The 57,671-nt window shown below is 55.5% G+C and carries 38 protein-coding genes, 2 tRNA genes, 3 rRNA genes and 1 pseudogene (2 of these 44 running past the window's edge); 30 read left to right on the top strand and 14 right to left on the bottom strand.

The features are described from left to right. Positions 1-665 carry the 5' portion of a 3-dehydro-L-gulonate 2-dehydrogenase gene (yiaK, locus tag L3069_RS21710; RefSeq protein WP_038416903.1) on the bottom strand. It extends 334 nt beyond the left edge of the window, so 665 of the gene's 999 nt are visible here — the first part of the coding sequence; it begins with the start codon at positions 663-665; its stop codon lies off the left edge, out of view. Between the two features lie 224 nt (positions 666-889). Here yiaK and yiaJ point away from each other — a divergent pair, with 224 nt between their 5' ends. Both yiaJ and L3069_RS21700 read left to right on the top strand, forming a co-directional pair. After that, on the top strand, positions 890-1,708 hold the full coding sequence (gene yiaJ, locus L3069_RS21705) for an IclR family transcriptional regulator YiaJ (RefSeq protein WP_015572751.1): 819 nt from the start codon (positions 890-892) through the stop codon (positions 1,706-1,708). Positions 1,709-1,711: 3 nt separating this feature from the next. Then, a complete protein-coding gene (locus L3069_RS21700; RefSeq protein ID WP_038416902.1) occupies positions 1,712-2,167 on the top strand; it encodes a 4Fe-4S dicluster domain-containing protein in 456 nt (151 codons plus the stop codon). 7 nt (positions 2,168-2,174) lie between these two features. Here L3069_RS21700 and avtA read toward each other — a convergent pair whose 3' ends face one another. Both avtA and L3069_RS21690 read right to left on the bottom strand, forming a co-directional pair. Then, positions 2,175-3,428 carry a valine--pyruvate transaminase gene (gene avtA, locus L3069_RS21695; protein ID WP_022649751.1) on the bottom strand — a complete coding sequence of 418 codons (1,254 nt, stop codon included), beginning with the start codon at positions 3,426-3,428 and terminating at the stop codon, positions 2,175-2,177. Positions 3,429-3,670: 242 nt separating this feature from the next. Next, on the bottom strand, positions 3,671-5,701 hold the full coding sequence (locus tag L3069_RS21690) for an alpha-amylase (protein ID WP_022649750.1): 2,031 nt from the start codon (positions 5,699-5,701) through the stop codon (positions 3,671-3,673). A 313-nt stretch (positions 5,702-6,014) separates the two neighbouring features. Here L3069_RS21690 and L3069_RS21685 point away from each other — a divergent pair, with 313 nt between their 5' ends. After that, the gene (locus L3069_RS21685; RefSeq protein WP_071881507.1) at positions 6,015-6,839 is read left to right on the top strand and encodes a protein bax; all 825 of its coding nucleotides are present in this window, start codon (positions 6,015-6,017) and stop codon (positions 6,837-6,839) included. 35 nt (positions 6,840-6,874) lie between these two features. Here the strand turns inward: L3069_RS21685 and xylR are convergent, their stop codons facing one another. The 4 genes from xylR to xylF all read right to left on the bottom strand — a co-directional run bounded on the left by xylR (position 6,875) and on the right by xylF (position 11,853). After that, on the bottom strand, positions 6,875-8,053 hold the full coding sequence (gene xylR / locus L3069_RS21680) for a D-xylose utilization transcriptional activator XylR (RefSeq protein WP_038416899.1): 1,179 nt from the start codon (positions 8,051-8,053) through the stop codon (positions 6,875-6,877). A gap of 34 nt (positions 8,054-8,087) precedes the next feature. Continuing rightward, positions 8,088-9,269, bottom strand: coding sequence for a xylose ABC transporter permease XylH (xylH, locus tag L3069_RS21675; protein ID WP_023307163.1), 1,182 nt, complete (start codon positions 9,267-9,269; stop codon positions 8,088-8,090). Then, positions 9,247-10,788 carry a xylose ABC transporter ATP-binding protein gene (locus L3069_RS21670; RefSeq protein WP_015572746.1) on the bottom strand — a complete coding sequence of 514 codons (1,542 nt, stop codon included), beginning with the start codon at positions 10,786-10,788 and terminating at the stop codon, positions 9,247-9,249. The genes xylH and L3069_RS21670 overlap by 23 nt, the downstream gene beginning before the upstream one ends. Positions 10,789-10,860: 72 nt before the next feature. Continuing rightward, the gene (xylF, locus tag L3069_RS21665; RefSeq protein ID WP_022649746.1) at positions 10,861-11,853 is read right to left on the bottom strand and encodes a D-xylose ABC transporter substrate-binding protein; all 993 of its coding nucleotides are present in this window, start codon (positions 11,851-11,853) and stop codon (positions 10,861-10,863) included. 371 nt (positions 11,854-12,224) lie between these two features. Between xylF and xylA the strand changes: the two genes are divergently transcribed. Beyond that, complete coding sequence (gene xylA, locus L3069_RS21660) at positions 12,225-13,547, top strand: xylose isomerase (protein WP_026080557.1); 1,323 nt, start codon at positions 12,225-12,227, stop codon at positions 13,545-13,547. A 59-nt stretch (positions 13,548-13,606) separates the two neighbouring features. Then, complete coding sequence (xylB, locus tag L3069_RS21655; protein WP_022649744.1) at positions 13,607-15,061, top strand: xylulokinase; 1,455 nt, start codon at positions 13,607-13,609, stop codon at positions 15,059-15,061. A gap of 52 nt (positions 15,062-15,113) precedes the next feature. Here the strand turns inward: xylB and L3069_RS21650 are convergent, their stop codons facing one another. Next, the gene (locus L3069_RS21650) at positions 15,114-16,109 is read right to left on the bottom strand and encodes an acyltransferase (RefSeq protein ID WP_038416898.1); all 996 of its coding nucleotides are present in this window, start codon (positions 16,107-16,109) and stop codon (positions 15,114-15,116) included. Between the two features lie 184 nt (positions 16,110-16,293). Here L3069_RS21650 and L3069_RS21645 point away from each other — a divergent pair, with 184 nt between their 5' ends. The 3 genes from L3069_RS21645 (at position 16,294) to glyS (ending at position 19,750) form a co-directional block, all read left to right on the top strand. Beyond that, positions 16,294-16,599: a YsaB family lipoprotein gene (locus tag L3069_RS21645; RefSeq protein WP_022649742.1), complete on the top strand. Its 306-nt coding sequence runs from the start codon at positions 16,294-16,296 to the stop codon at positions 16,597-16,599. Positions 16,600-16,759: 160 nt separating this feature from the next. Then, the gene (gene glyQ / locus L3069_RS21640) at positions 16,760-17,671 is read left to right on the top strand and encodes a glycine--tRNA ligase subunit alpha (protein ID WP_003860141.1); all 912 of its coding nucleotides are present in this window, start codon (positions 16,760-16,762) and stop codon (positions 17,669-17,671) included. Between the two features lie 9 nt (positions 17,672-17,680). Beyond that, entirely contained in the window at positions 17,681-19,750 is a 2,070-nt protein-coding gene (gene glyS, locus L3069_RS21635) for a glycine--tRNA ligase subunit beta (RefSeq protein ID WP_022649741.1), read from the top strand. A gap of 189 nt (positions 19,751-19,939) precedes the next feature. Here the strand turns inward: glyS and fadA are convergent, their stop codons facing one another. Beyond that, positions 19,940-21,103 carry an acetyl-CoA C-acyltransferase FadA gene (gene fadA / locus L3069_RS21630; protein WP_000416981.1) on the bottom strand — a complete coding sequence of 388 codons (1,164 nt, stop codon included), beginning with the start codon at positions 21,101-21,103 and terminating at the stop codon, positions 19,940-19,942. A gap of 9 nt (positions 21,104-21,112) precedes the next feature. Continuing rightward, a complete protein-coding gene (gene fadB / locus L3069_RS21625) occupies positions 21,113-23,302 on the bottom strand; it encodes a fatty acid oxidation complex subunit alpha FadB (protein ID WP_023307160.1) in 2,190 nt (729 codons plus the stop codon). Positions 23,303-23,492: 190 nt separating this feature from the next. Here fadB and pepQ point away from each other — a divergent pair, with 190 nt between their 5' ends. The 11 genes from pepQ (at position 23,493) to birA (ending at position 35,094) form a co-directional block, all read left to right on the top strand. Then, complete coding sequence (pepQ, locus tag L3069_RS21620; RefSeq protein WP_017382602.1) at positions 23,493-24,824, top strand: Xaa-Pro dipeptidase; 1,332 nt, start codon at positions 23,493-23,495, stop codon at positions 24,822-24,824. Next, entirely contained in the window at positions 24,824-25,438 is a 615-nt protein-coding gene (locus L3069_RS21615) for an IMPACT family protein (RefSeq protein ID WP_015572737.1), read from the top strand. Before pepQ ends, L3069_RS21615 begins: the two co-directional genes overlap by 1 nt. 41 nt (positions 25,439-25,479) lie before the next feature. Continuing rightward, positions 25,480-26,931: a Trk system potassium transporter TrkH gene (gene trkH, locus L3069_RS21610; RefSeq protein WP_022649737.1), complete on the top strand. Its 1,452-nt coding sequence runs from the start codon at positions 25,480-25,482 to the stop codon at positions 26,929-26,931. Positions 26,932-26,941: 10 nt separating this feature from the next. Then, the gene (gene hemG / locus L3069_RS21605) at positions 26,942-27,487 is read left to right on the top strand and encodes a menaquinone-dependent protoporphyrinogen IX dehydrogenase (RefSeq protein ID WP_022649736.1); all 546 of its coding nucleotides are present in this window, start codon (positions 26,942-26,944) and stop codon (positions 27,485-27,487) included. 352 nt (positions 27,488-27,839) lie between these two features. Beyond that, positions 27,840-29,381, top strand: a 16S ribosomal RNA gene (locus L3069_RS21600). A gap of 70 nt (positions 29,382-29,451) precedes the next feature. Continuing rightward, a tRNA-Ile gene (locus L3069_RS21595) sits at positions 29,452-29,528 on the top strand. Between the two features lie 105 nt (positions 29,529-29,633). Beyond that, positions 29,634-29,709 (top strand) — tRNA-Ala (locus L3069_RS21590). A 170-nt stretch (positions 29,710-29,879) separates the two neighbouring features. Then, positions 29,880-32,785, top strand: a 23S ribosomal RNA gene (locus tag L3069_RS21585). 71 nt (positions 32,786-32,856) lie between these two features. Beyond that, positions 32,857-32,972, top strand: a 5S ribosomal RNA gene (rrf, locus tag L3069_RS21580). The 16S, 23S and 5S rRNA genes sit together here with 2 tRNA genes alongside, the layout of an rRNA operon. A gap of 134 nt (positions 32,973-33,106) precedes the next feature. After that, positions 33,107-34,135: a UDP-N-acetylmuramate dehydrogenase gene (gene murB / locus L3069_RS21575; RefSeq protein WP_038416897.1), complete on the top strand. Its 1,029-nt coding sequence runs from the start codon at positions 33,107-33,109 to the stop codon at positions 34,133-34,135. Then, positions 34,132-35,094, top strand: coding sequence for a bifunctional biotin--[acetyl-CoA-carboxylase] ligase/biotin operon repressor BirA (gene birA / locus L3069_RS21570; protein ID WP_003861169.1), 963 nt, complete (start codon positions 34,132-34,134; stop codon positions 35,092-35,094). The genes murB and birA overlap by 4 nt, the downstream gene beginning before the upstream one ends. Positions 35,095-35,127: 33 nt before the next feature. Here the strand turns inward: birA and bcsG are convergent, their stop codons facing one another. The 3 genes from bcsG to bcsE are packed head-to-tail and all read right to left on the bottom strand — an operon-like array spanning position 35,128 to position 38,553. Continuing rightward, positions 35,128-36,807, bottom strand: coding sequence for a cellulose biosynthesis protein BcsG (gene bcsG / locus L3069_RS21565; protein WP_023298844.1), 1,680 nt, complete (start codon positions 36,805-36,807; stop codon positions 35,128-35,130). Further along, a complete protein-coding gene (bcsF, locus tag L3069_RS21560) occupies positions 36,800-36,994 on the bottom strand; it encodes a cellulose biosynthesis protein BcsF (protein WP_022649733.1) in 195 nt (64 codons plus the stop codon). The genes bcsG and bcsF overlap by 8 nt, the downstream gene beginning before the upstream one ends. Continuing rightward, positions 36,991-38,553 (bottom strand): cellulose biosynthesis c-di-GMP-binding protein BcsE, encoded by a 1,563-nt coding sequence (gene bcsE / locus L3069_RS21555; RefSeq protein WP_038416896.1) that lies wholly within the window; start codon positions 38,551-38,553, stop codon positions 36,991-36,993. Before bcsE ends, bcsF begins: the two co-directional genes overlap by 4 nt. Positions 38,554-38,727: 174 nt before the next feature. Between bcsE and bcsR the strand changes: the two genes are divergently transcribed. The 9 genes and pseudogenes from bcsR (at position 38,728) to L3069_RS21510 (ending at position 54,588) form a co-directional block, all read left to right on the top strand. Further along, complete coding sequence (gene bcsR / locus L3069_RS21550) at positions 38,728-38,916, top strand: cellulose biosynthesis protein BcsR (RefSeq protein WP_022649731.1); 189 nt, start codon at positions 38,728-38,730, stop codon at positions 38,914-38,916. 11 nt (positions 38,917-38,927) lie between these two features. Then, a complete protein-coding gene (bcsQ, locus tag L3069_RS21545) occupies positions 38,928-39,680 on the top strand; it encodes a cellulose biosynthesis protein BcsQ (RefSeq protein ID WP_023307157.1) in 753 nt (250 codons plus the stop codon). Further along, positions 39,677-42,292: pseudogene (bcsA, locus tag L3069_RS21540) on the top strand (UDP-forming cellulose synthase catalytic subunit). The gene bcsQ and the pseudogene bcsA overlap by 4 nt, the downstream one beginning before the upstream one ends. A gap of 10 nt (positions 42,293-42,302) precedes the next feature. Beyond that, positions 42,303-44,726 carry a cellulose biosynthesis cyclic di-GMP-binding regulatory protein BcsB gene (gene bcsB, locus L3069_RS21535; RefSeq protein WP_071785220.1) on the top strand — a complete coding sequence of 808 codons (2,424 nt, stop codon included), beginning with the start codon at positions 42,303-42,305 and terminating at the stop codon, positions 44,724-44,726. 6 nt (positions 44,727-44,732) lie between these two features. After that, complete coding sequence (bcsZ, locus tag L3069_RS21530) at positions 44,733-45,839, top strand: cellulose synthase complex periplasmic endoglucanase BcsZ (protein WP_038416894.1); 1,107 nt, start codon at positions 44,733-44,735, stop codon at positions 45,837-45,839. Then, a complete protein-coding gene (gene bcsC, locus L3069_RS21525) occupies positions 45,821-49,303 on the top strand; it encodes a cellulose synthase complex outer membrane protein BcsC (protein WP_038418059.1) in 3,483 nt (1,160 codons plus the stop codon). Before bcsZ ends, bcsC begins: the two co-directional genes overlap by 19 nt. 120 nt (positions 49,304-49,423) lie before the next feature. Beyond that, positions 49,424-51,430, top strand: a complete 2,007-nt coding sequence (gene hmsP / locus L3069_RS21520) for a biofilm formation regulator HmsP (protein WP_023307153.1) — start codon at positions 49,424-49,426, stop codon at positions 51,428-51,430. Positions 51,431-51,589: 159 nt separating this feature from the next. Next, on the top strand, positions 51,590-52,876 hold the full coding sequence (gene dctA, locus L3069_RS21515; protein ID WP_022649724.1) for a C4-dicarboxylate transporter DctC: 1,287 nt from the start codon (positions 51,590-51,592) through the stop codon (positions 52,874-52,876). Between the two features lie 221 nt (positions 52,877-53,097). After that, positions 53,098-54,588, top strand: coding sequence for a pitrilysin family protein (locus L3069_RS21510; RefSeq protein ID WP_038416892.1), 1,491 nt, complete (start codon positions 53,098-53,100; stop codon positions 54,586-54,588). A gap of 361 nt (positions 54,589-54,949) precedes the next feature. Here L3069_RS21510 and L3069_RS21505 read toward each other — a convergent pair whose 3' ends face one another. Beyond that, on the bottom strand, positions 54,950-55,879 hold the full coding sequence (locus tag L3069_RS21505) for a sugar kinase (protein ID WP_022649722.1): 930 nt from the start codon (positions 55,877-55,879) through the stop codon (positions 54,950-54,952). A gap of 230 nt (positions 55,880-56,109) precedes the next feature. On the opposite strand from L3069_RS21505, the gene pdeH reads away from it, so the two are divergent. Next, on the top strand, positions 56,110-56,883 hold the full coding sequence (gene pdeH / locus L3069_RS21500) for a cyclic-guanylate-specific phosphodiesterase (protein WP_015571521.1): 774 nt from the start codon (positions 56,110-56,112) through the stop codon (positions 56,881-56,883). A gap of 65 nt (positions 56,884-56,948) precedes the next feature. Then, positions 56,949-57,671, top strand: the 5' end (the start) of a protein-coding gene (locus tag L3069_RS21495) for an AsmA family protein (RefSeq protein WP_023298835.1). 1,320 nt of this gene lie beyond the right edge of the window; 723 of the gene's 2,043 nt are visible here — the first part of the coding sequence; the start codon lies at positions 56,949-56,951; its stop codon lies off the right edge, out of view.

Raw genomic sequence — 57,671 nt, 5'->3', positions numbered from 1 at the left:
CCCATGGGCAGAATGCGACGGTTTTTCTCAATCACGCCCGGCTCTCTGGTCAGATTGCCTTCATCGTCAAAGCCGCCGTCGACCGGTAATTCGCGTCCGGCCAGGCGATTCACCTCCAGCATGCCGTAGGAGAACATCGACATCGACATATCGACCATGGTGATTGGATTCGACGGGATAGCGACGATCAGCGGGTTTGTGCCGATGCAGCATTCTTTTGATCCCCACGCGGGCATCACGGCAATAGAGTTGGTCCAGCAGATGCCGATATAGCCTTTCTCCGCCGCCTGCCAGCCGTAGCTGCCGCCGCGCATCCAGTGGTTAGCGTTACGCAGCGCCACCAGGCCGATCCCGTGATCGGACGCCAGCTCGGTAGCACGGTCCATCATCTTCTTCGCCGTCAGGTTGCCGATGGAACGCTGGGCATCCCACTGTTCGATGGCGCCTAATGTCGTTACGCGTTTCGGCTGGGCGTCAGGGATGATGTCGCCTGCGTCAAGCTGCTGAATAAATCGCGGGAAGCGGTTGACGCCGTGTGAATAAACGCCGGACTCCGTGGTGCGGGCGAACATCTCGGCGCAGGCGTCTGCGGTATCCGCTTTTACACCGCGATCGAGCAGAACCCGATTGAACGCCGCTTTCAACTCTTCGAAGGTCACTTTCATCCCTGTTCTCCTGTTTTTTTAGGGGCAAGTGCGAGTGCTTTTTTATCGCTAAATTTCACTATGCGAAATCTGATTTCAAATATAACGATCAAATTTTGTCAGATCAACGACATTCACGCTTTTCAAAATCGATTAAAATCAAATGGTTGTGTTTTTTCTGTTGAGATCGTGAACTAAACCACACTTTGCGCTACCATCAGGGCGCGATAAACAGGAGCCATTTGATGAGCATAAAAGAGAGCGAAATGACGCAAGAAAAAGAGAGGCCAGCAGGTAGCCAGAGCTTGTTTCGCGGCCTAATGCTGATTGAAATCCTCAGTAACTATCCGAACGGGTGTCCGCTTGCGCATTTATCAGAACTGGCGGGGCTGAATAAAAGCACCGTGCACCGGTTATTGCAGGGGTTGCAGTCGTGCGGGTACGTGACGCCGGCGCCGGCGGCAGGGAGCTATCGTCTGACCACCAAATTTATCGCCGTCGGGCAAAAGGCGCTTTCATCGCTCAATATTATTCACGTGGCGGCGCCGCACCTCGAGGCGCTGAACATTGCCACCGGCGAAACGGTCAACTTCTCCAGCCGTGAAGATGATCACGCGATCCTGATTTATAAGCTTGAGCCGACAACCGGTATGCTGCGCACGCGCGCATATATCGGCCAGCATATGCCGCTCTATTGTTCTGCGATGGGCAAAATCTATATGGCGTTTGGTCATCAGGATTACGTGGCGAGCTACTGGGAAAGCCACCAGGAACAGATCCAACCTTTGACTCGCAACACCATCACCGAACTGAGCGCGATGTATGATGAGCTGGCGGAAATTCGCGATCACAGTATGGCGATGGATAAAGAAGAGAACGAGCTGGGTGTGTCATGTATCGCCGTGCCGGTCTTTGATATTCACGGGCGCGTGCCCTATGCCATCTCCATTTCGCTGTCGACGTCGCGCATGAAGCAGGTGGGCGAGAAAAACTTGTTAAAACCGCTGCGTGACACGGCGGAAGCTATCTCGAAAGAACTGGGGTTTAACGTGCGCGAGGCGTAACTGATGAACCGATTTATTCTGACGGATCCTGAAAAATGTATCGGGTGCCGCACCTGTGAGGCGGCGTGCATGATGTCGCATCAAAGCAGCGCCACGCCAGAAGCGATTACGTCACGTATCCGCGTGGTTAAGGGGGGAACCTTCACCACAGCCGTGGGCTGCCACCAGTGTGAAGATGCGCCCTGCGCGAATGTCTGCCCGACGGGGGCCATTCACCGTGCTGCGGGAGCCTGGCTCGTTGAGCAGGCTCGCTGTATCGGCTGCAAAAGCTGTATGGTGGCGTGCCCGTTCGGGGCAATGCAGGTTCGGGTTGTGGGAGATCGCGTTCAGGCGCTGAAATGTGATTTGTGCATGCATCGCGAGGGCGGTCCCGCCTGCGTCGAAGCCTGTCCCACCCACGCGCTGCGCTGCATAGACCCCGCCAGACTACGCGCGGAACGGCTGCGTAATCTGGCCTGAGGTTTTATTAACCGGCCTCGCGCCAGGCGTTCTCAATCTCTTCGGCGAGAATTTTCACACCCGCTTCGATTTTTTCCGGGTCCGGGACGTAGTTCATGCGCATGCACTGGTGCGTATGCGGCCACGGCTTATCCAGACCCGGGAAGAAGTAATCCCCCGGGACCATCAGCACGCCACGCTTTTTCAGACGCTGATAAAGCAGCTCTGTCGTAATGGGCAGATCCTTAAACCACAGCCACAGGAAAATTGCCCCTTCCGGTTTATGGATCAGGCAGCGTTCCTCCGGTAAGTAGCGGCGAAGGATGGCGATAGTTTCCTGAACGCGCTGAGAGTAAAACGGCTTGATCACCTCATTTGACAGGCGCAGCAGGTCGTTACGCCTGATCATCTCGCACATCATCGCCGGGCCGATGCCGCCAGGGGAAAGGCTGATAATGCCGTTCATGTTGGTAATGGCGGTGATGATTTTCTCGTTAGCAATGATAATGCCGCAGCGGCTGCCCGGCAGGCCCAGCTTGGAGAGGCTCATGCAGAGGATGATGTTCGGGTTCCACAGCGGACGCGCTTCGCTGAAGATGATCCCCGGGAACGGTACGCCATAGGCGTTATCGATCACCAGCGGGATGCCGTGCTGATTCGCCAGCGCATCCAGCTTCATCAGCTCGTCGTCGGTGATCACGTTCCCCGTCGGGTTGGTGGGACGAGATACGCAGATCATGCCCGTCTCTTCACCGATATGCAGATGTTCAAAATCGACGTGATATTTGAACTGGCCCTCTGGCAACAACTCGATATTCGGACGTGCGGAAACAAACAGGTCTTCTTCGAGGCCGGCATCGGCATAGCCGATATACTCCGGTGCCAGCGGGAACAGCACTTTTTTCGTGGTGCCGTCGGCGCGGCGTCCGGCGAACAGATTGAATAAGTAGAAAAACGCGCTCTGACTGCCGTTTGTCAGTGCAATGTTCTGTGGTTCGATATCCCAACCCAGCGCTTCCCGCAGCATTGTCGCCAGAAGCGTCAGTAGTTCTGTTTTACCCTGAGGGCCGTCGTAATTACATAGCGCATCGGTTGCTTTACCGTTTTCCAGCATGTCTGCCAGCAGCGTCTGGAAGTAGGTGTTCATCTCCGGAATTTGAGCCGGGTTTCCGCCGCCAAGCATGATAGCGCCTGGGGTGCGCAGCCCGTCGTTGAGGTCCTCCATCAGGCGGGTAATGCCTGAATGGCGGGTAAATTTGTCGCCGAATTGTGAAAACGTCATAGCAGGTGATCTGTCGGGCTTAATATGAAAGGCAGTAACCATAACGCCAGCACCGTGTTGGTGCAAATCGGCGGATGTGGTCGGATTTGTTGTTTTGTATGGTGGAGAGGGATTATTGCAGTGAATCGTTCTGATGAATGTCCCCCTCACCCCGACCCTCTCCCCTAAGGGGCGAGGGTGAAAGACCGCACCGTGCAATCCCCTTGCCCCTTAGGGGAGAGGATTAGGGTGAGGGGGCTGTTCTACTGATTACCCGCCCACACCACCATCACCTTATCGCCCTTGTGCTCGCGCACAAAGCCGTAGCCTTCTTTCATTGACAGCGTTGTTTGCTTGCCTTCACCCACAGCCGGATGACGGGCGCGGAACTGCCCCAGAAGCTGCCAGTGGGCGACAGTTAACGCCTGTTTACCCGTGACGTCCTGCCAGTTCATATCCGAACGGGTTCCCTGTAGCGGATCGGAGCCCGTCGGACCAAATGGACGCTCTGATTCATCGCCGTAATAGATCTGCACGCTTCCCGGCGCCAGCAGCAGTAACTCAGCGGCGCGCTGACCCCCTTCACGGAACAGACGCGTATCGTGGGAGGAGAGATAGCTCAGCACGTTAAAACTTTGCAGCTTTTCTGCCATTTGCTGCCAGGTCAAATCCATATCTGCCAGACAGTCCACTGCTTTCGCCGCCTGCTCCTGATAGTCAAAGTTGATCATCGCATCGAAGCCGTGGCGGTAATAATCGCTGTGCATCACGCCGTGGCCCCAGGATTCACCGGTCATCCAGAACGGCGCATCGTCGAGTTTTTTGTCCGGGTTGGCTGCCTTCCACGCGGCCAGCGCCTGGCTGGCCTGGTCTTTCAGTTGCTGCCAGGCTTCATGCTCAACGTGTTTGGCGGTATCGACCCGGAAACCGTCGATGCCGTAGTCACGTACCCACTGGCTAAGCCAGTGGGTCAGGTAATCTCGCGGCGTGAAATTCGTCATCACTTTCGCGTTGGTGTCGGGCTTGTGTTGATAAAAGTTCGGCAAACCTGACGGGGTTTTTGATTCCGTTTTCAGATCCGGCAGGAAGGCCAGGGACATGGTCAAGTCGTCAAAGCCCGGGTTGTCGTAATCACCGATATCGGTACGGATCCATTTTTTACCCCACCATTTTTCCCATGCGGCTTTGTCACTGAAGTTGATGTAATCGTTGAAGCTGTGCCAGCTTTGACCCGCGCCTGGCTTCCAGTCAGTCCAGCGTTCGCCGAGCGTTTTTTTCAGCTCATCTCCCTGTAAATAGAGTGCGCCAAACTGATATTGCTGCATATCTGCAAGCGTCGCATAGCCCGCGTGGTTCATGACAACGTCAAACAGGACGCGGATACCGCGCCTGTGCGCGTCGTCGACAAGCTGGCGTAAATCATCTTCGTTGCCCATGTTGGCGTCGAGTTTCGTCCAGTCCTGGGTGTAATAACCGTGATACGCGTAGTGGGGGAAATCCCCTTTGGTGCCGCCGCCAACCCAGCCGTGGATCTGCTCCAGCGGGGAGCTTATCCAGAGCGCATTCACGCCCAGTTGCTGAAGGTAATCCAGTTTGCTGGTAAGCCCTTTCAGATCGCCGCCGTGGAAAGTACCTATCTCCTGCATACCATCTTTATGGCGGCCATAGCTGTTGTCGTTGGTGGGGTCGCCATTCACGAAGCGATCGGTCAGCACGAAATAGACGGTGGCGTTTTGCCAGCTGAACGGCGCGGGTTTGTCCGTTTCGGCGCGCTCAAGCAGCAGCAGGCCATTGCTGTTGGCGGCTGGCTGAAGAGTCACTTTGCCATTTTGAACGGTCGCGGTCTGTTTGCTGTAAAAATCACGCACCACCGTGCCTTCCGGGAACGTGTTAACGACGTCGATCGTGAGCGGTTTGCCGTCCCACTTCGGGCACTGGCGGGTAACGTTTGCGACAGGCTGTGGTGCCGCACTTTGTACCGTCAGCATCAGCGTCGGCGTTCCAGAGCGCGTATCAATACGCATCTGATAAACGCCGTCACGGAATAATCGCCACTGCGGTGGCGTGCCTTCGCACGGTTTGAGCGACAGCATCTCGTTGAGCTTAATGGCCTTTGTCGGCTGCCAGCACGCGTTGTCAAGACTCAACGTCAGTGGACGGGTACCCTTCGCAAGCGTTGCCTGGCTGGTAAAGACGCCGGTACCTTCAGCGTTGAATGCGTCAAAACCCGGCGATGACCAGTCGGCATGCGCGAATGCGGGTAACATCAGAACAACTAATGCAGTGCGTTTCATTCCATTTTCCTGTCGCGGCATTTTTGACCAGTGTGCCATTCGGCTCAGGGGAAAAACTCCTCCTCTGAGGCTTTCTGTCAGGAGGACGCGAAGGGATGAGTGATCCCGCGCAAAATTAGGCAGTTATCTGCGATATCGCGCACATTTTTCCAGTATTGGTGCTTTAATGAGCATGTTCCGGATGACATAGTTTCGGAATTGGACTATTTATAGACGTGCTCTTGAAGACTATTTTTGGTACGATTTGAGATTCCGCTCTCAAATTTTGAAGAAAATAAGGTGTTGGAATGCTTATATCCGACCAGGAGACCTAATGATATCGACTCCCATTCGACGATATGGGGCCGCGATACTCATGTTACTCACCATGGCATTTTCAGGTGAGGTGCTTGCAAAGACGCACACGGATACAACGAGTAAGAAAGCCCACGTAATAAAGACGACAAGCAGTAAGGTTAGCAGTAAACAAGAGTATTCTCGCAATAGTGCAAAGAGTAGTTCACTTCCTGATTTGCGAAAATACCCTTCCGGGACACCAAGGAAAAAAGCGTTTCTCCGGACGGTAATGCCTTACATTAAAAGTCAAAATGCCGCGATTACTGCGGATCGTAACTGGCTGATCGCCAAACAGTACGATAGCCGCTGCTCGCCGTCTGAGCGCACTCGCCTGAAAGACATCGCCAAACGCTATAAAGTGAAGTGGAGCGGGAACACGCGTCGTGTGCCGTGGAACACTCTGTTAGAGCGTGTGGACATTATTCCAGGCAGTATGGTCGCGACAATGGCCGCCGCCGAAAGCGGTTGGGGCACCTCGAAGCTGGCGCGCAACAACAACAATCTGTTTGGCATGAAATGCGCAAAAGGTCGTTGTACTAATGCACCCGGCAAGGTGAAGGGCTATTCACAGTTTGAATCGGTGAAAGATTCCGTGAATGCCTATGTGGTGAATCTGAACACCCACCCGGCCTACTCTTCGTTCCGTAAGTCACGCGCGCAGCTGCGTAAGGCGGATCAGGAAGTGACGGCCACGGCGATGATCCACAAGCTGAAAGGTTATTCCACCCAGGGACAGCGCTACAACAACTACCTGTTCTCAATGTACCAGGATAACCAGCGTCTGATTGCCGCACATATGTAATAAAAAACGCCTTCCACTGGAAGGCGTTCTTTTTTCTAGAGCAGGACTTCACTGTACCGTTCCCGGTACTCCTTCGGCGTGGTGTCATACTCTTTCCTGAACACCGAATAGAAATACTGAAGCGACGGATAGCCGCACATCTGTGAAATCTCGTTGATCGACAGCGAGGTGGAGATCAGCAGACTGCGCGCTTTCTCCAGCTTTTCCGCATGGATCACGGCGTGGATCGTCTCACCAACTTCCTCTTTAAACCGCTTCTCCAGATTCGAACGTGAAATGCCGACCGAATCCAGCACCTGATCGACCTTAATCCCTTTGCAGGCATGATTGCGAATGTAGTGCATCGCCTGAATCACGGCCGGATCGTTTAAGGAACGGTAGTCAGTTGAGCGACGCTCGACCACGCGAACGGGCGGAACCAGCAGACGCTGGAGCGGCAGGGATTCGTTGTCTAACAGTCGGTGCAGCAGCTTCGCGGCCTGATAGCCCATCTGACGGGTACCCTGCGCCACGGATGAGAGCGCCACGCGCGACAGATAGCGCGTAAGCTCTTCGTTATCAATACCAATCACGCACAGCTTTTCAGGCACAGGAATATGCAAATGTTCGCACACCTGTAATACGTGGCGGGCGCGGGCGTCCGTCACGGCGATAATCCCTGTCTGGGGCGGCAGCGTTTGCAGCCAGTCAGCCAGGCGATTCTGTGCGTGCTGCCAGTTTTCTGGCGCGGTTTCCAGCCCCTGATAAACGACGCCGCGATACTTCTCCTGGGCAACCAGCTGGCAGAAGGCATACTCACGCTCCATCGCCCAGCGCTTTCCGCTGGTGGCGGGCAATCCGTAAAACGCAAAACGATGGACGCCTTTCTCCTTTAAATGGAGGAAGGCGGTCTCAACCAGGGCATGGTTATCCGTGGCGATGTAGTGAACGGGGGGGTAATGTTCCGCTGAATGGTAAGAGCCGCCAACGCCCACGATAGGTACGTCGACACCACTCAGCAACTGTTCAATCACGGGGTCGTCAAAGTCAGCGATAACCCCGTCTCCCAGCCAGTCTTTGATGTTCTCCAGACGGGTACGGAAATCTTCTTCGATGAAAATATCCCATTCGGATTGCGACGCCTGCAAATATTCACCAACCCCCTCAACCACCTGACGGTCATAGGCTTTGTTGGCATTGAATAACAACGTAATGCGGTGACGCTTTTCAAACATGGCTCACTTTCCCAAATTAGTCACGATACGGTTCTCAGGCGCGCCGCTTGGTGGCAGAGTCCATCCAGACTGCCAGCAAAAGAATGGCCCCTTTGACGATATACTGCCAAAACGTCGGCACGTCCATCATACTCATCCCGTTATCCAGCGAAGCCATAATAAATGCGCCCATCACCGCCCCCGCCACGCTGCCAATGCCTCCGGCGAGGCTGGTCCCGCCAATCACGCAGGCGGCGATGGCGTCCAGCTCGGCAATATTACCGGCAGACGGGGAACCCGCACCCAGACGTGAGCTGAGGATCAGCCCCGCGATGGCTACCATCAGGCCGTTGATGGCAAAGACGGCGAGTTTGGTGCGCTCGACGTTGATACCAGATAAACGCGCGGCTTCAAGATTGCCGCCGATAGCATAAATACGGCGACCGAATGCGGTACGTGTGGCCATAAACATCCCACCTAACAGCAACAGCGCCAGCAGCAGAACGGGCGTTGGGACACCGCGATAATCGTTTAGCAGCCAGATGGCCCCCAGCACAATCACCGCTGTAAGCGCCTGACGGCCGACAACCGAGGTTGAGGCAGGCGAGGCCAGCCCCAGCGCCTGGCGACGCATGCGTCCTCGCCATTGCCACGCGACAAACGCCATCAGCCCAACCACACCGATCGTAAAACCGACGCCATCAGAGAGGTAGCTTTGGCCAATCTGGGACATCGAGGCGCTGGTCGGGGAGACGGTAGTGCCGTTGGTGATCCCAATCAGAATACCGCGGAAGGCCAGCATCCCTGCTAAGGTGACAATAAACGACGGGACTTTACGGTAGGCCACCCACCAGCCGTTCCACGCACCCAGCAGCAGACCCAGTACCAGCGTGACCACAATCGTCAGCGGCAACGGCCAGCCGAGCCAGACGTCAAAAATTGCCGCCACGCCGCCGAGCAGACCCATCATCGACCCTACCGACAGGTCAATTTCCGCTGAGATAATCACAAAGACCATCCCCACCGCCAGGATCCCGGTGATGGCGGTCTGACGCAGCAGGTTAGAGACGTTACGTGCGCTCAAATAGGAGCCATCGGTCATCCAGGTAAAGAACAACATGATGACGATAATGGCGGCAATCATTACAAAAACTTGCAGATTCAGCGATTTAAGTCCTGCGAACGCACCGGGCGTCGGAACAGCGACTTTGATATCAGACGGGTTGCTTTTCGACATGGCGTTCGCTCCTTAAGGCAGCTTCCATCACCTGCTCTTGCGTCAGGTTCTGGTTGTTCAGGTTGGCTTTGAGTTTCCCTTCATGCATGACCAGCACGCGGTCGCTCAGCCCCAGCACTTCAGGCAATTCGGACGAGATAACAATGACGGCAATCCCTTGCTGCACAAGCTGGTTGATCAGCTTGTAGATTTCATACTTCGCGCCGATATCGATCCCGCGCGTGGGTTCGTCCAGAATTAAAATGCGCGGATTAAGCAACAGGCAGCGCGCCAGAATCGCTTTCTGCTGGTTGCCGCCGCTCAGGCGACCTATCGCCAGTTCCGGCGAGGAGGTTTTCACCTTGAGCCTGGCAAGTGACTGAAGAATACACTGCTGTTCTGCGGCATCATCCAGGCTGCTCAGCGCGCCGGAAAACTGGCTGAGCGCCGCCAGCGTGATATTTTTTCCCACCGCCATGACCGGCACGATGCCGTCTTTTTTGCGGTCTTCGGGCACCATGGCAATGCCTTTGGCAATGGCCTGCTGGCAGTTGTCGATTTTTACCGGCTGACCGTCGATATAAATTTTGCCTTCCCAGCGCCCCGGCCAGACGCCAAACAGACACTGCACGGCCTCGGTTCTTCCGGCACCCACTAAACCCGCAATACCGAGAATTTCGCCGCGGTGCAGCGAGAAGGAGAGGTTATCCACGCGCTTGATGTGGCGGTTAACGGGATGCCACGCCGTCAGGTTTTCCACGCGCAGGAGTTCTTCGCCTATGGTGTGTGGTTCGTTGGGATACAGTGCGGTGAGCTCGCGACCCACCATCATGGTGATGATGTCATCTTCGCTCATGCCTTCTGCTTCACGCGTGCCAATGTGCTGCCCGTCGCGGATGACGCAGATGGTGTCGGAAATAGCTTTCACCTCATTGAGCTTGTGCGAAATATAGATGCAGGCGATACCGTGGTTTTGCAGATCGCGGATGATATTGAGCAGAACGGCGGTTTCCTGTTCGGTGAGCGAGGCGGTTGGCTCGTCGAGGATCAGCAGGCGTACCTGTTTATTTAGCGCCTTGGCGATCTCCACCAGCTGCTGCTGGCCCAAACCTAAGTCGCCCACGCGCGTATCCGGTGAGATAGCGAGACTCACCTGGGCCAGCAGTTTTTCGCAGCGCAGCGTCATGGTGTCGTAATCCAGTACGCCGTGGCGCGAGAGTTCGGCCCCAAGAAAGATATTTTCCAGCACGGTAAGGTGCTTCACCAGCGCCAGCTCCTGGTGAATGATAGCGATGCCTTTACGTTCGGTATCACGAATGTGCGTGGCCTGAAGCACCTCACCGGCAAAGACGATTTCGCCCTCGTAGCTGCCGTGCGGATAGATCCCGCACAGCACCTTCATCAGCGTGGATTTCCCCGAGCCGTTTTCGCCGCACAGCGACATCACTTCGCCGGGGTTCAGCCGCAGGCTTACGTTGTCGACCGCTTTCACCGCCCCGAAGGCTTTGGTGATGCTTTTCATTTCAAGTAAATAAGACATAACTGCTCCGCATAGCCCGACAGATGAACAGGGCAGGTCGATGCGCCCCCGCCGGGCAGGGGCTGCGCTGGATTACAGTTCACTCTTCTTATGGAAACCGTCTTTCACCACCGTGGCGTCAATATTCTCTTTGTTGACTTCGATAGGGGTAAGCAGGCGAGCTGGCACGTCTTTCAGGCCGTTATTTAACGTCGCGTCTGCTTTAGGTTGCTGGCCATTGCCCAGCTCAACGGCAATTTCGGCGGCGGTATTGGCAAGCTCGGTAATGGGCTTATAGACCGTCATAGTCTGGGTACCCGCGATAATGCGTTTTACACCCGCAAGGTCGGCGTCCTGTCCGGAAATAGCGACTTTCCCGGCCAGACCCTGCGCGCTCAGCGCCTGAATGGCACCACCCGCAGTAGCATCGTTAGAGGCCACCACTGCATCGATTTTGTTGTTATTTGCGGTCAACGCGTTTTCCATAATTTTCAGCGCGTTTTCCGGTAACCAGCCGTCAGCCCACTGATCGCCGACGACTTTAATTTTGCCCTCGTCGATATACGGCTTCAGCACTTTCATTTGTCCCTGACGGAACAGTTTGGCGTTGTTATCCACAGGCGAGCCGCCCATCAGGAAATAATTCCCTTGAGGCACTTTTGCGATCAAGCTTTTAGCCTGTAATTCACCCACCTTTTCATTGTCGAACGAAATATAATAATCAATATCCGCATTATTAATCATGCGGTCATAAGCCAGGACTTTTATGCCTTCCTGTTTTGCTTCTTTCACCACGTTGCTTAATACCTGGCCGTTATACGGGATAATGACCAGCACATCGACGCCACGGTTGATCATATTCTCAATTTGCGACATTTGCGTCTCTTCGTTGCCGTTAGCGGACTGAACGAACACCTCCGCGCCGAGAGATTCCGCTTTTTTAACAAAGATATCGCGATCTTTTTGCCAGCGCTCCAGGCGTAAGTCATCAATCGCCATGCCGATTTTGACCTCTTTGGCGTGGCCGGCAAAGCTTGCAAGCAGGAGAGTAGTGCAGAGCGTTAGGGTCAGGTTCTTTATCTTCATAATTATTAGGCCTTTTTGTAGGGGTATGTGTAGCTGAGATAAAAGAAACATTCACTGCTGAGACGCAGCAAATTTTTAACGTGGAAAGGCCTGCTGGCAATTACAGATTTTTATCTTCTCATTACGATATTTGGTTTATTTCTGAATTTATGACCGCGATCGGATTTTAAAAAGCGTAACCTATTAATTACATTTGATTCTGGAATGCGTGCCGAAAAATAGTTTGTCTGCACATTATTTTGCGAGCCAGCGCACAATTGCGCATTCTCTCAATAGCAGTGTGAAATAACGTAATTGAGCAACCTCCAATGTCTATTCACTATTACTCCAGAAGCAAGACCACGCCGCATACCCTCATTATGGAGCTCAATATGCAAGCTTATTTCGACCAACTCGATCGCGTTCGTTTCGAAGGCACGAAAACGACCAATCCTTTAGCATTTCGTCACTACAACCCGGATGAGCTGGTGCTGGGTAAGCGCATGGAAGATCACTTGCGCTTTGCCGCCTGCTACTGGCACACCTTCTGCTGGAACGGTGCCGATATGTTCGGCGTGGGCTCTTTTGACCGTCCATGGCAACAGCCGGGCGAGGCCATTGAGCTGGCGAAGCGTAAAGCCGACGTCGCGTTCGAGTTCTTCCATAAGCTGAACGTACCGTACTACTGTTTCCACGATGTTGACGTGTCGCCGGAAGGGGCGTCGTTGAAAGAGTATCTGAACAATTTTGCGCAGATGGTCGACGTGCTGGCTGAAAAGCAGCAGCAAAGCGGCGTGAAGCTGCTCTGGGGTACGGCTAACTGCTTTACCAACCCTCGCTATGGCGCGGGCGCGGCAACCAACCCGGACCCGGAAGTCTTCAGCTGGGCGGCAACCCAGGTGGTGACTGCGATGAACGCCACGCATCAGCTGGGTGGCGAGAACTACGTTCTCTGGGGCGGTCGTGAAGGCTATGAAACGCTGCTGAATACTGACCTGCGCCAAGAGCGCGAGCAGATTGGCCGCTTTATGCAGATGGTGGTGGACCACAAGCACAAAATCGGCTTCCGCGGTACGCTGCTGATTGAGCCAAAACCACAGGAGCCAACCAAGCATCAGTACGACTACGATGTCGCCACCGTGTATGGCTTCCTGAAGCAGTTTGGTCTGGAAAAAGAGATCAAAGTGAATATTGAGGCTAACCACGCCACGCTGGCGGGCCACTCGTTCCATCACGAAATCGCCTCTGCGATTGCGCTGGGCATCTTCGGATCGGTGGATGCGAACCGCGGCGATCCGCAGCTGGGCTGGGATACCGACCAGTTCCCGAACAGCGTCGAAGAGAATGCGCTGGTGATGTACGAAATCATCAAAGCGGGCGGTTTCACCACCGGCGGCCTGAACTTCGACGCCAAAGTGCGTCGCCAGAGCACCGACAAATACGATCTGTTCTACGGGCATATTGGCGCGATGGACACCATGGCGCTGGCGCTGAAGGTGGCGGCCCGTATGATTGAAGACGGTGAGCTGGATAAGCGCGTGGCGAAGCGCTACAGCGGCTGGAACAGTGAGCTGGGCCAGCAAATTTTGAAAGGTCAGTTATCGCTTGCGGAGATCGCGAAGTACGCTGAACAGCATCAGTTGGCACCGCAGCATCAAAGCGGCCATCAGGAACTGCTGGAAAACCTGGTCAATCACTACCTGTTCGATAAATAACAGCATCCAGGCCCGGTAAGCGCAGCGCCACCGGGCATTTCTGTCAAAGGAGTCACCACATGTATATCGGGATCGATCTTGGCACGTCGGGGGTGAAAGCCATCCTGTTAAGCGAGCAGGGCGATGTGTTAGCCACGCAGACTGAAAAGTTGCAGGTTTCACGCCCGCAGCCACTTTGGTCGGAACAAGATCCGGAGCAGTGGTGGCAGGCGACGGACCGCGCGATGAAAGCCTTAGGTGAGCAGCACAGCCTGCGCGACGTGAAAGCGCTGGGCATTGCCGGGCAAATGCATGGCGCCACGCTGCTGGATAGCCAGCATCGCGTTCTGCGCCCGGCTATTCTCTGGAACGATGGCCGCTGTGCGGAAGAGTGCGCGATCCTTGAGGAGCGTGTGCCTGCGTCCCGCGAGATTACGGGCAATCTGATGATGCCCGGTTTTACCGCGCCAAAACTCCTGTGGGTGCAGCGCCATGAGCCTGAGATTTTTCGCCAGGTGGCGAAAGTTCTGTTGCCGAAAGACTACCTTCGTTTTCGCATGACGGGGGATTTTGCCAGCGACATGTCTGACGCCGCGGGCACGATGTGGCTCGACGTGGCGAAACGGGACTGGAGCGAAGCGATGCTGGATGCCTGCCAGCTGACGCGCGATCATATGCCTGCGCTGTTTGAAGGCAGTGATATCACGGGCGCTTTGCAGCCTTCTGTTGCTGAACGCTGGAATATGCCAGCCGTACCTGTCGTTGCCGGCGGTGGCGATAATGCGGCGGGTGCGGTCGGCGTGGGGATGGTGGAGACAGGACAGGCCATGCTCTCGCTCGGCACTTCCGGCGTCTATTTTGCCGTCAGTGACGGCTATCGTAGTAACCCTGAAAGCGCCGTACACAGCTTCTGCCACGCGTTGCCGGGTAAATGGCATTTGATGTCGGTGATGCTGAGCGCGGCTTCCTGCCTCGACTGGGCGGCAAAGCTGACCGGAATGGCGGACGTCCCGGCGCTTATCGCAGCGGCACAGCAGGCGGATGATACTGCCGGTGCGGTCTGGTTTTTACCGTACCTTTCAGGCGAGCGGACGCCGCATAACAACCCGGAAGCGAAAGGGGTCTTCTTCGGCCTTACCCATCAGCACGGCCCGGCAGAGCTGGCGCGCGCGGTGCTTGAAGGGGTCGGTTATGCGCTGGCGGACGGCATGGATGTCGTGCATGACTGTGGCCTGACGCCATCCAGCATTACGTTAATTGGCGGCGGGGCACGAAGCAGCTACTGGCGGCAAATGCTTTCCGATATCAGCGGGTTGCAGTTGGACTATCGTACTGGGGGAGATGTTGGTCCGGCGCTCGGTGCGGCACGGCTTGCGCAAATTGCGCTGAACCGGGATAAACCACTGCCCCAGCTTTTGCCCCAGCTGCCGCTTGAACAGCAGCATCGTCCTGATGCGAAAAATCATGCTCGCTACGCTGAAAGACGAGACGTTTTCCGCAAAATCTATCAGCAGCTTTTACCGCTAATGTCATAAACAGGAGCCGGGTGGCGCTAACGCTTACCCGGCCTGCCAGCCTTCAACCGGGTTAGCTCACAAACCTGCGTGTATCGATGCGTTGCAGCAGCATTGAGAGCAGCAGGCTGACAACCAGCGTAACGGTAAATATCCAGACAATATCCAGCACCGGCCAGCTTTTAAGCTCAACGCCGCGGGTGCGCAGGGCGTGGATCACCAGCGCGTGAAAACCGTAAATGCCCAGCGAGTGGCGAGAGATAAACCCCAGCACCGGAAGCGGGCGGGCATTCAGGGTGTTTTTAAACAGGGTCAGCAGCGAAACCGCGCAGATAAAGACCATCGGCCCGCAGTAGAGATACCAGGTATCGGCAAAGTTTCCGCGCCATTGCAGCTCGTGCAGCGTCCCTCGAGAGATAATAAACACACCGGCGATAAATGCTGCCGCGCAAAGCCAGTTTATTCCTCTCTTTTGCGTCTCCATCATGCCGATGGCGCGCCCCAGCATGCCGTACAGCACGTAATAAAACGTATCACCGTTGATATAGAGGTTAACGGGCAGCCATTCAAAGCCATCAATTTTCTGAGAGACGGTATTCGGGTTTGCCACGATCCCGATTATTACCATCAAGGCCAGCAGCATTTTACCGCTAACGTTTTTTACCTGAATTAACGGCGAAACCAGATAGATAACCATTATCGCGAAGAAAAACCACAGATGATAGAACACCGGTTTTTGCAACAAATTGAGCAGGGAACGTTCAGCATTAATTGAAGTGAACAGGATGATATAGAGCAGCGAAATGGCGCTGTAAAACAGCAAACAGGAGACAATACGGATGAAATGTCTCGGCTGCGCGCTACGCTCGCCAAAAAAGAGAAAACCGGAAATCATAAAGAACAGCGGGACGCTCACGCGTGAGGCTGAGTTCAGAATATTGGCGACATCCCAGTTAACAGGGCTGATACTGTGCGCGTTCGTGACATGCCAGGTCGTAGTGTGGATCATCACCACCATCAGACAGGCTATTCCCCGCAGGTTATCAATCCAGTTAATTTTTGACTGCATCAGTTCCTCTGTATTCCTGATAAAGAAAGTGTGACTGCGATTGCGTAAAACTTTTCCCTTGGAAAATTCTGAGTTTAGCCAGGCTGTCTTGTCGGGAGCTGGCGAGATTCGCAGAATGTTGAACATTAATCTATAAACGTGTTGCTACTAAAAATAACAGCCACTGACCAGGGCGGTAATAAAAATGATGATGAAGCGTGGGGCGTCACTCTTTCTGCTGCTTTTATTAGCTGGGTGCAGTGCTTCTCAGGAGGCTCCAGTCCAAAAAGCGCAGCAGGGGAAAATGAGCCCGGAGCGTTCCCTGAATATGGAACAGCTGTGCAGGGATCAGGCGGCTCACCGTTATAATTCCGAAGCACAGAAAATTCATATTAACGGCTTCGAGCGCTTTCAGGGCAGCTATGAACTGAAAGGCTATACGGCGCGTAAAGAGGGCTTTGTCTGCTCTTTTGATGCAGACGGCCAGTTTTTACATCTCTCAATGCGCTAAATTGCTCGTATAAGCAGCAACCAGAGCCTTCGCAGGTTCTGGCTGTAGGGCTTATTCCCCAATTTTCCCTAAACAACCCCGTTTCGTACTGTATATCTTGCAGCCAGCGGGTATACTGATCCCTTCCATTTAAAACCACACGTATCCAGCACGAAATACTATGCAAAAGTTTGATACCAAGACCTTCCAGGGCCTGATCCTGACCTTACAGGATTACTGGGCTCGTCAGGGCTGCACCATTGTTCAACCTTTGGACATGGAAGTTGGCGCAGGCACCTCACACCCGATGACCAGCCTGCGCGCGTTAGGGCCAGAGCCGATGGCGACCGCCTATGTTCAGCCATCCCGTCGTCCGACCGATGGCCGTTACGGCGAAAACCCGAACCGTTTGCAGCACTACTATCAGTTCCAGGTGGTGATTAAGCCATCACCTGACAATATTCAGGAACTGTACCTCGGGTCACTGAAAGAGCTGGGTATGGATCCGACCATTCACGACATTCGTTTCGTGGAAGATAACTGGGAAAACCCAACGCTGGGTGCCTGGGGTCTGGGTTGGGAAGTGTGGCTGAACGGCATGGAAGTGACCCAGTTCACCTACTTCCAGCAGGTTGGCGGTCTGGAATGTAAACCGATCACCGGCGAAATCACCTATGGTCTGGAACGTCTGGCCATGTACATTCAGGGCGTAGACAGCGTTTACGACCTGGTCTGGAGTGACGGCCCGCTGGGTAAAACCACCTACGGCGATGTGTTCCATCAGAACGAAGTGGAGCAATCCACCTATAACTTCGAATACGCGGACGTGGACTTCCTGTTCACCTGCTTTGAGCAGTACGAGAAAGAAGCCCAGCAGCTGCTGGCGCTGGAGACTCCGCTGCCTCTGCCTGCCTACGAGCGTATTCTGAAGGCTGCCCACAGCTTCAACCTGCTGGATGCCCGCAAAGCGATCTCCGTGACTGAACGTCAGCGCTACATTCTGCGTATTCGTACCCTGACCAAAGCCGTTGCTGAAGCTTACTACGCGTCCCGTGAAGCCCTTGGCTTCCCGATGTGCAACCGAAACAAATAAGAGGCGGCCATGTCTGAGAAAACTTTCCTGGTGGAAATCGGCACTGAAGAGCTGCCACCAAAAGCCCTGCGCAGCCTGGCTGAATCTTTCGCTGCGAACGTCACTGCTGAGCTGGATAACGCTGGCCTGGCGCACGGTAAAATTGAGTGGTTTGCTGCACCGCGTCGTCTGGCGCTGAAAGTGGCAAATCTGGCGGCGTCTCAGCCGGATCGCGAAGTTGAAAAACGTGGCCCGGCCATTGCCCAGGCGTTCGACGCGGAAGGCAAGCCGAGCAAAGCGGCTGAAGGCTGGGCGCGCGGCTGCGGTATCACCGTCGATCAGGCCGAACGTCTGACCACCGACAAAGGTGAATGGCTGCTGTATCGTGCCCATGTGAAAGGCGAAAGCGCGGAAGCGCTGCTGCCAGATATGATTGCGACCTCGCTGGCTAAGCTGCCGATTCCTAAGCTGATGCGCTGGGGCGCGTCTGACGTACACTTTGTGCGTCCGGTTCACACCGTGACCCTGCTGCTGGGCGATACCGTTATTCCGGCGACCATTCTGGGCGTGGCGTCCGATCGCGTGATCCGCGGCCACCGCTTTATGGGCGAGCCGGAGTTCACCATCGACAATGCTGATCAGTACCCGCAGATCCTGCTGGAGCGCGGTAAGGTCATTGCTGACTACGAACAGCGTAAAGCCAAAATCAAAGCTGACGCCGAAGAAGCGGCGCGCAAAATTGGCGGTAATGCCGATCTGAGCGATAGCCTGCTGGAAGAAGTGACCTCTCTGGTCGAATGGCCGGTTGTGCTGACCGCGAAATTCGAAGAGAAATTCCTGGCCGTTCCGGCTGAAGCGCTGGTGTACACCATGAAGGGTGACCAAAAGTACTTCCCGGTTTACGCCAACGACGGCCAGCTGCTGCCAAACTTCATCTTCGTCGCGAACATCGAATCGAAAGATCCGAGCCAGATTATCTCCGGTAACGAGAAAGTGGTGCGTCCACGTCTGGCGGACGCCGAGTTCTTCTTCAACACCGACCGTAAAAAACGTCTGGAAGATAACCTGCCGCGTCTGCAAACCGTACTCTTCCAGCAGCAGCTGGGTACGCTGCGCGACAAGACTGACCGTATCGCGGAGCTGTCCGGCTGGATTGCCCGTGAAATTGGTGCCGACGTTAACCACGCTACCCGCGCGGGCCTGCTCTCCAAGTGCGACCTGATGACCAACATGGTGTTCGAATTTACCGACACCCAGGGCGTGATGGGCATGCACTACGCGCGTCATGACGGCGAAGCGGAAGACGTGGCTGTGGCCCTGAACGAGCAATATCAGCCGCGCTTTGCCGGTGACGATCTGCCGTCTAACCCGGTTGCCTGCGCCGTGGCGATTGCCGATAAGATGGACACCCTGGCGGGTATCTTCGGTATCGGTCAGCATCCGAAAGGCGACAAAGACCCGTTTGCGCTGCGTCGTGCTGCGCTGGGCGTGCTGCGCATCATCGTAGAGAAGAACCTCAATCTCGATCTGCAAACGCTGACCGAAGAAGCGGTCCGTCTGTACGGCGATAAGCTGACCAACGCGAAGGTTGTGGATGATGTTATCGACTTTATGCTCGGTCGTTTCCGCGCGTGGTATCAGGACGAAGGTTACTCCGTTGATACCATTCAGGCGGTGCTGGCGCGTCGTCCGACCCGTCCGGCAGATTTCGATGCGCGTATGAAAGCGGTATCCCACTTCCGTACGCTGGAAGCGGCGTCTGCGCTGGCCGCGGCCAACAAGCGTGTATCCAACATCCTCGCGAAATCCGACGAGACGCTGAACGAACGCGTAAACGCTGCAACCCTGAAAGAGCCGGAAGAGATTTCTCTGGCGATGCAGGTTGTGGTGCTGCGCGACAAGCTGGAGCCGTATTTCGCGGAAGGTCGCTACCAGGAAGCGCTGGTGGAGCTGGCGGAGCTACGTGACGTCATTGATGCCTTCTTCGAGAAGGTGATGGTGAACGTGGAAGATAAAGAGCTGCGTATTAACCGTCTCTCGATGCTTGAGAAACTGCGTGAGCTGTTCCTGCGCGTGGCGGATATTTCGCTGCTGCAATAATGTAAAAAACCCGCCCCTGACAGGCGGGAAGAACGGCAACTAAACTGTCTCTCTTCGCCAATGGCGCCATAACTGCGTTGGCTGCGCTCGTTCACCCGAATCACTTACTAATGTAAGCTCATCGGGATTCGCTCGCTTGCCGCCTTGTTCTGACGTCATTGGCTTTAAGATACTTTTCCTTATTTACATTTACACTCTCTCAAACACCGTCGCGATCCCCTGACCCAACCCGATACACATCGTCGCCAGTCCGAACTGGGCATCTTTGCGTTCCATCAGGTTGATCAGCGTGGTGCTGATACGCGCCCCGGAGCAGCCCAGCGGGTGACCGAGGGCTATCGCGCCGCCATTGAGGTTAATCTTCTCGTCGATCTGATCCATCAGCCCCAGATCTTTAATGCACGGCAGGATCTGCGCGGCGAACGCTTCGTTCATCTCAAAGAGGTCGATATCACTTGCGCTCAGCCCCGCTTTTTTCAGCGCCAGTTTTGACGCCGGGACCGGACCGTAACCCATGATGGAAGGATCGCAGCCCACGACTGCCATCGAACGCACGCGGGCGCGTGGCGTCAGGCCTAATTCGCGGGCGCGGCTTTCGCTCATCACTAACATGGCGGCGGCACCGTCGGACAGGGCAGACGAGGTGCCCGCCGTTACCGTGCCGGTGACCGGATCAAACGCCGGACGCAGGGTAGAAAGCGCTTCAACAGTGGTTTCAGGACGGATAACTTCGTCGTAGCTGAACTGCTTCAGTACGCCGTCTGCGTCGTGACCGCCGGTTGGGATGATCTCATTCTTAAAGGCACCAGACTGCGTGGCGGCCCAGGCGCGGGCATGTGAGCGCGCGGCAAAGGCATCCTGCATTTCACGGCTGATGCCGTGCAGACGGGAGAGCATCTCGGCGGTCAGGCCCATCATACCGGCGGCTTTCGCCACGTTGCGGCTCATGCCCGGATGGAAATCGACCCCGTGGCTCATCGGCACGTGGCCCATGTGCTCCACGCCGCCCACCAGACAGGCCTGCGCATCGCCGGTCATGATCATCCGTGCCGCGTCGTGCAGCGCCTGCATCGACGAACCGCAAAGACGGTTGACGGTGACCGCCGGAACCGAATGCGGGATCTCCGCCAGCAGAGACGCGTTACGGGCGATGTTGAAACCCTGCTCCAGCGTCTGCTGGACGCAGCCCCAGTAAATATCGTCCAGCGCAGCAGGGTCCAGCGCCGGGTTACGCGCCAGCAGGCTACGCATCAGGTGCGCCGAGAGATCTTCCGCACGCACGTTACGGAATGCACCGCCTTTTGAACGGCCCATCGGGGTGCGAATTGCATCAACAATGACAACCTTTTCCATTGTGACTCCTTAAGCCGTTTTCAGCGTGCCAACCGGACGGGCTGGCTCAACTGCTGGATAGTAGGGTTCGTTATGGCGCGCTTTGTTACGCAGACCTTCCGGCACCTCATAAAGCGGACCGAGGTGCTGATATTGCTGAGCCATATCGAGATAGCGAGCGCTGCCGAGCGTATCCAGCCAACGGAACGCGCCGCCGTGGAACGGAGGGAAGCCGAGGCCGTACACCAGCGCCATATCGGCTTCTGCCGGGCTGGCGATAATGCCTTCTTCGAGGCAACGCACTACTTCGTTGATCATCGGGATCATCATCCGGGCGATGATCTCATCGTCAGTGAAGTCGCGTTTTGGCTGACTGACGTCGGCCAGCAGGCCATCCACCGCCGGATCTTCTTCTTTCTTCGGTTTGCCTTTGCTGTCTTCTTTATAGCGCCAGAAGCCCAGACCGTTTTTCTGCCCAAAGCGGTTGGCGTCGAACAGGGCGTCAATGGCGTCGCGATAATCTTTCTGCATGCGCTGCGGGAAGCCCGCCGCCATCACCGCCTGCGCGTGATGGGCAGTGTCGATGCCGACAACGTCCAGCAGGTACGCCGGGCCCATCGGCCAGCCGAACTGTTTTTCCATCACTTTGTCGATTTTGCGGAAGTCTGCGCCGTCGCGCAGCAGCTGGCTGAAACCGGCGAAGTACGGGAACAGCACGCGGTTAACGAAGAAGCCCGGGCAGTCGTTAACGACGATTGGCGTTTTGCCCATCTTGCTCGCCCACGCCACCACTTTGGCGATGGTTTCGTCGGAGGTTTTTTCCCCACGGATCACTTCGACCAGCGGCATGCGATGCACCGGGTTAAAGAAGTGCATTCCGCAGAAGTTTTCCGGACGCTTCAGCACGCTTGCCAGCTCGCTGATAGGAATAGTGGAGGTGTTGGAGGCCAGTACGGTTTCCGGACGTACCTTGTCTTCGGTTTCGGCCAGCACCGCTTTTTTCACTTTCGGGTTCTCGACGACCGCTTCAACCACCACGTCCACACGGTCGAAACCGCTGTATTCCAGTACTGGCTGGATGGTGGAGATCACGCCTGCAAGCTTCAGACCGTCAATTTTGCCGCGCTCAAGCTGTTTATTCAGCAGCTTGGCCGCTTCGGTCATGCCCAGCGTCAGGGATTTCTCGTTGATGTCTTTCATCACTACCGGCACGCCTTTCCAGGCAGACTGGTAGGCGATGCCGCCACCCATAATGCCCGCGCCGAGTACCGCCGCGTGTTTTGGTGTTTCAACGTTTTTGGTGAGTTGTTTGGCTTTGCCCTTCACAAACTGATCGTTAAGGAAGATACCAACCAGCGCGCGGGCTTCGTTGGTGTGCGCCAGCGGGACAAAGCTCTGGTTTTCCAGCTTCAGGGCTTCATCACGGCCCAGACGGGCTGCCGCTTCAATGGTTTTCACCGCCGTGATCGGCGCCGGGTAGTGTTTACCCGCCGTCTGCATCACCATGCCCTTGGCGATGGTGAAGCTCATGGTGGCTTCAATTTTGCTGAGCTTCAACGGCTCCAGCTTTGGCTGACGTTTGGCTTTCCAGTCGAGATCGCCGTTAATCGCCTGACGCAGAATGGCTACAGCGCCTTCAATCAGTTTTTCAGGCTTAACCACGCCGTCCACCAGACCGATTTTCTGCGCCTGTTCCGCGCCGACATCTTTACCTGCGGCAATGATTTCCAGCGCGCTGTCGGCACCCAACATGCGCGGCATACGCACCGAGCCACCAAAGCCCGGCATAATGCCCAGTTTGGTTTCCGGCAGGCCGATGCGCAGGTCTGGGGTCGCCAGACGGTAATCAGTGGCTAACACGCATTCGCAGCCGCCGCCCAGCGCGTAACCGTTAACGGCAGAAAGGGTCGGGACAGGCAGATCTTCCAGACGATTAAAGACGCTGTTCGCAAAGTGCAGCCACTGGCTCAGCTGTTCTTCGGGCACCAGGAACAGCGACAGGAATTCGGTGATATCCGCGCCAACGATAAAGGCCGCTTTGTTGGAGCGCAGCAGCAGCCCTTTCAAATCTGATTGCTTTTCAAGTACATCCAGCGCCTGGCCAAGACTGGCCACCGTCGCGGTATCAAGCTTGTTCACTGAGCCGGGGGCATCGAACACCAGTTCGGCAATGCCATCTTCCAGCCAGTCTACGTACAGGGTGTCGCCTTTGTAGAGCATGTCGGTCTCCTGAATCCAGCAATTGGATCTGGTCATACCAGATGAAACGGAGTGTGGAATTTATGTTAATAAAATGCAAATTAGTCATTAAGAAATTGCTGCGCTGATCACGGTCGGTGGAAATCACGCAGCCGGAGTGAGGTGTGCTAAGATGCGATGACTTGAGGTCAAAAAAACGAAAGGAAGAATGATGGACTCACTGGCTTCGCTTTATAAAAATCATATCGTTACCCTACAGGAACGTACCCGCGATGTACTGGCCCGCTTCAAGCTGGATGCCCTGCTGATCCACTCCGGCGAGCTGATGAATACTTTTCTTGATGACCACGCTTATCCCTTCAAGGTTAACCCGCAGTTTAAAGCCTGGGTGCCTGTCACGCAGGTTCCAAATTGCTGGCTGCTGGTGGATGGCGTGAACAAGCCGAAACTGTGGTTCTACCTGCCGGTCGATTACTGGCACAACGTGGAGCCGCTGCCGACCTCATTCTGGACCGAAGAAATTGACGTGATTGCGCTGCCAAAAGCAGACGGCATTGGCAGCCAGTTGCCAGCGGCGCGTGGGAACATCGGCTACATTGGTCCGGTTCCTGAGCGGGCGCTGGGTCTGGATATTCCGGCAGATAAACTCAACCCGAAAGGCGTGCTGGATTATCTGCACTACTATCGCGCCTACAAGACCGACTACGAACTTTACTGCATGCGTGAAGCGCAAAAAACGGCGGTGAATGGCCACCGTGCGGCGCACGAAGCGTTCCAGTCCGGTATGAGCGAGTTCGATATCAATCAGGCCTACCTGACGGCGACCGGCCACCGCGATACCGACGTGCCGTACAGCAACATCGTGGCGCTGAATGAACATGCCTCGGTTCTGCACTACACCAAACTGGATCATCAGGTTCCGGCTGAGATGCGCAGCTTCCTGCTGGACGCGGGGGCTGAGTACAATGGCTATGCGGCAGACCTGACCCGTACCTGGGCGGCGAATGCGGATACTGATTTTGCGCAATTGATCAAAGACGTGAACGATGAACAGCTGGCGCTGATTGGCACCATGAAGGCCGGAACCAGCTATGTGGATTATCACATCCAGTTCCATCAGCGCATCGCTAAACTGCTGCGTAAGCATCAGATTGTCAAAGACATGAGCGAAGAGGCGATGGTTGAGAACGATTTGACCGGGCCATTTATGCCGCACGGTATCGGCCACCCGCTGGGTTTACAGGTTCATGACGTCGCGGGCTTTATGCAGGATGATACCGGTACGCACCTGGCGGCACCGTCTAAATATCCTTATCTGCGCTGCACCCGCGTTCTGGCGCCGCGTATGGTATTGACCATCGAGCCGGGTATCTACTTTATTGAATCCCTGCTGGCGCCGTGGCGCGAAGGGCAGTTCAGCAAGCACTTCAACTGGGAGAAAATTGAAGCGCTGAAGCCGTATGGCGGCATTCGTATCGAAGATAACGTGGTTATTCACGAGAACAGCATCGAGAACATGACGCGAGATCTGAAGCTGGCCTGATGGAAAGCTGGCTGATACCGGCCGAGCCGGTCACCTTTGTTGAGGAAATCAAGAAAAGCCGCTTTATCACGCTGTTGGCGCATACTGACGGCGTGGAGGCGGCGAAGGCGTTCGTCGAGTCCGTCCGCGCGCAGCACCCCGATGCCCGCCATCACTGTGTGGCGTGGGTCGCAGGGCCGCCAGACGACTCACAGCAGCTCGGGTTTTCTGACGACGGTGAACCGGCGGGTACGGCCGGAAAACCGATGCTATCCCAGTTGATGGGCAGCGGCGTGGGTGAAATCACCGCCGTCGTGGTCCGCTACTACGGGGGCATTTTGTTAGGCACCGGAGGGCTGGTTAAAGCCTACGGAGGGGGTGTCCAGCAGGCGCTTAATCTGCTGATAACAACCCGCAAAACGCCACTTACGGAATATACTTTGTTATGCGATTACGCCCAGCTATCGGGTATCGAAGCACTGCTTAAACAGTTTAACGGCGTCATCGCACACAGTGATTATCAGGCAATGGTGCAATTACGCGTGGCGCTTCCTCAGGCGGAACTGGCTGCTTTTTCAGCAAAACTCGCTGATTTTAGTCGCGGTTCATTGCAATTACTGCCGATTGAAGAATAATCCCCACCTCACAATTTTGAATACCTAAGGAAGCGGCAGAGATGCATTTTCGTGCCATTACCCGAATCGTTGGATTGCTGGTCATACTTTTCTCCGGGACAATGATCATTCCCGGACTGGTGGCGCTCATCTACCGGGACGGCGCGGGGCGTGCATTTACGCAAACCTTTTTTGTCGCGCTGACGATTGGCTCCCTGCTGTGGTGGCCAAACCGCCGTGAGAAAGGTGAACTGAAATCCCGGGAGGGTTTTCTGATCGTGGTCCTGTTCTGGACGGTACTGGGAAGCGTGGGTGCGCTGCCGTTTATCTTCTCTGAACAACCGAATCTCACCGTCACGGATGCGTTTTTTGAATCGTTCTCCGGATTAACGACCACCGGGGCCACCACGCTTGTGGGGCTGGATTCACTCCCGCATGCAATTCTCTTTTACCGGCAGATGCTCCAGTGGTTCGGCGGTATGGGGATCATCGTGCTGGCGGTGGCTATCCTGCCGATTCTGGGCGTCGGGGGGATGCAGCTTTACCGGGCTGAAATGCCTGGCCCGTTGAAAGATAACAAGATGCGCCCGCGTATTGCGGAGACGGCGAAAACCCTTTGGCTTATTTATGTCCTGCTGACGGTGGCCTGCGCGCTGGCGCTTTGGTTTGCCGGGATGCCTGCGTTTGATGCCATCGGGCACAGCTTTGCCACTATCGCTATCGGCGGGTTCTCCACCCACGATGCCAGCGTTGGGTACTTCGACAGCCCGACGATCAATACCATCATTGCCATCTTTTTGCTGATCTCAGGCTGTAACTACGGTCTACACTTCTCGTTGCTTAGCGGCCGGAGCCTGAAGGTGTACTGGCGCGACCCGGAATTCCGGATGTTTATTGGCGTCCAGTTGACCCTGGTGATCATCTGTACCCTGGTACTATGGTTCCACGATGTCTATAACTCGGCGGTCACGACCCTGAACCAGGCCTTCTTCCAGGTGGTATCGATGGCGACAACCGCCGGTTTCACCACGGACAGTATTGCGCGTTGGCCGCTGTTCCTGCCGGTGCTGCTGTTGTGCTCTGCGTTTATCGGCGGCTGTGCCGGGTCGACGGGCGGCGGCCTGAAGGTGATCCGTATTCTGCTGCTGTTCAAGCAGGGGAACCGTGAACTTAAACGTCTCGTCCACCCGAATGCGGTTTACAGCATCAAGCTGGGCAATCGTGCACTGCCGGAGCGTATCCTCGAAGCGGTGTGGGGATTCTTCTCCGCTTATGCGCTGGTCTTTATTGTCAGTATGCTGGCGATTATCGCCACGGGCGTGGATGATTTCTCTGCCTTCGCCTCTGTGGTGGCAACGTTAAACAACCTGGGGCCGGGGCTGGGTGTCGTGGCGGATAATTTCGCCAGTATGAACCCGGTGGCAAAGTGGATCTTAATCGCCAATATGCTGTTTGGTCGTCTTGAGGTCTTTACGCTGCTGGTGCTGTTTACCCCAACATTCTGGCGTGAGTAAGGAGACATTGGTGAAAACGTTAATTCTTTTCTCAACGCGTGATGGGCAAACGCGTGAGATTGCTTCATATCTGGCTTCTGAACTCAAAGAGCTGGGCATTTATTCTGATGTGGTGAACCTGAATCGCACTGAACAGATTGCCTGGCAGGATTACGACCGTGTGGTCATTGGCGCTTCAATTCGTTACGGTCATTTCCATCCGGCGCTGGATCGCTTTGTGAAAAAGCATACGGCGGAGCTCGCTAAGCTGCCCGGCGCGTTTTACTCGGTCAACCTGGTTGCCCGTAAAGCAGAGAAGCGTACACCGCAGACTAACAGCTATACGCGCAAGTTTTTGCTGAGCTCGCCATGGCAGCCCGATATCTGTTCTGTCTTTGCGGGCGCGCTGCGTTACCCGCGTTACCGCTGGTATGACCGCTTTATGATCCGCCTGATCATGAAGATGACGGGCGGGGAAACGGATACGCGTAAAGAAGTGGTTTATACCGACTGGGATCAAGTGGCCAGTTTTGCCCGTGAAATTGCACGTTTAACGGACGATTCGCGGGTTAAATAAGCGTTGAGTTTGAAAAGTGAGCGAACGAAAAGTTTTTTGTATTTAGTGCTTGTCACTTCAGAAGAACTCCCTATAATGCGCCTCCACTGACACGGAACAACGGCATACACGCCGCCGGGTCAGCAGAGAAAAGCAAAATAAACGCTTGACTCTGAAGCGGGAAAGCGTAATATGCACACCCCGCGCCGCAGCGAAAACGTAGCGGCACTGCTCTTTAACAATTTATCAGACAATCTGTGTGGGCACTCAAAGTGACATGGATTCTTAACGTCCTCGGACGAAAAATGAATACCAAGTCTCTGAGTGAACATACGTAATTCATTACGAAGTTTAATTCACGAGCATCAAACTTAAATTGAAGAGTTTGATCATGGCTCAGATTGAACGCTGGCGGCAGGCCTAACACATGCAAGTCGAACGGTAACAGGAAGCAGCTTGCTGCTTCGCTGACGAGTGGCGGACGGGTGAGTAATGTCTGGGAAACTGCCTGATGGAGGGGGATAACTACTGGAAACGGTAGCTAATACCGCATAACGTCGCAAGACCAAAGAGGGGGACCTTCGGGCCTCTTGCCATCGGATGTGCCCAGATGGGATTAGCTAGTAGGTGGGGTAACGGCTCACCTAGGCGACGATCCCTAGCTGGTCTGAGAGGATGACCAGCCACACTGGAACTGAGACACGGTCCAGACTCCTACGGGAGGCAGCAGTGGGGAATATTGCACAATGGGCGCAAGCCTGATGCAGCCATGCCGCGTGTATGAAGAAGGCCTTCGGGTTGTAAAGTACTTTCAGCGGGGAGGAAGGCGACAGGGTTAATAACCCTGTCGATTGACGTTACCCGCAGAAGAAGCACCGGCTAACTCCGTGCCAGCAGCCGCGGTAATACGGAGGGTGCAAGCGTTAATCGGAATTACTGGGCGTAAAGCGCACGCAGGCGGTCTGTCAAGTCGGATGTGAAATCCCCGGGCTCAACCTGGGAACTGCATTCGAAACTGGCAGGCTAGAGTCTTGTAGAGGGGGGTAGAATTCCAGGTGTAGCGGTGAAATGCGTAGAGATCTGGAGGAATACCGGTGGCGAAGGCGGCCCCCTGGACAAAGACTGACGCTCAGGTGCGAAAGCGTGGGGAGCAAACAGGATTAGATACCCTGGTAGTCCACGCCGTAAACGATGTCGACTTGGAGGTTGTGCCCTTGAGGCGTGGCTTCCGGAGCTAACGCGTTAAGTCGACCGCCTGGGGAGTACGGCCGCAAGGTTAAAACTCAAATGAATTGACGGGGGCCCGCACAAGCGGTGGAGCATGTGGTTTAATTCGATGCAACGCGAAGAACCTTACCTACTCTTGACATCCAGAGAACTTAGCAGAGATGCTTTGGTGCCTTCGGGAACTCTGAGACAGGTGCTGCATGGCTGTCGTCAGCTCGTGTTGTGAAATGTTGGGTTAAGTCCCGCAACGAGCGCAACCCTTATCCTTTGTTGCCAGCGGTCCGGCCGGGAACTCAAAGGAGACTGCCAGTGATAAACTGGAGGAAGGTGGGGATGACGTCAAGTCATCATGGCCCTTACGAGTAGGGCTACACACGTGCTACAATGGCGCATACAAAGAGAAGCGACCTCGCGAGAGCAAGCGGACCTCATAAAGTGCGTCGTAGTCCGGATTGGAGTCTGCAACTCGACTCCATGAAGTCGGAATCGCTAGTAATCGTGGATCAGAATGCCACGGTGAATACGTTCCCGGGCCTTGTACACACCGCCCGTCACACCATGGGAGTGGGTTGCAAAAGAAGTAGGTAGCTTAACCTTCGGGAGGGCGCTTACCACTTTGTGATTCATGACTGGGGTGAAGTCGTAACAAGGTAACCGTAGGGGAACCTGCGGTTGGATCACCTCCTTACCTTAAAGAACCTGCCTTTGCAGTGTCCACACAGATTGTCTGATGAAAAACAGCAGTAAAAAATCTCTGCAGGCTTGTAGCTCAGGTGGTTAGAGCGCACCCCTGATAAGGGTGAGGTCGGTGGTTCAAGTCCACTCAGGCCTACCAAATTTTTGCTGATGCTGCGTTGCGGCGACACTCACATACCTGAGTATGCTTCGTGTCACCACGCCTTGCCTCAACAAAAATTATCGGTAGAGAGATAACTACGATGGGGCTATAGCTCAGCTGGGAGAGCGCCTGCCTTGCACGCAGGAGGTCTGCGGTTCGATCCCGCATAGCTCCACCATCCTTTACTGCGAACACAAGAAAACTTCAGAGTGAACCTGAAAAGGTGCACTGCGAAGTTTTGCTCTTTAAAAATCTGGATCAAGCTGAAAATTGAAACGACACACAGCTCATGTGTGTTCGAGTCTCTCAAATTTTCGCAATCGGAAGTGAAACATCTTCGGGTTGTGAGGTTAAGCGACTAAGCGTACACGGTGGATGCCCTGGCAGTCAGAGGCGATGAAGGACGTGCTAATCTGCGAAAAGCGCCGGCGAGGTGATATGAACCTTTGACCCGGCGATGTCCGAATGGGGAAACCCAGTGCAATCCGTTGCACTATCGTTAACTGAATACATAGGTTAACGAGGCGAACCGGGGGAACTGAAACATCTAAGTACCCCGAGGAAAAGAAATCAACCGAGATTCCCCCAGTAGCGGCGAGCGAACGGGGAGCAGCCCGGAGTCTGAATCAGCTTGTGTGTTAGTGGAACGGTCTGGAAAGTCCGACGGTACAGGGTGATAGTCCCGTACACGAAAGCACACTTGCTGTGAACTCGAAGAGTAGGGCGGGACACGTGGTATCCTGTCTGAATATGGGGGGACCATCCTCCAAGGCTAAATACTCCTGACTGACCGATAGTGAACCAGTACCGTGAGGGAAAGGCGAAAAGAACCCCGGCGAGGGGAGTGAAAAAGAACCTGAAACCGTGTACGTACAAGCAGTGGGAGCCTCTTTATGGGGTGACTGCGTACCTTTTGTATAATGGGTCAGCGACTTATATTCTGTAGCAAGGTTAACCGTATAGGGGAGCCGAAGGGAAACCGAGTCTTAACTGGGCGTTAAGTTGCAGGGTATAGACCCGAAACCCGGTGATCTAGCCATGGGCAGGTTGAAGGTTGGGTAACACTAACTGGAGGACCGAACCGACTAATGTTGAAAAATTAGCGGATGACCTGTGGCTGGGGGTGAAAGGCCAATCAAACCGGGAGATAGCTGGTTCTCCCCGAAAGCTATTTAGGTAGCGCCTCGTGAACTCATCTTCGGGGGTAGAGCACTGTTTCGGCTAGGGGGCCATCCCGGCTTACCAACCCGATGCAAACTACGAATACCGAAGAATGTTATCACGGGAGACACACGGCGGGTGCTAACGTCCGTCGTGAAGAGGGAAACAACCCAGACCGCCAGCTAAGGTCCCAAAGTCATGGTTAAGTGGGAAACGATGTGGGAAGGCACAGACAGCCAGGATGTTGGCTTAGAAGCAGCCATCATTTAAAGAAAGCGTAATAGCTCACTGGTCGAGTCGGCCTGCGCGGAAGATGTAACGGGGCTAAACCATGCACCGAAGCTGCGGCAGCGACGCTTAGGCGTTGTTGGGTAGGGGAGCGTTCTGTAAGCCGTTGAAGGTGTCCTGTGAGGGGTGCTGGAGGTATCAGAAGTGCGAATGCTGACATAAGTAACGATAAAGCGGGTGAAAAGCCCGCTCGCCGGAAGACCAAGGGTTCCTGTCCAACGTTAATCGGGGCAGGGTGAGTCGACCCCTAAGGCGAGGCCGAAAGGCGTAGTCGATGGGAAACAGGTTAATATTCCTGTACTTGGTGTTACTGCGAAGGGGGGACGGAGAAGGCTATGTCAGCCGGGCGACGGTTGTCCCGGTTTAAGCATGTAGGCGGAGGTTCCAGGTAAATCCGGTACCTTATTAACGCTGAGGTGTGATGACGAGGCACTACGGTGCTGAAGTGATAAATGCCCTGCTTCCAGGAAAAGCCTCTAAGCATCAGGTAACACGAAATCGTACCCCAAACCGACACAGGTGGTCAGGTAGAGAATACCAAGGCGCTTGAGAGAACTCGGGTGAAGGAACTAGGCAAAATGGTGCCGTAACTTCGGGAGAAGGCACGCTGATATGTAGGTGAAGCCCCTGCGGGCGGAGCTGAAATCAGTCGAAGATACCAGCTGGCTGCAACTGTTTATTAAAAACACAGCACTGTGCAAACACGAAAGTGGACGTATACGGTGTGACGCCTGCCCGGTGCCGGAAGGTTAATTGATGGGGTTAGCGGCAACGCGAAGCTCTTGATCGAAGCCCCGGTAAACGGCGGCCGTAACTATAACGGTCCTAAGGTAGCGAAATTCCTTGTCGGGTAAGTTCCGACCTGCACGAATGGCGTAATGATGGCCAGGCTGTCTCCACCCGAGACTCAGTGAAATTGAACTCGCTGTGAAGATGCAGTGTACCCGCGGCAAGACGGAAAGACCCCGTGAACCTTTACTATAGCTTGACACTGAACACTGGTCCTTGATGTGTAGGATAGGTGGGAGGCTTTGAAGCGTGGACGCCAGTCTGCGTGGAGCCAACCTTGAAATACCACCCTTTAATGGCTGGTGTTCTAACGTAGACCCGTAATCCGGGTTGCGGACAGTGTCTGGTGGGTAGTTTGACTGGGGCGGTCTCCTCCCAAAGAGTAACGGAGGAGCACGAAGGTTGGCTAATCCTGGTCGGACATCAGGAGGTTAGTGCAATGGCATAAGCCAGCTTGACTGCGAGCGTGACGGCGCGAGCAGGTGCGAAAGCAGGTCATAGTGATCCGGTGGTTCTGAATGGAAGGGCCATCGCTCAACGGATAAAAGGTACTCCGGGGATAACAGGCTGATACCGCCCAAGAGTTCATATCGACGGCGGTGTTTGGCACCTCGATGTCGGCTCATCACATCCTGGGGCTGAAGTAGGTCCCAAGGGTATGGCTGTTCGCCATTTAAAGTGGTACGCGAGCTGGGTTTAGAACGTCGTGAGACAGTTCGGTCCCTATCTGCCGTGGGCGCTGGAGAATTGAGGGGGGCTGCTCCTAGTACGAGAGGACCGGAGTGGACGCATCACTGGTGTTCGGGTTGTCATGCCAATGGCACTGCCCGGTAGCTAAATGCGGAAGAGATAAGTGCTGAAAGCATCTAAGCACGAAACTTGCCCCGAGATGAGTTCTCCCTGAGACCTTGAGTCTCCTGAAGGAACGTTGAAGACGACGACGTTGATAGGTCGGGTGTGTAAGCGCAGCGATGCGTTGAGCTAACCGATACTAATGAACCGTGAGGCTTAACCTTACAACGCCGAAGCTGTTTTGGCGAAGAGAGACAGACACGATTTTCAGCCTGATACAGATTAACAGAATTTGCCTGGCGGCTTTAGCGCGGTGGTCCCACCTGACCCCATGCCGAACTCAGAAGTGAAACGCCGTAGCGCCGATGGTAGTGTGGGGTCTCCCCATGTGAGAGTAGGGAACTGCCAGGCATCAAACAAGTGAAGAGGCCATCCGAAAGGATGGCCTTTTTGCGTTTCTGCACCTGCTTCCTTTCCATAAACTAATCACCCATCCCTTCGTATATACGGTAAACTATCCCGGTTTTTGCATCAGGATAGCGTCTATGAATCACTCCCTTAAGCCCTGGAATACCTTTGGTATTCAACGGAATGCTAATCAAATTGTACGTGCCGACAGTGCTCAGCAGTTGCTGAATGCCTGGCAAAACGCAACAGAAAACGGTGAACCCGTACTTATTCTGGGCGAAGGAAGTAATGTCCTGTTTCTCGATGATTTTGCGGGGACGGTAATCGTTAATCGCATCATGGGGATTGAGCGTAAAGAGAGCGCTGACAGCTGGCATTTACACGTGGGTGCTGGCGAAAACTGGCACCATCTGGTGCAATATACCCTTGAAAAAGGGATGCCCGGACTGGAAAACCTGGCCCTCATCCCGGGCTGTGCAGGATCATCTCCTATTCAAAACATCGGTGCCTACGGCATTGAACTGAAACACGTCTGCGAATATGTCGACTGCATCGAACTCGCGACCGGAACGGCGAAGCGTTTGACCGCAGAGCAGTGCCGCTTTGGCTATCGCGACAGCATTTTCAAGCACGACTATCAGGATCGTTTTGTCATTGTGGCCGTTGGCCTGCGTCTGGCGAAAGCATGGAAACCCGTTCTGACTTACGGCGAACTGGCCCGTCTCGATCCGGCTACCGTCACACCGCGTGAGGTTTTTGATTCCGTTTGCCACATGCGAAGGACCAAACTGCCGGACCCGAAAGTGAATGGAAATGCGGGCAGTTTCTTCAAAAATCCGGTGATCGGCAGCGAAAATGCGAAAGCGTTTCTCGCCGGCTGGCCAACGGCCCCGCATTATCCTCAGGCGGATGGCAGCGTGAAGCTGGCCGCAGGCTGGCTTATCGATCAATGTGAATTAAAAGGTACTACGCTTGGTGGCGCTGCTGTTCATCGTCAGCAGGCGCTGGTACTGATCAACCAGTCCAACGCGACAAGTGAGGATGTCGTCAACCTGGCGCACCATGTTCGCCAGCGTGTGGGCGAAAAATTTAACGTCTGGCTGGAGCCTGAAGTTCGCTTTATTGGCCGAACGGGCGAAGTGAATGCCGTGGAGACCATTGCGTGAAGGACAATACTATTCCGTTAACTCTCATCGGTATTCTTGCTGATGGCGAGTTTCATTCTGGCGAGCAGCTGGGCGAACAGCTGGGCATGAGCCGCGCTGCCATCAATAAACATATTCAAACGCTCCGCGACTGGGGCGTGGATGTGTTTACGGTGCCGGGAAAAGGCTACAGCCTGCCGGAACCAATCCAGTTACTGAATGAAGAGATCATCCGCAGCCAGATTGGACACGGTAACGTCGCGGTATTGCCGGTCATTGATTCGACGAACCAGTATCTGCTGGATCGCCTGAGCGAGCTGAAATCCGGTGATGCCTGCGTTGCCGAGTACCAACAGGCAGGACGTGGCCGCCGGGGGCGTAAGTGGTTTTCGCCATTTGGTGCCAACCTCTACCTTTCCATGTACTGGCGGCTTGAACAGGGGCCAGCTGCGGCCATCGGGCTGAGCCTGGTCATCGGCATTGTGATGGCAGAGGTGCTGCATGATTTGGGTGCCGATCAGGTGCGGGTAAAATGGCCCAACGATCTGTATCTCAACGATCGAAAGCTGGCGGGGATCCTGGTCGAACTGACGGGAAAAACAGGCGATGCCGCACAGATCGTCATTGGGGCGGGGCTGAACATGGTGATGCGAAACGTGCAGAACGATGTCGTGAACCAGGCCTGGACCAACCTACAGGAAGCGGGGATCACCATCGATCGCAATACGCTTGCCGTCCGCATGATCAATGAGTTGCGTAGTTCGCTGACGCTCTTTGAACAAGAGGGGTTAGCGCCATTCCTGTCCCGCTGGGAAAAGCTGGATAACTTTATTAACCGACCGGTGAAGCTGCTGATTGGGGATAAAGAGATTTACGGCACATCACGCGGCATTGACGCGCAGGGCGCGTTGCTGCTTGAACAGGATGGCGTGATTAAGCCTTGGGTGGGCGGTGAAATTTCGTTACGAAGTGCAGAGTAACCCTCTCCCCCACAGGGGAGAGGGTGTAGCAGGTCACTGCGGATACGGCACCCAATCCCCGGCATTCAGTCGGACATAAGGCTTATTCTGATACTGGATCACCACCGCATTGGCGTTTTCCGATACCTCCGCCGTCTGCGGCAGCCCGCTGGTGAGCTGATCCCAGTTCACGCTATCTTCCACAAACAGCTTACCGTCTACAGCGCGAGCAACCAGTTCCGAGATGGCCAGATAGCTGCTTGGCTGGGTGATCTCAACTGGCGCGCCCTGATGCGGTGCCTTCATGCCAAAGAACTTAATCCCGGCCGGAACGTTTGTGATGGACGGGCTTGGGATATCGCGCAGACCAGACACCTGCATCCTGTCGCCTTTCAGCGCTCCACCATGTTCCGGGACCACCACCACCATCACTTTACGACCTGATTTTTCCAGCTCGTTAAAGAACGCGTTCAGCTCGTCAAAGAACTTCTGCGCACGGGCCTTGTAATCGGCCGTTTTGCTTACGCCCGGATAATGATTCCCGTCGTGAAGCGGCAGCGTATTATAGAACGTCGCGCTACGCGTCCCTTCCTCTTTACCGACGGTGTCGAACCAGCGCTGAAGTACGGCGGTATCGTCATAGACCGGCGAGCCATCGAAGCCCAGTAACGTCACTGGCAGCCCTTTCTGGTCCATCAGTGGGGCCTGCATGCCACCCTGTTCACGCACTTCTTTCAGGAAGTTACCGAACTGACCGTTATGGCCCATCATCAGGTGTTGGGTAAAGCCCAGTTTTGCCAGGTTATCAAACAGGTAACACTGGTTAGCTGCCGGCTGGTAGAGGTTCTTATGCGAGGGCTGCCCACAGCTCGCGCGCAGCAGGCGGATAGCCGCTGGGCCGCTGTACGACGTGGCCGAGTTGAAGTCTTTGAACTGAATATCGAAATGCGACCACAGCGGGTGCGACATCAAACCAGCCGCGTCAACGTCAGCCCAGGACAGAGAACAGATGTTAATGACCAGCAACTCAAACGGCTGAGCATCGGCAGGCAGCGCGTCCGGGAATTTCGTCTGACGCTTATCTTCCGCAGCGTAAAAACTGGAGAGCCACGCGTTCAGGTTCGTAGATGTCGGCGGCGCCGTCTGCGCTGGAATATCCCCAACCACAGGCGTATCCCCTGCTGTCGCGACGGTAGCGGCGGCGGAACCGCCCGTGGTGGTTACGGTTGTCGTCGGCTGACCGGCTGGCCACAGCGAGAAGCTCGGGCCCGTCAGCGTCAGTACGTTTAGCCAGATCATAATCGCGACGACAAACACCGTCACCCGGATCCACTGAGACAGGAACAGCCAGGCAACCAGCAGGACAAATACCGCGCCAATCATCTGCCAGTTAATAAAGCGCTCAACCAGATCGAGCATATAGTCCGCACTGAAACCTGCGACCTGGGAGCCCTGGCTCATAATGCTTTCGGGGCCGGGTAGCCAGGTATCATGCCAGAACAGGGCGAAACCGATAGGGATAGCAATCCAGTGACGTATACGGTGCAGCCTGAGGTTCGGAATTGGCATCAGCAGGAATGCCATAAACACCAGATTAAGCAGCGGGTGGAAATTAAGATAGCCTGCCCACAGCAGACCAAACTTCACCAGAAAGTAGAAATTCCAGCCGGACAGACCGCGCCAGTATTGCCAGAGTGGCGATGGCGCTGAAGAGGTATAGGTAGAATTAGTCATGTTTTCGGTTTGCCTTGACGTTTGAAGCGCGAGTCAGTGTGCCGGCGGGTTTAATATAGCGAGGTTTGACGAACAGTAATCTGATCGTATCGCGAATACGGCGCAGGGAATGGCGTGCATAGTAGCCAAGCGGCAAAAAAATCAGCGCGCACAGAACAACCAGTTGGATGATATCGCTGATATTCATAATGGAACGCTCTCCTTGTTCTCATCCATTAAGCGTAGCGGCTCAGGAACCCGACGCCATACATGCCCGTCATGTTTCGCGTTCAGAACCGGTTTGGCACCACTTGTAACAGGCAACGGTTTGGCCCATTTTTCAGGTGCCAGGGCTCGCATCTGGACAAGCTCAGCGCTGATCAAATTATCTTCAAACCAGACCATGCGGTTCGAGAAAATATCCCCGGTAGGCAGCGGGAAGATATGGTTCAGGGCGGTATCCAGATCGTTCACCCGACAGAAGGAGAGGAACAGCACCAGGCGATTATCGCCAATGGTCATGATATCCCCGATACGATTAGGGCGGCACAAGGTGAGCGCCTGCTCAACGCGAATGCCCGGCACAGGACGCAGGGCAACCATCACCCCTTTTCCGTCTGCCGGTAAAAGCGTATTGCTCATCATGTTGCCCACCGCATCGCAGAAGGTGTCCCATTTCTGGTAGCCGCGCAGTTTCATCGGCTGCGTCATTGAAAGCAGGGTGCTGATATCTTCCGGAACATATCGATTAAACTGCTGGCCCTGAATGCTTTCGATCAGCGTCAGACAGCGCGACAGGGGAGCATTCCAGGGAATGACCATATTCGCGCCGCAGCCCAGTAATAAGCGCTCATCGGTGGCGCGCAGGCTGGTATTATTTTCACGTACCACGATTTTTAACGCGCTGCCGCGCTGGCGACGTAATGTGTGAATGTGCCGTGCCAGCGTTTCGATTTGGTTATTCTGGATCAACGAGAAGATAATGGTCGCCGCCTGCGTGGTGCGCGCCTCATCAAATAAGGCCTCGTTAGTTTCGAACAGTGACCAATGCTCAGACAGTGCAGGCGCACCTTCCAGTACCGCAATATGACTCAGAACGCGCTTTTCATCACTGCGTGGCTGAACCACCGTCTCTTCCTGTTGAGCAAGATGCCACTCGTCCCCGTCATTTTTGAGGGTAAGCTGCTGTCGGGAGCTCACCCCTTTTTCATTGCACCAGAAAGCCACGTCGTAAAGATGGCTGTCAGTCTGGACACGAATACTGGCCAGGCCATAGAGGGAACGGTATTCACTCATTAAAAGTGAAAAAAGTTTGTCGTTATTACTGCCCGGGTTAACAACCAATAAGGTGCAATTTTGATTTTTTGCCCATCTGCTGATTCTTCCCAGCCATTTCAGCAGTTTTTCAGACGGGATATTTTGTAGACCGTTTTGAGAACATTTAAGAATCAGTAAATAGTGTTCAGGAACAATAGAGCACTGAATATCGCGGGGCAAAAAGTATAAACTGTCGGCCTCCGCTGGCATGGAAAATAATCGTACTGTCTGGGGTCCACGGTCAGTTTCGAGCCTGATGATTGACTTTGGCTCATCGCCCATCGTAATGACGGCCACGCGGTAATCCTTACCCTGCGCCGCTATCGTCTGGTTTACCAGACTGATGGCATCTTCATTACGATCCGTATTAACCCACCAGACTCCTCCGACTGGCATGTGGCGCAATTCGTCCCATAATGACTGGATGCCAATAGAAAATATGGAGTCCACGGTGTCCCTCTTTTCGTCGAATTTCTATGTCTCTCAGTTTACTAGCGAAAGCGTAGAAATAAACCTAACATTGAAATTAAAGAACATCAGATTTAGCATGTAAATGAAATTTCGTGGGCAGGACGCCTCGCTGCATCTGAATCTTATGATTTTACTCAAAGGGATGAAATAAGAATGCAAAATAACGAACCCGCAACTCCAGTCGACCCAAGCCTGGGTTACACATTCCAAAACGATTTTCTGGCGCTCACGCAGGCTTTTTCATTGCCTGAAATAGATTACACCGATATTTCCCAGCGGGAACAGTTGGCTGCGGCTATTAAACGTTGGCCGTTATTAGCTGAGTTTGCCCAACAACAATAAGGAAGCCATTGATGGCCGTACTAGGATTACAGGGCGTCCGTGGTGGAGTGGGTACAACTTCCGTAACCGCGGCGCTGGCGTGGTCATTACAGGTTTTAGGTGAATCAGTACTGGTTATTGATGCCTGCTCCGATAATTTGCTGCGCATGTCATTCAATGTCGACTTTACACATGAAAACGGCTGGGGGCGCGCGCTTCTGGACGATAAAGACTGGCGGGATGCGGGTTTGCGCTATACCTCCCAGCTCGATTTGCTTCCCTTTGGTCAGATGACGGAAACCGAACGCGGGAATGAAGCTGCGTTTCAGCGCCTGTTCTCTCGCTTCACCACCGCTTTGCAGAGTCTGAAAGAGAGCGGACACTATCAGTGGATCCTGCTGGACCTGCCGCACGGCGCCGCGTCGCTGACCCGCCAGCTTCTGGCGCAGTGCGACCATGTGCTCTCCATTGCGAACGTAGATGCGAATTGTCATATCCGTCTGCATCAACAGGCAATGCCTGCCAATGCCCATATTCTGATTAACGATCTGCGCATTGGCAGCCAGATCCAGGACGATCTGTACCAGGTCTGGCTCCAGAGTCAGCGCCGCCTGTTGCCAATGGTTATCCATCGTGACGAAGCGATGGCGGAGTGCCTCGCTTCCAAACAACCGCTTGGGGAGTACCGTAGTGATTCACTGGCGGCAGAAGAGATCCTGACGCTGGCCAACTGGTGTCTGCTGCACTTTGCGAAACGGCCGGAGCCTGCCGGGAGTTCAGTATGAGCCGCCTGACCAACTGGTTGCTCATCCCGCCGGTCAGTTCGCGCTTAAGTGAACGCTACCGCCATTACCGTCATCACGGCGCCTCATCGCTGAGCGCTGCGCTGGGCTGCTTCTGGATGATTCTGGCGTGGATGTTCATCCCCCTCGAACATCCACGCTGGCAACGTATTCGTGCGCGCCACGGTGAACTCTATCCGCATATCAACCCTGACAAGCCGCGTCCGCTCGATCCCGCGCGCTACGCTATACAGTCCATCTGGCTTCTGGCGACCTCAACGGGTGCGGAGAAAAAAACGTCACGCTGGCGCAGCTTCGATCGCGTGCAGAACTTACGTGAACACTATCACCAGTGGCTTAACCGGCTACCCGACCGGGTTGGCGATAGAACAGGTCATTTAGATAATCACAAAGAGCTCGGGCACCTTCACCCGGGCTTACGGCGTTTTATTCTCGGCGTGGTGGTGGTGTTCTCGCTCATACTGGCGCTGGTCTGTATTACCCAGCCCTTCAACCCGCTGGCACAGTTTACCTTCCTGATCCTGCTGTGGGGCGTGGCGCTGCTGGTGCGGCGCATTCCGGGGCGTTTTTCTGCCCTGATGCTGATCGTGCTGTCGCTGACCGTTTCCTGCCGCTACATCTGGTGGCGATATACCTCAACGCTGAACTGGGACGATCCGGTCAGCCTGGTGTGTGGGTTAGTGCTGCTGTTTGCTGAGACCTACGCCTGGATCGTGCTGGTGCTGGGTTACTTCCAGGTTATCTGGCCGCTGAATCGACAGCCGGTGCCGCTGCCAAAAGACACGACCCAGTGGCCAACGGTGGACCTCTTCGTGCCGACCTACAACTAAGACCTGTCGGTGGTGAAAAACACCATTTACGCCGCGCTGGGTATCGACTGGCCGAAGGATAAAATCAAAATCTGGATCCTCGATGACGGTGGCCGCGCCGAGTTCCGCCAGTTCGCGGACGAAGTAGGGGTCGAGTACATCGCCCGTACCACGCATGAACACGCTAAGGCCGGTAACATCAACAATGCGCTGAAATATGCCAAAGGGGAGTTCGTCTCTATTTTCGACTGCGACCACGTGCCAACGCGCTCGTTCCTGCAAATGACCATGGGCTGGTTCCTGAAGGAGAAAGAGCTGGCGATGATGCAGACGCCGCACCACTTCTTCTCACCGGACCCGTTTGAACGTAACCTCGGTCGTTTTCGTAAAACCCCGAACGAGGGCACACTGTTCTATGGCCTGGTGCAGGACGGGAACGACATGTGGGACGCAACGTTCTTCTGCGGCTCCTGTGCGGTGATCCGCCGTAAACCGCTGGATGAAATTGGCGGGATCGCCGTCGAGACGGTCACGGAAGATGCGCACACTTCGCTGCGTCTGCACCGTCTTGGCTATACCTCCGCCTACATGCGCATTCCTCAGGCGGCGGGGCTGGCCACGGAATCCCTGTCGGCGCACATCGGCCAGCGTATTCGCTGGGCGCGCGGCATGGTGCAAATTTTCCGCCTCGATAACCCGCTGATGGGTAAAGGACTGAAACTGGCGCAACGGCTGTGCTACGTCAACGCCATGTTCCACTTCCTGTCGGGTATTCCACGGCTTATCTTCCTCACTGCGCCGCTGGCGTTCCTGCTTCTTCACGCTTACATCATCTATGCGCCTGCGCTGATGATTGCCCTGTTCGTTCTGCCGCACATGATCCACGCCAGCCTGACGAACTCGAAGATTCAGGGGAAATATCGCCATTCGTTCTGGAGTGAAATCTACGAAACGGTGCTGGCCTGGTATATCGCGCCGCCAACCATGGTGGCGCTGATTAACCCGCATAAAGGGAAATTCAACGTCACCGCGAAGGGCGGGCTGGTGGAAGAGGAGTATGTCGACTGGGTGATCTCCCGGCCCTATATCTTCCTGGTGCTGCTGAATATTGTGGGCGTGATTGTTGGGGTCTGGCGCTACTTCTACGGCCCGGAAAACGAAATTCTGACGGTCTTCGTGAGTATGGCGTGGGTGTTTTATAACCTGGTTATCCTCGGTGGCGCGGTGGCGGTATCGGTGGAGAGCAAACAGGTTCGCCGCGCGCATCGCGTCGAAATCAGCATGCCAGCGGCCATTGCCCGCGACGATGGACATCTCTTCTCCTGTACCGTACATGACTTTTCGGATGGCGGTCTGGGTATCAAGATCAACGGTCAGGCGAAGGTGCTTGAGGGGCAGAAGGTCAACCTATTGCTTAAGCGCGGCCAGCAGGAGTATGTCTTCCCGACGCAGGTGGTGCGTGTGAGAGGAAATGAAGTGGGTCTGCAACTGATGCCGCTGACTAAAAAGCAACACATTGATTTTGTGCAGTGTACGTTTGCCCGCGCGGATACGTGGGCTCTCTGGCAGGACAGCTTCCCTGAGGATAAGCCTCTGGAAAGCCTGCTGGATATTCTTAAGCTGGGGTTCCGTGGCTATCGTCACCTTGCAGAATTTGCCCCGTCGTCGGTGAAATTAATTTTCCGGTCACTTACTTCACTGGTTTCCTGGGTCGTGTCGTTCATTCCGCGTCGACCTGAGCGAGATGAAGCGAAGCAGGCGGACCCGGTTATGGCTCAACAATGATGATAACGCGATGAAAACAAAACTTTCCTGGTTATGTGCAGTGGCAATGGGGATGAGTGCGCTCCCTGCAACAGTGGCTAACGCGGCGCCTGATAACGCAGCGACCACACCCGCGCCAACGGTGCCTGTCGTCGCGCAAGCGACCGATCCGGTAGTGACGGCGGCGCCGGGGCAGACGGAAAACGTCGTCCCGAATCAGCCGACGACGGGGAATACGCTGCCCGCCGACAACCCGGTGGTTGGGCAGGTTATGCCTGGCGTGCCGGGAGCCAGTGCACCGGTGGTTGCGGAAAATACGCCGTCGCGTGACGTTAAGCTGACGTTCGCCCAGATCGCGCCTCCTCCGGGCAGCATGGTTCTGCGCGGCATCAACCCAAATGGCGGTGTCGAATTCGGTATGCGTAGCGATGAAGTCGTGTCGAAAGCGATGCTCAACCTGGAATACACGCCGTCGCCGTCGCTGCTGCCGGTGCAATCCCAGCTTAAGGTCTATCTGAATGATGAGCTGATGGACGTCCTGCCCGTCACCAAAGAGCAACTGGGTAAGAAAACCCTGGCTCAGGTGCCGATTAACCCGCTGTTTATCACCGACTTTAACCGCGTGCGTCTGGAATTTGTCGGCCATTACCGCGATGTCTGTGAAAACCCGGCCAGCAGCACCCTGTGGCTGGATGTTGGTCGTAACTCTTCGCTTCAGATGACCTATCAGCCGCTGGCGTTGAAAAACGATCTCTCCGCCTTCCCGGTGCCGTTCTTCGACCCGCGTGATAACCGTCCGCTGAACCTGCCGATGGTGTTTGCGGGCTCTCCTGATGTGACCGAACAGCTGGCGGCCTCTATCGTGGCATCCTGGTTTGGTTCCCGCTCCGGCTGGCGTGGTCAAAGTTTCCCGGTCATGTACGACAAAATGCCAGACAAAAACGCGATTGTGTTTGCCACCAATGCCAAACGCCCGGCATTCCTGCGTGACCATCCGGAGGTGAAAGCACCCACCATCGAGATGATCAGCCATCCGGACAATCCGTACGTGAAGCTGCTGGTGATCTTCGGCCGTGATGACAAAGATCTGGTGCAGGCGGCGAAGGGCATTGCGCAGGGAAATATCCTGTTCCGCGGTAACAGCGTTGTGGTGGATGAGGTGAAACCGCTGCTGGCGCGTAAGCCTTATGATGCGCCGAACTGGGTACGTACCGACCGGGCAATCACCTTTGGCGAGCTGAAAACCTATGAAGAGCAATTGCAGTCAACCGGGCTTGAACCTTCTCCTGTCAGCCTGTCGCTGAACCTGCCGCCGGATCTCTATCTGCTGCGCACCAACGGTATTGATATCAACCTGAACTACCGTTACACCGCGCCGGTAACCAAAGACAGCTCGCGCATGGATATCAGCCTCAACAACCAGTTCCTGCAATCCTTCAGCCTGACCAGCAGCCAGGAGACAAACCGGTTGATGCTTCGTCTGCCTGTATTGCAGGGGCTGCTGGATGGCAAAACCGATGTGTCGATCCCGGCGCTGAAGCTCGGTGCGGTGAACCAGCTGCGGTTTAACTTCCAGTATATGAACCCGATGCCGGGTGGATCGGTGGAAAACTGTATTACCTTCCAGCCGGTGCAAAACCACGTGGTGATTGGTGATGATTCCACAATCGACTTCTCGAAGTATTACCACTTTATCGCGATGCCGGATCTGCGTGCGTTTGCTAACGCCAGTTTCCCGTTCAGCCGCATGGCTGATCTCTCTGAATCGATTGTCGTGATGCCAAAAGCGGCCAACGAAGGCCAGGTTGCCACGCTGCTGGACACCATGGGCACCGTCGGGGCGCAAACCGGCTTACCGGCTATCAACGTGACGGTGACGGATGACGGTAGCCAGATCCAGAACAAAGATGCCGATATCATGGTCATCGGCAACATTCCGGACAAGCTGAAAGACGAGAAGCGCGTCGATCTGCTGGTGCAGGCGGCTCAGTCATGGGTCAACACGCCGCTGCGTCAGACCGAGTTCCCGAGCATCATGCCGGACAGCGGCGATCGCCAGGCCAATATCAGGACGACCGTAAGCTCAACGGGTCCGATGGCTGCGATTGTCGGTTTCCAGTCTCCGTATAACGACCAGCGCAGCGTGATCGCCCTGCTTGCGGACAGCCCGCGCGGCTATGAGCTGCTCAACACGGCCATGAACGACAGCGGTAAACGGGCGGCAATGTTCGGTTCCGTCTCGGTGATCCGTGAGTCGGGGGTAAACAGCCTGCGCGTGGGGGATGTCTACTACGTCGGTCATCTGCCGTGGTTCGAACGCCTGTGGTACGCCCTCTCTAACCACCCGGTGCTGCTGGCCGTGCTGGCTGCGCTCAGCGTTGTATTGCTGGCGTGGGTATTGTGGCGTCTGCTGCGAATCATCAGCCGTCGTCGTCTTAACCCGGACCATGAGTAAGCCGTGATGAAAATCTTTCGCGGGTGTGTAGTCGCAGCGTTGATGCTGGCGGCGGCGAATCTGCATGCCGCCTGTCGCTGGCCTGCCTGGGAGACGTTCAAACAGGATTATATGAGCGAAAGTGGGCGCGTCATTGATCCCAGTGACGCGCGCAAAATTACCACCTCCGAAGGGCAAAGTTACGGACTGTTCTTTGCCCTAACAGCAAACGATCGCAAGACGTTTGATCTGCTGCTGACATGGACGCGCGATAACCTTGCCGAGGGGGATTTAGCCCAACATCTCCCGGCGTGGCTATGGGGAAAAAAGGACGACAACACCTGGGCGGTTATCGACCCTAACTCCGCGTCCGATGCCGATATCTGGATTGCCTGGTCGCTGCTGGAAGCCGGGCGGCTGTGGAAAAATCCCGATTACACACGCACGGGTAAGGCGCTGTTGACGCGCATTGCCAGTGAGGAAGTGGTGAAGGTGCCGGGGCTGGGTTCTATGCTGCTGCCGGGTAAAGTCGGTTTTGCCGATGAGAGTGTCTGGCGCTTCAACCCCAGCTACCTGCCGCCGCAGCTTGCGAGCTATTTCACCCGTTTCGGCGCACCGTGGACAACGCTCCGTGAAACCAACCTGCGTCTGCTGCTGGAGACCGCGCCAAAAGGATTTTCCCCGAACTGGGTGAAATACCAGAAAAAGGGCGGCTGGCAGTTGAAGCAGGATACGACCCTGATCGGCAGTTACGATGCGATTCGCGTCTATCTGTGGGTAGGGATGATGAACGATAACGATCCGCAAAAAGCCCGGCTACTGGCGCGTTTCAAGCCCATGGCGACCACCACAATCAAACAAGGCTTACCGCCGGAAAAAGTGGACGTAGCGACCGGGAAACGTACCGGAGATGGGCCGGTAGGGTTTTCTGCCTCCCTGCTTCCATTTTTACAAGAACGGGACGCGCAGGCGGTGCAACGCCAGCGTGTCGCCGATCGTTTTCCCGATAACAATGCTTATTACAGCTACGTTCTGACCCTCTTTGGACAAGGGTGGGATCAGCATCGTTTTCGTTTCACCGCGCAAGGTGAATTACTACCGGATTGGGGCCAGGAATGCGTACGTTCACACTAAATCTACTCGCCTTATCGCTTGGCCTGGCGCTCATGCCCCTGGCCCAGGCCGCCAACTCCCCGCAGCAGAGACAGCTGCTGGAACAGGTTCGTCTGGGGGAATCCAACCAGCGTGAGGATTTGGTGCGCCAGTCGCTCTATCGCCTTGAGCTGATCGACCCCAACAACCCGGACGTGATTGCCGCTCGCTTCCGCTACCTGTTACGACAGGGGGATACGGCGGGCGCGCAAAAAGAGCTGGATCGCCTGAAAGGAATGGCACCCGATTCCAGTGCGTACCAGTCCTCCCGTACGACCATGCTGCTCTCCACGCCGGATGGTCGGCAGGCCCTCCAGCAGGCTCGCCTGCTCGCCACCACCGGGCACACGCAGGAAGCTATTGCCGCGTATGACAAACTGTTTGACGGTAATCCGCCCAGCGGCGACATCGCGACGGAGTACTGGAACGTGGTGGCGAAAGAGCCTGCCCGCCGCAATCTGGCCATTAATCAGCTGAAGAAAATCAACGCCAGCAGTCCGGGCAACGCCCCGCTACAGGCTTCGCTGGCGCAGCTTCTGTTCCAGAGCGGACGGCGTGATGAAGGGTTTGCGGTGTTACAGGAGATGGCCAAATCGAACAATGGCCGCAGTCAGGCGTCGGACATGTGGTACCAGCAGATCAAAGATCAGCCGGCCAGCAGCGCCAGCGTTACCGCGTTGCAACAATACCTGAGCGTGTTCAGCGATGGCGATAACGTGACGGCGGCGCGCGCCCAGCTTGAAGCGCAGCAAAAACAGCTCGCCGATCCGGCGTTTCGCGCCAAAGCCGAAGGGTTAGCCGCAGTGGATGCCGGGCAGGGCAGTAAAGCGGTAACGGAGTTGCAGAAAGCAGTCAGCGCCAACCACGCCGACAGTGAAGCCGTAGGCGCGCTGGGGCAGGCCTATTCGCAGAAAGGCGATCGCGCCCGCGCGGTTGCGCAGTTTGAAAAGGCGATCGCCCTCGATCCGCAGAGCGACAACCGGGGCAAATGGGACAGCCTGCTGAAGGTTAACCGATACTGGCTGCTGATCCAGCAGGGTGACAACGCCCTGAAAGCCAACAAGACAGCCCAGGCGGAACGCTATTATCAGCAGGCGCGCAACATTGACAATACGGACAGCTACGCGGTCCTGGGGCTGGGTGACGCGGCGGCGGCGCGCAAAGATAACGACGCGGCTGAACGCTATTATCGCCAGGCATTGCGGATGGACAGCGGCAACAGCAACGCGGTACGCGGTCTTGCCAAGATTTATCGCGAGCAGTCTCCGGAGAAGGCGACGCAGTTTATTCAGTCGCTCTCTGCCAGCCAGCGCCGCAGCATTGATGATATTGAACGTAGCCTGACGAACGAGCAGCTCTCGGCTCAGGCTGAACAGCTGGAAAGCCAGGGAAACTATGCGCAGGCCGCAGAAATTCAGCGCCGACGCCTTGCGCTTTCCCCGGGCGACGTGTGGATCACCTACCGGCTATCACGCGATCTGTATAGCGCGGGTCAGCGCAGCCAGGCGGATAACCTGATGCGTCAGCTGGCAAGCCAGAAACCGGGCGATCCGGATCAGGTTTACGCCAGCGGGCTTTACCTGTCCGGTAACGATCTGGACCGGGCCGCGCTGGCGCATCTGAACACGCTGCCGCGCGACAAGTGGAACGGCAACATCCAGGCGCTGGCGGACCGCCTGCAAAGTAACCAGGTGCTGGAAAACGCCAACCGCCTGCGCGACGGTGGAAAAGAGCAGGAGGCGGAAGCGCTGCTTCGCCAGCAGCCCCCGTCCACTCGTATCGACTTAACGCTGGCGGACTGGGCTGAACAGCGTGGCGATCATGAGGCCGCGAAAACCGCCTACAACACCGTCCTGCAACGGGAACCGCAGAACGAAGACGCAATTCTCGGCCTGACCGAAGTCAATCTTGCTCAGGGCAACAGGGACGCCGCTCGCGCTGAGCTGGCGAAACTGCCCGCGGCACAAAACGGCGAACCGCTCTCCCTCAATATGCAGCGCCGGATCGCCATGGCGCAGGCCGGTCTGGGTGATCCTGCCGCGGCAGAAAAGACCTTCAACGCCATTGTTCCTCAGGCAAAATCGCAGCCGCCTTCTATGGAAAGCGCGCTGGTGATGCGTGATGCCGCCCGTTTCCAGGCGCAAAACGGCCAGCCTCAGCAGGCGCTGGACACCTGGAAAGATGCGATGGTCTCATCGGGCATCACGACGACCCGTCCGACCGATAACGACAGCTTTACGCGTCTTACGCGTAACGATGAGAAAGATGACTGGCTGAAGCGCGGCGTGCGCAGCGATGCAGGCGATCTTTATCGTCAGCAGGATCTGAACGTCACGCTGCAACACGACTACTGGGGATCCAGCGGCACGGGGGGCTATTCCGACCTGAAAGCGCACACCACTATGCTCCAGGTGGATGCGCCGCTATCGGATGGCCGCATGTTCTTCCGTAGCGATCTGGTCAATATGAACGCCGGTTCCTTTGACACCAATAACGGAACCTACGATCCGACATGGGGTACCTGCGCCGAAACGCCATGTCACGGCAGCACGAACCAGTCGGCCAACGGCGCCAGCGTGGCCGTCGGCTGGCAGAACAGCACCTGGGCGTGGGACATCGGTACAACGCCGATGGGCTTCGACGTGGTCGATGTGGTGGGCAGCCTGAGCTACAGCAACGACTTGGGGCCGATTGGCTACACCCTGAACGCCCATCGTCGTCCGATTTCCAGCTCTGTGCTGGCCTTCGCCGGGCAAAAAGATCCTAATACCGACACCACCTGGGGCGGCGTGCGTGCTACCGGTGGCGGCGTGAGCATGAGCTACGACAAAGGCGAAGCTAACGGGATCTGGTCAAGCCTGAGTGCCGACAGCCTCACCGGGAAGAATGTCGAAGATAACTGGCGGGTCCGCTGGATGACCGGCTATTACTACAAGCTTATCAATCAGAACAACGAGCGTCTGACGGTCGGTGTGTCCAACATGCTCTGGCATTACGATAAGGATTTAAGTGGCTATTCGCTGGGCCAGGGCGGTTACTACAGTCCCCAGGAGTATGTGTCGTTCGCCTTACCGGTGAACTGGCGTAAACGCACAGAGAACTGGTCATGGGAACTGGGCGGTTCCGTCTCATGGTCCCATTCAAAAACAAAAGATGTGATGCGTTATCCGTTGCAGGGGCTGATACCGGACAATGAGCCAGGCCGTTATACCGATAAAGGTGTGATGGGAACCGGAAGTAGCTCGTCAGGGACGGGTTATACCGCAAGGGCGATTGTTGAACGCCGTGTGACGTCCAACTGGTTTGTCGGTCTGGGCGTCGATATTCAGGAAGCGAAAGACTATACCCCGAGCCATGCGTTGCTCTATGTTCGGTATTCTGCCGCAGGCTGGCAGGGTGATATGGACTTACCGCCGGAACCGCTGGTGCCTTATGCAGACTGGTGATCGGATTTTTGCTTAATCTAATTGTAAGTCTCTCTTAAAAGTGCAGCTATCGGGTATACTCGGGCGCACCAGGTTTACGCCCTGGTGCGCCCTGCGCTTCGAGTTTTGTGGAGAGTCATTTTGCGTGTCAGCCGTTCCTTAACGATCAAACAGATGGCGATGGTGTCTGCCGTCACAATGCTGTTTGTCTTCATCTTCTGCGTCATTTTGCTGTTTCATTCCGTACAGCAGAATCGCTATAACACGGCTTCGCAACTGGAAAGTATTGCCCGCTCGGTGCGGGAACCCCTGTCGGCCTCGATCCTGAAAGGGGATATCCCCGAGGCGGAATCCATCCTGAAGCGCATTCAGCCCGCCGGTATCGTGAGCCGCGCCGACGTCGTGCTGCCGAACCAGTTCCAGGCGCTGCGGATGAGCTTTATCCCGGAGCGTCCCGTCCCGATGATGGTGATGCGCCTGTTTGAACTGCCGGTGCAGATTTCCCTGCCTCTCTATTCCCTGGAAAGACCGGCTAACCCGCAGCCGCTGGCCTATCTGGTACTACAGGCGGACTCGTACCGCATGTATAAATTCGTCATGAGTTGGGTTGCTACGTTAGTGACTACTTACTTACTTTTGACCTTAATGTTGAGCGTGGCGCTGACGTGGTGCATCAACCGGTTAATTGTGCATCCGTTGCGCCGCATAGCCCGGGAGCTGAATGACCTCTCTCCGCAGGAGCATATGGGGCATCAGCTTCCCTTGCCGCGTCTGCATCACGACGATGAAATCGGCATGCTGGTCCGCAGTTACAATATCAACCAGCAGCGTGTCCTGCGTCAGCAGGAAGAGGTCAGTAATAACGCCACCCGTTTCCCGGTTTCCGACCTGCCAAACAAAGCGTTTTTAATGGCCCTGCTGGAGCAGACCGTCGCTCGCCAGCAGACCACCGCGCTGATGGTGATTGCCTGCGAGACCTTGCAGGACACGACGGGCGTGCTGAAAGAGAGCCAGCGCGAGATGCTATTACTGACGCTGGTGGAAAAAATCAAATCTGTGCTGGCGCCGCGCATGGTACTTACCCAGGTCAGCGGCTATGACCTGGTGGTGATTGCGCACGGTGTAAAAGAGCCGTGGCACGCTATTACGTTAGGTCAGCAAGTACTCACTGTCATAAATGAGCGGCTACCCATTCAGGGTATCCAGCTACGCCCAAGTGCCAGCATTGGTATCGCAATGTACTACGGTGGTCTGACCGCCGAGCAGTTATACCGTCGGGCTTTCTCAGCAGCGTTTACCGCGCGCCGAAAAGGCAAAAACCAGATCCAGTTCTTTGATCCGGAGCAAATGGAAAAAGCCCAGCAGCGCCTGACGGAAGAGAGCGACATTCTGACGGCGATGGACAATCGCCAGTTTGCGCTCTGGCTACAGCCGCAGGTGGATTTGCGCACGGGTGAAGTGACCAGCGCCGAAGCGTTGCTGCGCATGCAGCAGCCGGACGGCACGTGGGAGCTGCCTGAGGGGATGATCGAACGTATCGAGTCCTGCGGCCTGATGGTCACCGTCGGATACTGGGTGCTGGAAGAGTCGTGCCGCCAGCTTGCGGCCTGGCAACAACGGGGCATCACGCTGCCGCTGTCGGTGAATCTTTCTGCGCTACAGCTGATGCACCCGACTATGGTGCCGGATATGCTCGAGTTGATCCATCGCTACCGCATCCAGCCCCACACGTTGATCCTGGAAGTCACCGAGAGCCGTTGTATTGACAATCCTGACGACGCTGTCGCCATTCTGAAACCGCTGCGTAATGCCGGGATCCGCATTGCGCTGGACGATTTTGGTATGGGGTATTCCGGCCTGCGTCAGCTCCAGCACATGAAAACCCTGCCGGTGGACGTCCTGAAAATCGACAAAACCTTTGTGAAAGGGCTGCCGGAGGATTGCAGCCTGGTGCAGGCCATTATCCAGATGGCGCACAGCCTGAACCTGCACGTGACTGCCGAAGGTATTGAGGCCGAAGCCCAGCGCGAGTGGCTGGCTGCGGCGGGTGTGGAGAGCGGTCAGGGCTTCCTGTTTGGCCGCGCCGTGCCGACGGATACCTTTGAGCGACGCTATCTCGCCGACGCTGGCAATAACGCAAAAGTGTAATTTTGTTGCTGGCTTGTGCGAGCCAGCTCAAAGTTCTTAACATTTGTGTTTCAAATTTGAACCCCGTTTATTTCTGTCCTGTTATGTGGGTGTTATTTTAAAGCCGCAGGTTAACCATAACCTTACAAAGCCTGTAGTTATTCTTTCCAGGGACACCCTATGAAAACCTCACTCTTCAAAAGTCTTTACTTCCAGGTCCTGACAGCCATCGCCATCGGTATTCTGCTCGGTCACTACTACCCGGAACTGGGCGCGCAAATGAAACCGCTTGGCGACGCGTTCGTTAAGCTCATCAAAATGATCATCGCGCCGGTCATCTTCTGTACCGTGGTGACCGGTATCGCCGGCATGGAAAGCATGAAGGCGGTCGGGCGTACGGGGGCGGTTGCCCTGCTGTACTTCGAGATTGTCAGTACCATCGCGCTGATTATCGGCCTGATTATTGTCAACGTGGTACAGCCTGGCGCGGGCATGAACGTTGACCCGGCCACGCTGGATGCGAAAGCGGTGGCGGTTTACGCTGAACAGGCGAAAGATCAGGGGATTGTTGCCTTCCTGCTGGACGTGATCCCGAGCAGCGTGATTGGCGCGTTCGCCAGCGGAAATATCCTCCAGGTACTGCTGTTTGCCGTGCTGTTTGGCTTTGCCCTGCACCGTCTTGGCAGCAAAGGTCAGCTGATTTTTAACGTCATTGAAAGCTTCTCGCAGGTTATCTTCGGCATCATCAACATGATTATGCGTCTGGCCCCGATTGGTGCCTTTGGCGCGATGGCCTTCACCATCGGGAAATACGGCGTCGGCACGCTGGTACAGCTTGGCCAGCTGATTATCTGCTTCTATATCACCTGTATTCTGTTTGTGGTGGTGGTGCTCGGCTCCATCGCTCGTGCGACCGGCTTCAGCATCTTCAAATTTATCCGTTACATTCGTGAAGAGCTGCTGATTGTCCTCGGCACATCCTCTTCTGAGTCCGCGCTGCCGCGTATGCTCGATAAAATGGAAAAGCTGGGCTGCCGTAAGTCAGTGGTGGGGCTGGTTATTCCTACGGGCTACTCCTTTAACCTGGACGGCACCTCGATTTACCTGACGATGGCGGCGGTCTTTATTGCTCAGGCCACCAACAGCCACATGGATATCTTCCATCAGATTACGCTGCTGGTCGTCCTCCTGCTCTCCTCGAAAGGGGCGGCGGGCGTAACGGGCAGCGGATTTATCGTGCTGGCGGCCACTATCTCAGCGGTTGGCCATCTGCCGGTGGCGGGTTTGGCCCTGATCCTCGGTATCGACCGCTTTATGTCTGAAGCCCGCGCGTTAACCAACCTGATTGGTAATGGTGTGGCGACGGTTGTGGTGGCGAAGTGGGTAAAAGAGCTGGATCACAAGAAACTTAACGATACGCTGAATAATCGCACATCTGAGGACAAAACCCCCGGTTTATCCTCTTAATCCCTCATAAATGCCCGTATTCCCTTGTGGGGATGCGGGCACCTGCGCATAATAACCGCTCATACCTGTCATATTTCGACAAAATTTTTTTGGGTATATTTCGCTTCCGCCCGTGACGTTTAGCCGAACACGCTGTCTAATCGGAAGGTTTTCATCGTCATCTTTGAGTGCTCACGTCGCGAGACACTCTCTTTAACCAGGAATGTTGATCAGGGGTTCACATGCAGGGCACAAAAATTCGACTCTTAACCGGCGGTTTGCTGATGATGGCAGCAGCCAGTTATGTGCAGGCAGATGCGCTCCAGCCAGACCCGGCCTGGCAACAGGGAACACTGGCGAACGGATTCCAGTGGCAGGTGTTATCCACTCCGCAACGTCCGAGCGATCGCATTGAAATTCGTCTGGCTGTGAATACCGGCTCCCTCACTGAAAGCACCCAGCAGACCGGCTTAAGCCATTTTATTCCTCGACTGGCGCTCACCCAGAGCGGCAGTTTGCAGGCGGTTCAGGTGCGTTCTTTATGGCAACAGGCCATCGATCCGAAACGCCCGCTGCCCCCGGCTGTGGTCTCCTATGACTACACCATGTTTAATCTGAGCCTGCCCAACAACCGTAACGATCTGCTTAAAGAAGCGCTTACCTATCTATCCGATGCCACCGGCAAACTGGCGATTACGCCTGAGACCGTAAACTATGCGTTGAGCAACAGCGACATGGTGGCGACCTGGCCGACGGATACCAAAGAAGGCTGGTGGCGCTACCGCCTGAAAGGGTCCACGCTGCTTGGACACGACCCGGCAGAACCGCTGAAACAGCCGGTTGATGCCGCGCAGGTGAAATCTTTCTACCAGCAGTGGTACACCCCGGATGCCATGACCCTCATTGTAGTGGGCAACGTGGACAGCCGTGCGGTGATAGAGCAGATCAACAAAGCCTTTGGCGATCTAAAAGGGAAGCGTGAAACGCCCGCCCCTGTTCCTACTTTGTCCCCGCTGCGTCCTGAGACGGTCAGTATCATGACGGATACCGTGCGTCAGGATCGTCTTTCGATGATGTGGGATACCGCCTGGCAGCCGATCCGTGAGTCCTCGGCGCTGTTGCGTTACTGGCGTGCGGACCTGGCGCGTGAAGCGCTGTTCTGGCATGTTCAGCAGACGCTCAGCAAGAACAACGTGAAAGACATTGGTCTGGGCTTTGACTGCCGCGTGCTGTTCCAGCGCGCCCAGTGCGCCATTAACGTCGAATCGCCGGGTGATAAGCTGAATGCCAATCTCGGCGTGGTGGCGAAAGAGCTGGCTAAAGTGCGTAAAGAGGGCCTGTCTGAAGAGGAATTTAACGCCCTGGTGGCGCAGAAATCCCTCGAATTGCAGAAACTGTTTGCCACCTATGCCCGCGCCGATACCGATATCTTAATCAGCCAGCGCATTCGCTCCTTACAGAATCAGGTCGTGGATATCGCGCCGGAGCAGTATCAGAAATTGCGTCAGGATTTCCTGAACGGTCTGACCGTGGAGATGCTGAATCAGGATCTGCGGCAGCAGCTGTCTCAGGATATGGCGTTGATTCTGTTGCAGCCGAAAGGTGAGCCGGAATATGACATGAAAGAGTTAAAGGCCACCTGGAACGCCATCATGGCGACGCCGTCGCAGCCAGTACAGGCGGCGGCCGATGATTTGCACCAGGATGCGAGCGATATTCCGCAGGGCCAGTAAGGCCCTGCGTTCCCTCTCCCTGTGGGCTGAGGGATTTTATGCAGAAGCAATAAAGTTGCTTTCTAAATGACTGAGGGCTGTCAGCGATGCCCTGGTCCGGCTGTAAATCGCTGAGGCGTTTGCCTTCCGGCCGGGGCGAGGCACAGGGATGCGCCGGGAGCCCGGGTCGCCAGGGTGGTGGCGACTGAGCCACCCTGGCACGTTCACCGGTCATGTCGTTACAGAGTAGCAAGGAACATAAAGTGAACGGAATGACCACCACCGCCGTATGTTCCCCTCACCCTAACCCTCTCCCCGGAGGGGCGAGGGGATTGCTCAGTGCTCGCATTAATTTGTGGGGAACCCTCAGCCCGCCCATTCCTTAAGCAGGCATCGCCTCGCGCGGAATAATCGCTCCGCGATACTGAATCACCGTGCTGGCCGTCAAGTGTCCGCGCTGCGCTGCCGCTTCTGGCGTACCTCCCGTCAAACGTACCGCCAGATACCCCGCGCTGAAAGAATCGCCCGCCGCAGTGGTATCGATCACTTTCTCTTTCGCCAGCTTCACCGCCGGCACCTCTGTCACGGCTTCACCCGCCACCGCCACCAGGCAAGACTCCGCCCCGCGCTTAATCACCACTTCGCTGACCCCAGCGGCCTGCGTCCGGGCGATGACCTCATCAACCGGCTTTTCACCCCACAGGGCATCTTCATCGTCCAGCGTCAGGAAGGCGATATCGGTGCATTCCAGCATCTGCTGATACACCTGCTGCGTCTCTTCGCGGCTGGCCCAGAGGCGCGGACGGTAGTTGTTATCGAAAATCACCTTACCGCCGTTGGCACGGCATTCGCGCAGCAGTGACAGCAGCTTTTCACGGCTCTGCTGGCTCAGGATCGCCAGGCTGATCCCGCTCAGGTAGAGGTAATCGAAGGTGGCCAGCTCTTCGCAAATCGCAGCGGCGGCATCGCTTTCCAGCCAGAATTTGGCAGCCGCTTCATTACGCCAGTAATAGAAGGTGCGCTCGCCGGTACTGTCGGTTTCGATGTAGTACAAACCCGGCAGACGGTTTTCCATTCGCTGGATCAGCGAAGTTTCAACGTTTTCACCCTGCCAGGCCTCCAGCATCTGCTGGCTGAAGCTGTCCGTTCCCAGCGCGGTAACGTAGCTCACGCTCAGCGCGTCGGGGGCGACCTGACGGGCAATGTAAACGGAGGTGTTCAATGTATCGCCGCCAAAACCGCGGCTGACTTCCGCGCCTTTCTGGGACAGCTCAATCATGCATTCGCCAATCACGGCAATTTTCTTAGACATAGTCGTGAACCTGAACAGAGTAATTAAGAGTAGTGTGCGCTGTGTGTTTTTTACGGTCAACCATATTAAAACGACGTTCCATTATTTTTTTTGAGCCAGCGCGTGTTCCGGCATATTTCTGTCATCTTAATTTCATTTTCCCGCTGAATTGAACATAAAGTTCTCACCTGGCGGGCCGATAACTCAGTGACGAGTCCAGAAAGGCTATCCCATACAACAGGACATCCGAAATGAAGTCAGAGCAGGTTATCCAGCGGCTGAGCACTACGCCTGAGGCAAGTATTGAGAACTTGCAGGAGCATCGCTACTGGCTGCAATGTGAGCGAGCGTACACCTATCAGCCTATCTACCGTACTGACGGTCGGTTAATGGCAATTGAGGTGTTAACGGTCGTCACTCATCCATCGAACCCTTCGCAGCGTATCGCGCCGGACCGCTATTTTGCGGAGGTTGCCGTGCGTCAGCGCATCGACGTGCTGGAAGAGCAGTTGAGAATGCTGGCGACGAAGCAGGCGTTCTTCGAGCAGCACGGTATTCTGGCTTCGGTGAACGTGGATGGTCCAACCCTGATGGCGTTACGTCAGAATGCGACGCTGCAGGCGCTGATTGCCACCCTGCCGTGGATGCGCTTCGAGCTGGTGGAACATGTTCAGCTGCCGCAGGACTCCTCATTTGCCTCGATGTGTGAGTTTGGCCCGCTGTGGCTGGATGATTTCGGTACCGGTATGGCCAACTTCTCCGCCCTGAGCGAAGTGCGTTATGACTACATCAAAGTGGCCCGCGATCTGTTTATCATGCTGCGCCAGACACCGGAAGGACGGAACCTGTTTACGATGCTCCTGCAACTGATGAACCGCTATTGCCAGGGCGTCATTGTGGAAGGCGTGGAAACGCTGGAAGAGTGGCGCGACGTGCAAAATTCTCCGGCAGCGGCGGCACAGGGTTATTTCCTCTCTCGTCCTGTCCCCATGGATACCCTGGAAAAGGTGATAACCACCCTCTGATCTGCCCGCTTCCCTTTGTCTGAACTATAGTTTTAAAGGCAAGTTCATCAGGAAAGGGGACAACAATGACAAAAACAACCAGGGTGATTTCCTGGACAGCAGGGATTTTCTTGTTGCTGATCGTGGTCTTAATCATCATTATCGCCACGTTTGACTGGAACCGCCTCAAACCGACCATCAACCAGAAAGTCTCGACCGAGCTAAACCGCCCCTTCGCAATACGTGGCGATTTGGGGGTCGTGTGGGAGCGTCAGAAAGAGGAAACCGGCTGGCGAAGCTGGGTGCCCTGGCCGCACGTTCACGCTGACGACATCATTCTTGGCAACCCGCCGGACATCCCCGAAGTGACCATGATCCACCTGCCGCGCGTGGAAGCCACGCTGGCGCCGTTAGCCCTGTTAACCAAAACGGTGTATCTGCCGTGGATCAAACTTCAGCAGCCCGACGCGCGGCTGATTCGCCTGTCGGAGAAAACCAACAACTGGACGTTCGATCTCGCCAGCAGCGGCGATAAAGATCCGAATGCGCAGCCCTCTTCGTGGTCTTTCCGCCTCGACAATATTCTGTTCGATCGGGGGCGGATCGCCATTGACGATAAAGTAAGTAAGGCTGACGTGGAGATCCTCGTCGATCCGCTGGGCAAGCCGCTGCCGTTTAGCGAAGTGACGGGCAGCAAAGCCAAAGGCGATGACAGCAAAGCTGGCGATTACGTCTTCGGCCTGACAGCGAAAGGGCGCTACAACGGCCAGCCGCTGACCGGTAAAGGCAAAATCGGCGGCATGCTGGCG

Origin of the sequence: Enterobacter cloacae complex sp. ECL411, from assembly GCF_021869665.1 — a bacterium.
GTDB classification, from domain to species: Bacteria; Pseudomonadota; Gammaproteobacteria; order Enterobacterales; family Enterobacteriaceae; genus Enterobacter; species Enterobacter intestinihominis.
This window is presented reverse-complemented; position numbering and strand designations above follow the sequence as displayed.

Excerpts from the sequence above, each read along its gene's own strand:
- murB (WP_038416897.1), top strand. The coding sequence starts at position 33,107 with ATGAATCACTCCCTTAAGCCCTGGAATACCTTTGGTATTCAACGGAAT.
- xylF (WP_022649746.1), bottom strand. The coding sequence starts at position 11,853 with ATGAAGATAAAGAACCTGACCCTAACGCTCTGCACTACTCTCCTGCTT.
- xylR (WP_038416899.1), bottom strand. The coding sequence starts at position 8,053 with ATGTTTGAAAAGCGTCACCGCATTACGTTGTTATTCAATGCCAACAAA.
- bcsF (WP_022649733.1), bottom strand. The coding sequence starts at position 36,994 with ATGAATATCAGCGATATCATCCAACTGGTTGTTCTGTGCGCGCTGATT.
- L3069_RS21690 (WP_022649750.1), bottom strand. The coding sequence starts at position 5,701 with ATGAAACGCACTGCATTAGTTGTTCTGATGTTACCCGCATTCGCGCAT.
- pepQ (WP_017382602.1), top strand. The coding sequence starts at position 23,493 with ATGGACTCACTGGCTTCGCTTTATAAAAATCATATCGTTACCCTACAG.
- xylB (WP_022649744.1), top strand. The coding sequence starts at position 13,607 with ATGTATATCGGGATCGATCTTGGCACGTCGGGGGTGAAAGCCATCCTG.
- L3069_RS21510 (WP_038416892.1), top strand. The coding sequence starts at position 53,098 with ATGCAGGGCACAAAAATTCGACTCTTAACCGGCGGTTTGCTGATGATG.
- glyS (WP_022649741.1), top strand. The coding sequence starts at position 17,681 with ATGTCTGAGAAAACTTTCCTGGTGGAAATCGGCACTGAAGAGCTGCCA.
- bcsB (WP_071785220.1), top strand. The coding sequence starts at position 42,303 with ATGAAAACAAAACTTTCCTGGTTATGTGCAGTGGCAATGGGGATGAGT.
- L3069_RS21505 (WP_022649722.1), bottom strand. The coding sequence starts at position 55,879 with ATGTCTAAGAAAATTGCCGTGATTGGCGAATGCATGATTGAGCTGTCC.
- bcsZ (WP_038416894.1), top strand. The coding sequence starts at position 44,733 with ATGAAAATCTTTCGCGGGTGTGTAGTCGCAGCGTTGATGCTGGCGGCG.
- trkH (WP_022649737.1), top strand. The coding sequence starts at position 25,480 with ATGCATTTTCGTGCCATTACCCGAATCGTTGGATTGCTGGTCATACTT.
- fadB (WP_023307160.1), bottom strand. The coding sequence starts at position 23,302 with ATGCTCTACAAAGGCGACACCCTGTACGTAGACTGGCTGGAAGATGGC.
- L3069_RS21700 (WP_038416902.1), top strand. The coding sequence starts at position 1,712 with ATGAACCGATTTATTCTGACGGATCCTGAAAAATGTATCGGGTGCCGC.
- pdeH (WP_015571521.1), top strand. The coding sequence starts at position 56,110 with ATGAAGTCAGAGCAGGTTATCCAGCGGCTGAGCACTACGCCTGAGGCA.
- dctA (WP_022649724.1), top strand. The coding sequence starts at position 51,590 with ATGAAAACCTCACTCTTCAAAAGTCTTTACTTCCAGGTCCTGACAGCC.
- xylA (WP_026080557.1), top strand. The coding sequence starts at position 12,225 with ATGCAAGCTTATTTCGACCAACTCGATCGCGTTCGTTTCGAAGGCACG.
- L3069_RS21685 (WP_071881507.1), top strand. The coding sequence starts at position 6,015 with ATGATATCGACTCCCATTCGACGATATGGGGCCGCGATACTCATGTTA.
- bcsQ (WP_023307157.1), top strand. The coding sequence starts at position 38,928 with ATGGCCGTACTAGGATTACAGGGCGTCCGTGGTGGAGTGGGTACAACT.
- L3069_RS21645 (WP_022649742.1), top strand. The coding sequence starts at position 16,294 with ATGATGATGAAGCGTGGGGCGTCACTCTTTCTGCTGCTTTTATTAGCT.
- L3069_RS21650 (WP_038416898.1), bottom strand. The coding sequence starts at position 16,109 with ATGCAGTCAAAAATTAACTGGATTGATAACCTGCGGGGAATAGCCTGT.
- yiaJ (WP_015572751.1), top strand. The coding sequence starts at position 890 with ATGAGCATAAAAGAGAGCGAAATGACGCAAGAAAAAGAGAGGCCAGCA.
- glyQ (WP_003860141.1), top strand. The coding sequence starts at position 16,760 with ATGCAAAAGTTTGATACCAAGACCTTCCAGGGCCTGATCCTGACCTTA.
- L3069_RS21615 (WP_015572737.1), top strand. The coding sequence starts at position 24,824 with ATGGAAAGCTGGCTGATACCGGCCGAGCCGGTCACCTTTGTTGAGGAA.
- bcsR (WP_022649731.1), top strand. The coding sequence starts at position 38,728 with ATGCAAAATAACGAACCCGCAACTCCAGTCGACCCAAGCCTGGGTTAC.
- fadA (WP_000416981.1), bottom strand. The coding sequence starts at position 21,103 with ATGGAAAAGGTTGTCATTGTTGATGCAATTCGCACCCCGATGGGCCGT.
- bcsG (WP_023298844.1), bottom strand. The coding sequence starts at position 36,807 with ATGACTAATTCTACCTATACCTCTTCAGCGCCATCGCCACTCTGGCAA.
- avtA (WP_022649751.1), bottom strand. The coding sequence starts at position 3,428 with ATGACGTTTTCACAATTCGGCGACAAATTTACCCGCCATTCAGGCATT.
- bcsC (WP_038418059.1), top strand. The coding sequence starts at position 45,821 with ATGCGTACGTTCACACTAAATCTACTCGCCTTATCGCTTGGCCTGGCG.
- L3069_RS21670 (WP_015572746.1), bottom strand. The coding sequence starts at position 10,788 with ATGTCTTATTTACTTGAAATGAAAAGCATCACCAAAGCCTTCGGGGCG.
- xylH (WP_023307163.1), bottom strand. The coding sequence starts at position 9,269 with ATGTCGAAAAGCAACCCGTCTGATATCAAAGTCGCTGTTCCGACGCCC.